Raw genomic sequence first — 57,671 nt, 5'->3', positions numbered from 1 at the left:
CTACCTGCAAAGCCCTATGTTTACTAAAGTTATGGCAAAGTATCCGCTGTGGTTAGACAACCATGAAGTAGTGTTGTTTGGTGGCGGCGAGAAATCATAAGGTTACGTTTAATGTAAATTAAGAAATAAATTCAAAGAGATGCTTATTATTTCTTTGATCTTTAACACTATTCAGATAAATTGATATGAATCCCATATTTATAAATACAGGAAATAAACATGCACGTAGACAAAGCTAAAAAACGAATTGCTAAATTAGTGAAAGCAGGCTTTAAAGGTTACCCACAAATAGCTTTAGAATATTTTGGTGAAAGTGCTGATTGTGCCACTTTAGTTGTGGTTCAATTTACGTTAGAAGAAGGTGCTAAAGCCCAAGAAGAACAATTTACCAGCAAAGACGATGCGCGAGAAAGCGAAGTGATTCAATCGGCTTTAGTTAAAATTATTGAACGAGCCAATGCTAAAACGGTACTTGAAGTATCAGGCGTTTCATCTTTATAACGTTATCCTCTTTGGATACAGGCTTTAGGTACAGGTTGTAATAATGAATAACAAAAGCTGTGAATACGGCGTAGGCGATAATTCTTATAAAATGGCAGGGGAGTTATCGGGCATAACGCAACTTGTTGATGACTTTTATCAGAACATGGCTACTTTTAAAGAATCTCAAAACATTAGAGATATGCATCCTGCCGATTTAACTGCCTCACGACAAAAGCTTACCTATTTTTTATCAGGTTGGCTTGGCGGCCCCAAGCTCTATGCTGAACATTATGGTGGTATTAATATTCCACTAGCGCATAAGCATTTGTCGGTAGGCCCTGCAGAAAGTGAAGCATGGTTACTGTGCATGCAAAAAGCAGTCGATAAACAAGCTTACGAAGCACCATTTAAAGTGTATTTAATGCAGCAGTTACGAGTACCCGCAGAACGTATTGTTATGGTGTCTGGTAGCTAATCCTTTAATCATTACAGATAAAACACACATTATCTTTCATATAAAATAAACCATCAGTAATGGTTTATTTAAATAATTACGGTAAATTTATGATATTTCTTATTTTAAAAATTCTTATGCTAGCGCTTTCTTATAAATTGTATTTAGTTAAAAAAGAAGCTTACTTTTCTGCGCTACTTTTTAGTATTCCTTTAGCCATAGCGGGTTTAATCATGGGTAACCCGTTAATGGGCGTATTTATTGGCAGCGCGATATTATTTGCATTAGCTTTTGTTTGTTATTGGTTGTTAGACAAAGTACCAAACGGAGCGCCACACTATACTGTTTTAGGTGTAACCGCTGCTATTGTTGTGTTTGTTGTATAAGTTTATTTATCTTAATTAGGAATGGCATGAAATCAGACAAGGTTTTTAAATGGATTTGGAATTTTAACGGTTTAATATTGTTTGTAGGTATTATACTGGGGTCTTTATTAATTGTTTACCAGTTGAGTAAACCTTTATTTAAAAAGGATACAGTTGCTCCTCCTACTTTAAATCTTGCAGAAGATGCTGATGATGAAGAAAAATGGAGTTTAGGATATCCGAACATAATTGGGGACACTGGCTTTTATTATGTTCCTTTAGAATCTGAAAAGCTTTATGTTGATAAAAGAGGCAGAGTTGAATCTTTTTCAATGTATGAATACAACCCGACAAGATCAAAAAACATAGTATTTATAAACAGTAATACCAATGAATCGAGTTGGCTTTTTAAGTCGGTAAAACAATTGATTACTGAGATTCGTTTACTGAGTTTTGGTAATAGCCCTAAATCAGTGATTAAAGCAATATCTTATGAAGTGATAAATAACGATACTAATAATGATGGTGTTTTTGATAATAAAGACCGACGTACATTTGCTTTAAGTGAAGTGAATGGCTCTAGATACACACAAATTATTGAGGGTTATAACCGTATTGTCGAATCAAAGTTAAATGAAGAAGGGAATCTTTTTGTTGTATTTATTGATAACAATGAGGTTTATTCAATGTTAGTCGATTTAATCACTTTTAAGGTTATTGATAAAAAGCCTTTACCCAAAGTGGGGGATTCAGAGCAATAGTTTCATTTAAAGTAACTACAGTTTGTAGTTACTTTCTTCTTCAAATATCTTTATTTCTAACCATTCTCTTCCTGACAATTCCAACAAACTTCAAATGAAGGATCATTTTCTTCAGAGCAATGTTGGCAAATCCAATCATCAGCTTTAATCGTTTTTTGTGACGCTTTAGCTATTTCATCAGCACGGTCAAAGTCAGCGTCGTCATAAACCCAAACTTCAGGCCAAGAATCGAAAGCTGAAACTTCACCGACAGCACCTTGTGCAAATTCATTTTTGATGAAGGTTTTTATATTTTGAGCTTCAATAAGATTTTTTACATTGTTTACAAGAAAGTTATTTTCGTTTGTATAAATCATTTTCATTATTGATACTCACCTCTTTTAAAAGAGTTCGTTAAGGTTATGTCGTTTTAATATAGCCCTGCAAGTTTTAAAATAATTGCGGTTATAGCTAACATCGCTGCACCAGCAAACACCATTCGTCCTGAATAAGCGGCTATATCCCAGTGTTTAGCACAATATATTAATGAAATAGGCAAAAATAGTAGAATAGAAAAGCCATAAAGTTTTTGCTGATTGCCAAAAGCGACAATTAAGGTGAAAACTGAGCCGATCACAAATAACATCAGTCCAATAGACCCTGTTAACAAGGTAATAATTACAAGAAAGTTAGCCATAGTTTTTAACTGCTCAATTTTTATTACTTAAAAGAAAGTGGTAAATGCAATACTTTATTAACGTATTGCATTGAGTTTTGTGGTGATTACTTTGTTAGCTCACCACGTAAGTTACTTTGCATAAGCTTACGGATTTCGGTTGGTGCTAAGTTTTTACTTAATAGGTAATGTAACTTAGTCAAGGTGGCTTCAAGTGTCATATCGACACCGCCCACGACGCCACACTTGCTTAAGGCGTTACCTGTTGCGTATCCATCCATGTTCACTGTGCCTTTTATACATTGACTGCAATTTACAATGATAATGCCGTTGTCGCTGGCTTTTTTTATACAATCAAGCAGGTCTTTATCTTGTGGAGCATTACCTACGCCATAGCTTCTTATAATAAGTGCTTTAACAGGTTGTTGAATAATATTTTTAAGTACGTCGGTGCTTATACCTGGATATAAATGAACTACACCAATAGGCTGTGGCGTAATATCACTTAATTGTAATGGGGCAATATCTACATTATCTATTTGCGTTAATTTTCCCTCAATGAGGGTAATGTTTATACCGGCTTCTAATAGCGGTGGTAAATTCGGTGAGTCGAAAGCATTAAAGCCGTCAGCAAAGGCCTTAATACTGCGATTACCTCGATAAAGCTTGTTGTTAAAGTATAAGCCTACTTCTGCAATAGGGTAGTTAGCTGCAATGTATAACGAGTTTAATAAGTTAACTTGTCCGTCTGAACGTAATTGACTTAACGGTATTTGCGAACCAGTAACGATTACCGGTTTTGATAAATTCTCAAACATAAAAGACAGTGCTGAGCTTGTATATGCCATAGTGTCGGTGCCATGCAGCACAACAAAGCCATCGTAGTCGTTATAGTGTGACTTTATGTCGTCAGCAATATATTGCCAGTCGCTTGGTGACATATTAGACGAATCTATTAATGGCGAATATTCATGAATAGTAAACTCAGGCATTTCTTCACGATGAAAATCTACATTGGCTAGAATTGACTCAGTTAAATGGCCTTTTTCAGGTATATAACCGTTTTCGCTTGCTTTCATTCCTATCGTTCCGCCTGTGTAGGCGATATAAATGCGTTTTTTCATCATGTGTATTTCCAATAATTAGGCAATAAAAAGCCCCGATAAAATCGAGGCTATGATAATACTTTTTACGGTTAAGTGTTATGAATTATTAGAATTAATCTATTTCACAACTCATACATAATGTGTAAGTGCTTTTTGGATCATTTAAGTAGTTCAAGTGTTCAAGCTCGCTTTTAAGTTTAGCGATTGATTTCTCAAGTGGGCTTAAGCTGATAATTGATGTAGGTAAAAGGGCAGTTGCTTGACCAAAAACATTCTTCATAAATAAGTCTTTTGGCGAAAGCTCTTTTTCTACTAACCAAGTATCGAAATCAGTGAGCTTAGCTAAAGTTGCGGCTTCATTTATAGCGTCTTCTAATCCACCTAATTCATCAACAAGGCCTAACTCTTTCGCTTTAGCACCAGACCATACTCTACCTTGAGCAATAGCATCTACTTGTTCAAGAGTCATATTTCTGTTTTCTGCTACTAGGGTAATAAAATCTTGGTAGCCTTTGTTTACGTTCATTTGAATGATTTTTGAAACACCTTCAGAAAGTGGACGAGTAGGGCTGAAGCCTGCAAATTCTGTAGTACCAACACCATCAGTAAAAACGCCTAATTTACTTAACGCATTTTCAAAGGTCATCATTAATCCAAAAATACCAATGGATCCTGTAATGGTTGTTGGCGCTGCGTAAATTTTATCGGCAGGTGCTGAAATCCAATAACCGCCAGAGGCTGCATAGGTTCCCATAGAAGCTACAACAGGTTTACCTGCTTGTTTAAGTAGCTCAACTTCTTGTCTAATTATTTCAGAAGCAAAAGCGCTACCACCGGGGCTGTCTACGCGTAACACTACGGCTTTTACGTTGTCGTCTTCGCGTGCTTGTTGCAATAATTTAGCCGTACTGTCGCCACCTATGGTTCCTGGTTTTTGCGTACCATTTAAAATAGTACCTTTGGCTACGACTATGGCTACTTTGTCTGTTTTTACGGCATGTGGCATAGGGAAAGCTAAATTGAGAGTGGATAAGTAATCTCTAAAGTTAATAGAAGTATACGTATCAGAGGTATCACTAACACCTAATCGTGCTTTTAAAGACGTTTCAACATCGTGACGACTTTTTAATTCATCAACCCATGAGTTGTTTAACGCATATTGAGCAATATCACCATTGACGGCTTCAAGTTTGCTGATAAGAGTTTCAGCATTTTCATCAAAATTGCTAATGTCAAAACCACGTTGTGTAGCGACATTCGTTTTGTAATGAGTCCATAAGTCATTTAACCAGAGTTGATTAGCTTCTTTAGCTTGTGGCGACATATCGTCACGCATATATGGTTCAACTGCTGACTTATACGTACCTACGCGAAATATGTAAGGCGTTATAGCAAGTTTTTCGATAGCTGATTTGTAATACAGTTGGTAACTGCCATAACCGTCAAGTATTAACCAACCGTTTGGATCTAACCAAATTTCATTAGCGTAACTTGCTAAGTAATATTGGTCTTGTGTGAAGTTTTCACCAATAGCAATAATTTGCTTACCTGTGGCTTTAAATGCTTCAAGTTCGTCGCTAATAATGCTCATTTTAGTTAGGCCTGAGCGATTTAATTTATCTAACTTTAACACTAGCGTGGTGATACGATTATCAGTTGTTGCTGATTTAATCACTTTTATAATGTCGGCGAGCAATATTTCGGGGTTTTCTTCTTGTTGACCTAATGCTTCGTTCATAAAGGCTTCAATAGGATCAACTTGTTGCTTTTGTTCAACGACATCACCGTTAAGATCTAAAATAAGAGCTGAATTGTTTTCAACAATAATAGTGTTTTTATCATTAGAAATTGAGGCGATAAAAAGAATAAGTATTCCAAAAAATATTAGATTAATAATAACTTTACGGGATATGTTGATTACTCGGAAAAAGCTTAAGAATATACGTTTAAATAAGTTGGGTTTTTCGTCCATAAATTGTTACTTCTCTATTATCTTCAATTTTTAAGGAATATATCGCTATGCTACTTAATATAAAGCTATTTATGTAGTCTCAATTGTAAATAAATATAATTTTATTTAAATTATTCTTTATGTTGATCGTTGTTTATATCTTTGTTTTTAGAGGCAAGTAGCCTTATTTCCCGCTAATTTAACTCTTCTTTATATAAAACACCCAAAAAAAAGGATAGCGCAATCCTTGTTGTGAAGTGTATTATTAAAAATGGATCGAATAGAACAACTAAATAATTATAAATACTGATAAGGACCTAAAAACAATGAAACATTTGTTTATATTTTTACCTTTACTCTGTTTGGGAATAACTGCATGTTCAGCAGATATAAATAAATCAAAACAGTCGGCAGAGTTAGTTGAAAAAACAAATAGCAAAAAACCTAATATAGTTTTGTTTTTTGTAGATGACCTAGGCTTTGGTGACTTGGGAATGAAAAATCCAATATTTGAATCGCCTAATGTTGATGCGCTTGCTGCACAAAGTTTGAGTTTAGAAAACACGTATGTGGCTAGTCCTACATGTAGCCCTAGCCGTGCAACTTTGCTAACAGGTCAACACCCAGCAAAATTAAAAATGGTTCGCCATTTACCAAGCGGCATACCAACAGAGAGTGTACATTATTGGAAAACAGATCCTGCGCAATTTCCTGTACCTAATTGGTTAGACACTAAATATAAGTCTTATGCTACGGCGATTAAAAAACAAGGTTACTACAATCATTTTGTTGGTAAGTGGCATTTAGGGCATAACAAAGGTTTTCACCCAACAGACCATGGTTTTGATAGCCAATGGGGAACAACCAATGAAGGGCATCCAAAAGGTTACTCAGGTAAGTTTTTTAAAGACTCTTCAATGTTAACTCAACCTAGCGAGCAAGCTTTAACTGAATCGAAAAGTGATAAATACTTAACGGATTTATTAGCACAACACAGTGTCGACTGGATTAACAGTTACGATAAAGACCAACCGTTTATGTTGTCACTTTGGTTTTACAATGTACATCGCCCGTCTCAAGGTAAGCCCGATTATGTTAAACACTTTGAAGAAAAGGGCTTAACAGGAGATATGGCAAAATACGCGGCACAAATAAAATCAATGGATGACGCAGTAGGGCGAGTAAGAGCCGCACTTAAAGCCAAAGGTTTAGATAAAGACACCATTATTTTATTTACATCTGATCAAGGTAGTTACTTCCCTAACTTACCCTTTAGAGGAAAAAAGAAGGGTGAAACATTGTACGAAGGCGGAGCAAGAGTGCCATTTTTTGTACATTGGCCAAATGTTACACATGACGGCACGATAAACCATAGCATTATTCAAACAACGGATATTTTTCCTACTTTAGTTGATATAGCTGGTGGTAATTCTACGCTTGATAAAAATTTAGACGGCGTTTCTTTACTTAATGTTATTCGCGACAATAAAGTCCTTGAGCGTAACAAACCGATTTATGGCTACAGAGCTTATGAAGACTTGTATATATCTGTGCGTGAAGGTAACTGGAAGCTACTAGGTTATCGTAGTGGTGAACGTCGTTTATACAATTTAGGTATTGATCCTTTGGAGCAAAAAAACGTGGTAGAACATTACCCTGAAATTGTTAAGTCGATGACTAGTAAGTTACAAGCGTGGGAAAAAGAAATGGGCGTTGAAAAATACACAGGCTTCCCTAAAGCTCTGTAAATTAGCAATAATTACTCTCCTCTTATTAGCGTTATTTTTTGTATTATAAAATAAATAACGCTAAAGCTCCTTTATTTATCGCCTTTAAGTATTACCTTCAGAACAAGCCTTGTCATTATTTTCTTGATTTTTCGATCTAAAACAATAAGAATGTAGGGATTGCGCTTTCCTTCTTTTTTTGAGGGAATATAAAATAGAGAGCTATAAATGAAAAACGTAACCATTTTTGTGTCGTGGTTAATTGCAGCTTGGGTATTGAACGCTTGTTCATATAATCAAAATGTTATTAATTCTGAAAATAATAAAATCAGTGCTTCTAAAAGTAGTGCTGCAAAAGTCAGCATAAACTCAGGCTGGAAATTCAAAAAATTATTATCTAATGAAAATGATGAGAATAATCATTTAGTCAGTTTTAATGATGACACTTGGAACGACGTTAGATTACCTCATACAGCAAACATTGAACCTTTAGTTGTTAACAATCAATGGCAAGGTATTAGTTGGTACAGAAGACATTTAGACGTGCCTAAAGAGCTTGATGGTAAAAAAGTATTTTTAGAATTTGAAGCAGCAATGAATCATTCAAAAATATGGATTAATAATCAACTTGTTTCTGATCATCACGGTGGATATTTACCGGTTGTTATTGATGCAACTGACTATGTGCTGCCTGGCAAAGAGAACATAGTAGCAGTACGTTTAGACAATACAGACAATGAAATTACAGGGCCTAAACCTCTAAAAATATTAGACTTTAATATGTATGGTGGCTTATACCGTAATGCATGGATGACGGTTAAAGAAAAGGTCTATATCAGTAATGCTAACTTAGCTAATAAAGTAGCCGGTGGTGGTGTGTTTATAACTACGCCAAAAGTTGATACGGCTGAATCTCATGTACAAATCAAAACTCACGTAGTAAACGATATATCTTCTAACAAACAGGTTGTAGTTAATAACGCTGTTTACGATAAAGGTGTTTTAATTAGCCAACAAAGTAGCCCGCTACAAACAATTAATGCAAATTCTGACGCTGAATTTGTTTCTTTAGTAAAAGTGAAAAATGCAAAACTATGGTCGCCAAAGTCACCTTATTTATATGATGTAGTCACTACCGTATTCATTGATGATAAAAAAGTTGATGAGCAAAAAACACGTGTAGGTATTCGTCATTTTGAACTGAAAAATCAAGAACTTTTTATTAATGGTGAAAAAACGTATCTACGTGGTGTTAATCGCCATCAAGACTATCCGTTTATAGGGTATGCGCTTTCAGATAATGCGCAATATCGCGATGCTAAAAAAATAAAAGAAGGTGGCTTCGACTACATTCGTTTATCTCATTATCCACAATCTCCAGCATTTCTTGATGCCTGTGACGAGTTAGGTATTGTTGTTTTAGACGCTATTTTAGGATGGCAGTTTTATGCAGACACAGATCAATTTAGAAATTACACCTACAAATCAGCTAAAGAGTTAATTCGACGTGATCGTAACCATGCTTCAGTATTAGCATGGGAAGTTTCACTTAACGAAACTAAAATGCCGATTTTTTATATGGAAGAACTTAATCGTATTGTACATACAGAATTTCCAGGTGAGAACGTATATTCAGCAGGTTGGATGAACGAGGTTTACGATATTTACTTACAAGCAAGACAACATCGTATTTTACACAAAAGTGATCATGACCCAGTAAAACCTTATTCGGTTTCTGAATACGGCGATTGGGAATACTACTCGCGCAACGCAGGTCTTAATCAAGACAAAATGCCTAAAGATATGCGCTTAGCCACAAGTAGTCGTCAGTTACGTGCCTATGGTGAAAAACGCTTATTACAACAAGTTAAAAACTTGCAAGAGTCGCACAACGACAACTTCAACACCAAAGCGTTTTCAGACAGTTATTGGGTAATGTACGATTATAACCGTGGCTATCATGATGGTATTGAATCATCAGGAGTTATGGATATTTTTAGACTACCTAAATTTGGTTACTACTTTTATCAAAGCCAACAATCACCTGAAATAAAACCTGTTATAAAAATAGCTAGTTACTGGAACGAAAAATCATCTCTTGATATTAAGGTGTTAAGTAACGTTGAAGAAGTTCACTTATTTTTAAATGACAAGCTTATAGCGAAACAAACGCCAGATAACGGCAAAAACACTGAAAACTTAGGTCATCCACCCTTTACTTTTGCGTTAAATAAATACGAAGCAGGTACATTAAAAGCCATAGGTTTTATTAATGGTAAAGCAGTAACACAAGACGTTGTTAAAACTCCGGGCAAAGCTGTTGCCTTAAAAGTATGGTTAGATGAAAGCGGTAAAAAACCAGCAGCAGGGCATAACGATGTATTGTTTGCTTATATTGCCGTAGTGGATGCTAATGGCACAGTATTACCTAACATCACTGAAGAAATCGACTTTACTCTAAATGGTGATGTTAAATTACTGAACCCAAGTGCTGTTGTTACTGAAGCCGGTATCGCAACCGCTTTACTACAAATTGGTGATAAGGCAGGTAATGTAACACTTCATGCTAAACAAGATGAATTGGAAGGGAGGTTAACGTTTACCTCTAAATAGTGATTATATGAAATTTAGCATGTTAATGTAAAACTTAAAAAAGCTTTATTACTATATGGTAATAAAGCTTTTTTAGTATATATGAATCTATTTTTATAGTTTTTTTATTGAATATGTATCTTCATTTTGTCATTTATACAGCACTAAATCGTTTTAGGTTAATATAGGTGTAAGTGTAGTAAACGTTTACATTTTAATTGGTGTATTGTATGCTTTTTGTTATTTTCCATTATCAAGATTAGGTTGTTAAAAATAATACTTGTGTGGTTTGATTTCTCATTATTTAGGACAGATTAAATGATAAAAAGCTTTTACGTGCTACCTGTACTTTGTGTTTTTGGGTTTACAGCATGTGGTTATTCAACGCATATTAAAAACAATACTGAAGCTGATAAAGACCAAGTTCAAGTCCCTTATCTTAACCCTCAAACAAAAAACACCTCTCAAGCATGGAAATCTTTACTTGAAAGTAATGACTTATCACAATGGAAGATTGTTGGTGGTAAATCTACTTATCATATTGAAAATAATGCAGTAGTTGGTACTAGCGTAGCAAGTAAAAAAAATACATTTTTAATTAGTAAAGAAACCTACAGTGACTTTATTTTTGAAACCGATGTTAAAGCCGATACCAGCATCAACTCAGGTATTCAATTTAGAAGTAATATTCACAACAAAGGTTTCGTATATGGTTATCAAATGGAAATAGATACCAGCACAAGAGCCTGGAGTGGCGGAATATATGATCAATCTCGCCGAGGTTGGATATACAACTTAACGCGTAATAATGCTTGTTCAAAAGAGTTTAAAGTAAACGATTGGAATAAATACAGAATTGAGGCAATCGGTAATACCATAAAAACATTTATTAATAACGTGCCGTGTTCATCTGTAATAGATGATATGACTTCTCAAGGCTTTATTGCTTTGCAAGTTCATAGCGCAGGAAAAAATAAAGATGGTAAAAAGGTGCAATGGCGTGATCCTAAAATTATTACCGTGAAGCCTAAACAGCACCTTTTAAAAATACCTGAAAACCAAGAGCCATTAGTATTTAATTATTTAAATAATCAGATAAGCGAGGATGAAACTAAACAGGGTTGGTCGTTAATTCCATTAGGGGATACTGCCCAAAAATTAACAGCAAAAAATAATCTAGTTATTGATAACCCTCATACTTCTTTTGAATTAGAGCTAGACTTTAAATTAACGGATAACCTAAATGCTGCAATTAACTACTTGGCGACCTCTCAAAAGAACGCACTAATTTACCCGTTAATTGATAACGATATCATTAAAAATACAGATAAAGGCATAAATAGTTTAGGGGCCATTAAAGGACTTGTAGCACCTAAAAACCTTTCGGAACCTACTTATAAATCTATGCGCTTTAATGGTAAAGGACAATGGAATCGAGCACGAATATTAGTACAACAAACACAAAAAGATAATTTTCATATTGAACACTGGATGAACAATATAAAAATAGCCGAATATGAATTTAAAACAACGCCTGAAACAGTTAATTCACTTTCAAAAGTTATCAGTATTAGCTTACAACAAGGCCAACTTGAAGCACGTAACGTAAAACTTAAAGGCTTGCCTGAATTTAAAAGCGTAACAGAGAAAAAAAATCCAGGCGATCGTCCTGGCCATGTAATGGATAAAGTGGTGCCTGAAAATATCATTCCTCCTTCCCCTATATTGTCGATTGAAGAAGCTCTTAATGCTTTTAAAGTTCATAAAGATTTTGACATTGACGTCATAGCGCAAGATCCACTTGTTTTTGATCCTGTTGTTGCTTTGTATGATGCTGCGGGTCGTTTATGGGTTGTTGAAATGACCACCTTTATGCAAGATGTTGAAGCAACTGATGAAATGCTACCCGAAAGTCAAATAGTCGTATTAACCGACACCAATCAAGACGGTATAATGGATAAACGACAAGTGCTTATCGAAAATATTTTGTTACCTCGTGCGCTAGCTTTTGTACCTAATGGGATTATTTGGGCTGATCACGTAAAACTATATTTTTCTGAATTATCTGAAAATAATGGCAAGTTTACCGTAATCAATACCGAAGTTGTTGATGCAACTTACGCTAAAGGCGGTAATGTTGAACATAAACCCAATGGCTTGTTATACAGTTTAGATAATTGGTATTACAACGCTAAATCTAAAGCTCGTTACCGACCTATCCCTCTTGATCAAAAAACACCTGACGGAACTTACGAAATATACCGCAATAAACATTGGAAAATGTTAAAAGCAGAAACAGAATTTAGAGGCCAGTGGGGGATAACACAAGACGATTACGGGCGTCATTACTTTCTTGGAAACTCATCTCCTTTACATACCACGTCATTTATTCCTAATGTTGTTAACCGATTGCCACAGCATAAATTTAGCGCAGACTTAATTCAGCAAAAATTAGGAACAGCTGAAGTATTTCCTATAAGAGTTACACCGGGCTTAAATCGTGGCTATAACAAAGGAATGTACAATGAAGATTTTAAATTAAAATATCATACTGCCGCTTGTGGTCCGCTTATATATCGTGGTGATCAGTTTCCAGAGCAGTATTACGGCATAGGACTAATGCAAGAACCCGCAGGTAATCTTGTAAAAGCCATTAAGTTATCTGAAATTAACGGTATTGTTAAGGGAGAAGCTCTTTTTGAACAACAAGAATTACTCGCCTCAACTGACGAAAGATTTCGTCCGGTTAGTGCTATAAACTCTCCAGACGGAACCATCACGGTGATCGATTTTTATCACGGTATACTGCAACATAGAGTATTTTTAACGAGTTACTTAGCCGAGCAAATTAAAAGCAGAGATTTAGAACGTAACAAGCATATTGGTCGTTTATACCGCTTAAAACACAAAAGCAGTGAGGTTAAAAAAGTCGATTATTTAAATAATCTAACAGCTACACAACTTGTACCTTACTTAGCACATAGTAACGGTTGGCATAGAGATATGGCTCAACAGCTTATTGTAATGAAACAAGACAAGTCTGTTATTAACGCTTTAAAAACCATGGCGATTTCACATAGCGATCATTTAGCGCGAATAAAGGCTCTTTGGACGTTAGAAGGATTGAACGCACTTGATTTAGATTTACTCAAAAAAGCGGTGCAAGTACAGCAAAGCCCAGAGTTGACCAATGTATTTACTCAGGCATTTATTAATAAAATTAAACGTTCTGTTTATCGATTAAGTGAGCATTTTATAACATCACCACCACTTACGCAGTGGATAGAAGGTGAAGCTAAAACTGCTAATGCAGAAACCGCTAACGCACTAATTTTAGCTGCAGGAACTCATAAAGTTTTCAAAGCAATAACAAGTTTAACTAATACCTTTGGTGTGACTGATTTCACTATTGCCAGTATAGGGCAGAACCACAAAAGCTTTATCGCTGAGCAAAACAAAAGGTTGAACCCAAAAAGCCAAAAAAATATCCAAGCCGTGTTTAACAACATAGAAAACCAAGTAACTGAGAACAAAATGAATAAAAAACTTCTCGCAAGCTTTAACAGAGGAAAAGAGTTATTCGAAGGTAAGGCGGGGTGTTTTGGTTGCCATGGTGCTGATGGCGAAGGGTCGAGCATGGTACCACCATTAAACAAAAGTACTTGGGTTACTCAATCACCAGAGCGTTTAAGTGCTATTTTACTGCGAGGTTTATATGGCCCCGTTACAGTAAGAGGTACTTTGTACAAAAGTCCAATGACTATGCCTGGCTTAGCTGAGAGTAGTGAAATAACCGACGCTGAACTAGCTGATATCGCCAGTTACATTAGAAATGCATGGCAAAACAAATCGTCAGCAGTATCTGAAGATATGATCAAAGCTATTAGAAAAAATACAGAAAATCAACATACCCCTTTTACAGTGGATACTTTAAAACAAGCGGGTTTTAAGTAACTTTATACTTGAAGGTAAGCTGAACACCTTGGTTGTATTAGCTCATTTATAAAGGCTTCTATTAAGAAGCCTTTTATATTTTTATTTATGTAAGTATTTTCTTTAACCCTCTCTTAACCTCGCTATCGTTAAACTTGAGCCTCATTCTGTTATGAGAGGTTCAAAGTGAAAACTTATTCATTGTATTTTTCAGTGTTCAGCTTTTGTTTTATGAGTGCATGTTCAACGTTTGAAGATGTTCACTTTGACGAACGAGCGAACACGCAACTTAAAAATATTGCACAAACGAGTATAGATGTTAGTAATAACAAAGCTATGTCGCTTTCGCAATTACTGATTATTGAAGAAGCTAATGCCCTTATTACTACGGCATTGGCGAATAATCCTAATTTACAGCAAACCTTAATTACCTTAAAAACAGCAGAGCAACAGCTATCTGTTAGTAGTTCAAACCAATGGCCAAGTATTTCTGCTGGATTAAATGCTAAAAAAAATGAAGCAACAGCTTCTAGCTCAAGTGCAGCGGTTTATAGCACAAGTGTTGATATAGCGTGGACCCTAGATATTTGGCAACAACTAGCCAATGCTACCGATGCACAACAAGCTAATGCGCTAGCAACGGCATATGCTTATCAAGGCGCTAAAGATTTACTTGCCGCTAATGTTATGAAGGCTTATTTAGGCTTAGTACAATTTACTCAACTTATTGATATAGAGAAAAAGCGTGTAGCAACATTAAGCACCAACGAACAAATCATCGTGGATCGCTACCGTAAGGGGCTGAGTGAACTAACAGAGCTTGATACTGCAAAATCATCTACTCAAAACAGCCAAGCAACCCTTGTTAATTTTCAGGCGCAATATCAGCAAGCATTAAGAAATTTAGTCTTGTTAACAGGCGTGAGTGATCAACAACTTGAATACCGTACAAGTTATCCTGCGGTTGTTATGCCGTTAGATAAAATGCAAAAACAGAATTTAGCGCGACGACCCGATCTTCAACAAGCTTATCAAAATATTATCGCCAGCCAATATCAGCATAAAGTGGCTTATAAAGCATTATTGCCTAATTTGTCTATTACTGGCTCAATGGGTGATAGTAATAGCAATTTACACAACGCACTGTTTGGCAGTAATGCATGGGAATTGTTAGGTAAACTATCGGCACCTATTTTTAATGCGGGTAAGTTAACCAGCGAAGTTGAAATTGCTAAATTAGCGGCAGAAAAAAGCTATTGGAATTTTCAAGAAAAGCTCTTAAACGCGGTTAACGAAGTCGACAATGCTATCGCGCAAGAAGCTGCTATTGCTCAGCGTTTACAGTATACCGAATCTGCATTGGCAAGTGCGCAACGAAGTGAGGCCACATACACCTTGCGTTATCGTCAGGGTACAGCGTCACTTATCGAGTTATTACAAGTTCAACAACAAACCTTCTCACTACAATCACAAGTTACACAATTGACGTATGAACGATTAAATAATCGTATCACTTTAGGTCTTGCGCTGGGCTTAGGAATCTAATTATGAAAATTATTAATAAAAAATCACTCGCAACAGTTGTTGGCTTAGCTTGCATATTTTTAGCTATTGGTATTAACAGCACGTTATCGGCTAATCAACAACGTACGCCACCGCCTAAAGCAGCTCCGCAGTATCCGGTAGTTTCTGTAACACAAACGTCACCTGTAACACATCATGCTTCTGTTACGGCTTACGGTGTGGTTAAGTCTCGTAATCAACTTGCACTAACATCACAAGTTAGTGGCAGAATAACGATGTTATCTAACAAATTCCTTACCGGTAATACCTTTAAAAAAGGGGAAGTATTAGCAGAGGTAGAATCGATTGTTTATCAACAAGCGCTTGCTAACGCACAAGTTAATTTAGCTAATGCTGAACTCGCTTTAGCGCAAGAAGAATTAAATAGCAGCCAAGCGGCACAAGAGTGGCAACAGTCAGGACTTGCCAACGAGCAAGCGTCAGACCTTGTATTACGTAAGCCTCAACTCGCAGCAGCAAAAGCGCAACATGTAATGGCGAGTAAAGCATTAGCTAAAGCGGAATATGACTTAGCTCAAACAAAATTAGTTGCACCGTTTGATGCATTAGTTGTGTCGAAAGAGGTACAAGTAGGTAGTAATGTTCAAGCGGGTAATACCGTTGCCGAACTTTACGATATTTCGTTATTTGAAGTGTCATTGCCGTTATCTCAACAGCAATGGCAGTTATTACCTAAAGGTTTAAGTGAACACAATGTGCTGTCTACTATAAAGGTAAAACTAACTGATGAAACAAGCCATGAACAATGGCAAGCAAGGTTTGATCGTTTCGAACAACATATCGATAGCGCAAGTCGCCAACGCTCGTTAGTGGTTTCTATAGAAAACCCTATTGCTTTGTCTAATCCGTTATTTCCTGGTTCTTTTGTTAAAGCGACGATTGAAGGCGAGGCGATCGAAAATTTATGGAAATTACCAGCATCTTCATTAATTGATAACCAAACAATTTGGCAGGTTAATGATGAAGGTTTATTAGCTCATTTAGCGGTTAAGGTATTATTTTCTCAAGGTAATGCTGTGTATGTTCAACCAACAGAAGCTTTAACTCAAGCACTTATTGTTAACCGACCTTTATCAAGTTACCTAGTGAATATGAAGGTAGAAGCTAACGGAGAGGAGTTATTGTAATGACAACACCTGTAACAACGCCACCTTATGAGCAACGCGGTATTATCGCGTGGTTTGCTGGTAACTCGGTAGCCGCGAACTTATTAATGCTATCTATTATATTTCTTGGCTTAATGTCTTTTAATCAGCTGAGAAAAGAAGCCTTTCCTGCAATGGCAACTGACTCTATTCGCATATCAATGACCTACGACAGTGGCGACGCACAGCTTTCTGAAGAAGGTATAGCGATAAAAATAGAAGAAGCATTAGCCACAGTACAAGGAATAAAGCGTGTAACTTCTACATCCAACGCCAATGGGAGTAGTGTCGTAGTAGAAGCAAACTCAAGTTATGATTTAGATCTGTTATTACGTGACGTTAAAGCAAAAATAGATGCCGTTTATAATTTTCCGGCTGAAGCTGAAAACCCTGTTATTGAAATAGTTACGCGCTTACGTCATGCCTATTCAATTAAAATATTTGGTGATAGCGACCGTAGTGCATTACAAGCGATTGCTGAACGCATAAAAGTAGACTTGCTCGCGCAGTCGTCTATTTCTAATGTAGACATTAGTGGTAAAGCTGAACCTATGATGTCGATAGAGCTTGATGAGCAAAAGCTACAAGCTTACAACTTATCGTTTTCTGATGTTGCTGCGGTTGTTAATAGCGAATCGTCCACGGGCATTTCAACTAGTTTACGTAACGCCGATAAAGTCGTGCGATTAAAAGTTGCAGAACAAGCCTATCAACAACAAGAGTTCGCGAATATTCCTTTATTAACGCTAGCTGATGGTAGCCAAGTGAAATTAGGTGACGTGGCCAATATTAATGATGCATTTGCTGATGATAAGTTTGTTGTAGGTCGCTATAACGGTAAGCCGGGTATTGGTATTAACATTACCGTTGATGAAACAGGCGACGTATTAAAAATAGTAGAGCAAGCCAATAATATTGTTAGTAAATGGCAAGAAAGCGCATTGTTACCACAAGGTGTAGCGATTGAAACATGGAACGATGGCGGAACGCTGATTCGCGATAGATTAGCACTATTAATCAAAAATGCCTTATCAGGTATCGCGTTAGTATTTATTATTTTAGCCTTGTTTCTTAACTTACGTGTGGCGTTTTGGGTTACAGCAGGTTTACCGTTTATTTTTTGCGGTACTTTGTTTTTTATGACGGATAACTTTACCGGCATGACCATTAACGAAATGACTACCTTTGGTTTTATTCTTGCGCTGGGGATCGTGGTAGATGATGCCGTCGTGGTGGGTGAGAGTATTTACGCTACCCGAAAATCAGACGGCGATTCTTTACAAAGTACCATTGCAGGCGCAAAAAAGGTGGCTGTGCCTACCATATTTGGTGTACTTACCACAGTAGCAACCTTTGTCGCTTTAGCGAATGTTGAAGGCACCATGGGGAAAGTGTATTCACAGTTCGCTGTTATTGTCACTATTTGCTTATTGTTATCAGTGGTTGAATCAAAACTTATATTACCTTCACATTTAGCACATTTAAATACTCATACTAAAGCTAGAACAGGCTGGCGTAGTATATGGCCACGTATTCAGCATGGTTGTGATTACGGCTTACAATGGTTTAGTGAACGCATATATTTACCATCAATCAAATGGGCTATTCAATATCGTTATGGGGTGTTATTTGGTTTTATTTCTATTTTTATTTTAGTGATAGGTATGCCACAAAATGGTGGTGTTCGTGTGGCTTTCTTTCCTGATATTCCGGGGAGTGTTGTTGAAGCTAATATGTCGATGCAAAACGATACAAGTTTCGGGCAAACCAGTAAAAACTTAAATGCGATAGAGCTTGCCGCACTACGTACCGATGAAAAATTAATGGCTGAACATGGTCAAAAGGGCACAGCAATCGACACCATAGAAGTGATTGGTGAAAGTGATTTGTCTGGCTCAGTTGTTGTCGAGTTAGACGAGTCTGCACCTTATGGCTTAATCGAGTTTGCTCGTGTTTGGAAAGCCGAAGCCAAAATGCCTGAAGGCGTAAGAAAACTTGATATTCGTTCAGGCTTTGGTGGCAGAGACAACTTTAAAGTTGAGCTAAAAGCATGGAATACCGACACCATTAGCGCCGCAGGGCAAGAAATTAAAGCCGCTATTGCACAAGTTGCAGGTGTGAGTGGTATTGATGATAACTTTGATTCAGGCCAAGCACAGCTTCGTTTTGCGCTAACCGAACAAGGCTTGTCGTTAGGGTTAACTACACAAGAGCTTTCACGACAAGTATTACAAGCTTTTGGTGGTGAAATAGTACAACGTTATCAACGAGGAAAAGACGAAGTTAAAGTACGTATTCGTTATCCTGAAAGTGAGCGTCAAACCGTTGATGATGTAATGAAGGCAAACGTAAGGCTAGCGAACGGGCAGGTGGTTCCGCTGGCGTTAGTGGCTAACGTAACTTCTGAGTATCAGCAAAACGATATTACACGTATTTCGGGTTTACCTGCCGTGTATGTAAGTGCGCGAGTCGATAAAGACATTTTATCGTCTAACGAGCTAGTACAAAGCTTACAAACTACATTAATCCCTAGTTTAGAAAACCGTTATCCCGATCTAAATATTCATTTTGCAGGCGAGGCTGAATCACAAGCAGAAACCACTAATTCAATGAGCCGTTTGTTTATGATGGCGATGGCGGCTATTTATATATTATTAGCTATTCCGCTGCGTTCATATGTTCAACCCATCATTATTATGATGGCGATACCTTTTGGTTTAGTAGGCGCTATTTTAGGTCATTGGTTAAATGACATGGTGATCAGTATCTTATCTTTTAACGGTATTGTGGCGTTAAGTGGTGTAGTGGTAAACGATAGCTTATTGTTGGTTTCGCGCTTTAATACATTAAAAAAAGAAAAAGCTAAAATATCTGATGCTATTATTGAAGCTTGTACCGGCAGGTTACGCGCAGTATTACTGACTTCAATAACCACATACGCAGGCTTAATGCCGTTGTTAAGCGAAACGTCAACACAAGCGCAGTTTATTATTCCGGCTGCGGCATCTCTGGGTTATGGCATTTTGTTTGCTACCTTTATTACGTTACTATTAGTGCCGTCGTTACTCATGATGCAACAAGACGCCATCAATGTTATCGATAAAATAAAACGTAAATTTAGCGGTAAAACGCAAGAGGATTTAGTGCATGACCATTAAAGTATTACTTGTTGAAGATGATGTCGATTTAGCGGCTACCGTTGTAGATTATTTAGAGATTGAAGGCATTAGCTGCGATCATGCCTCTAACGGTGTACAAGGATTGTCGCTTATTGAATCAAATGCGTATCAAGTGATTCTATTAGACATTAATTTACCTCGTTTAGATGGTTTGTCGGTTTGTCAAAAAGTACGTGAGAGCAGTAACGAAACACCTATTTTAATGTTAACAGCGCGCGACTCTTTGGGTGATAAAATAGCAGGGTTTGATGCCGGTACAGACGACTACCTTGTTAAACCTTTCGAAATTGAAGAGCTACTGGTGCGAGTTATTGCACTGTCAACACGCCGAAGTGGGCAATTAAGTCATCTTACGTTAGGTAAATTAGTACTAAATACCAGAGAATGTACTGCAATATATGGCGATGACCCCATAAAACTAACGCCTATAACATTCAAGCTACTACAAAAATTGATGCGAGATGCTTCAAAACCTGTTTCACGAGAGGCGTTAATGCAGGCGGTTTGGGGAGACGAGCAGCCTGACAGTAATAGCCTAAAAGTGCACATTCATCATTTACGTAAACAGCTGGCTAACGTTAATGCTAATTTGACTCTTGATACCGCTACAGGTTTTGGCTTTGTATTAAGAGCTATAAACACATTCAGGTAAATTAAATGAGTATTCGTACCTATATTTTTGCATTACTAACCAGTTTAGTTTTAATGATTGCGGTTATTTTGTCGTATCAAAGTGCGAGTATTTTTGTTGGCTCGTTTGACAAAATGACCCAAAGAATGATGACGGGCATTGCGAAGCAATACCCTGAACAAGGGAAAGTTGAACAAGACATATTAGGATATCATGTAACGACCGATTGGCAGCTTGTACCGCAGCAAGTGCGTGATCAGTTTTCCCAAGAGTCTATTGAAAACAACATATTGTATTCAAAGTTTGTTGGTTGGGTATTTATTGCACCACCAGAAAAAGCTTATGTACTTATGGCGTTTGAGCGCGATGGGAAAAAAATCTTTATTTCATTATTCAATGAAAACGTACGAGAGCACGTAGCTAAAAAACATCAGGACAAAGGTATTATTCTTGATCCTATGCAAGAAATTATTCTGGTGGGTACTTCAGGGCTTATTATTTTTGTATTGGTATTATTAGCCATATTTAAAAAAATCACTGTGCCAGTAGAATCGCTACAAGCGTGGGGTAAAGGGCTCACCATTAACGATATTAACAAACCACGACCAGATTTTAGATTTAAAGAACTCAACGCAGTCGCATCACTTATGCACGACAACTTAGTTTCGGTGGCCGAATCGATAGAACGAGAACAAACCTTTTTAAGTTACGCAAGCCATGAATTACGTACACCTATTGCTGTTATTAGAAGTAACGCGGCACTACTTGAAAAAGTAAATCCGAATCCTTCTGACAATGAAAGAAAAATACGTGATCGTATTCAACGTGCCAGTTTAACCATGAAGTCTATAACTGAAACACTTTTATGGTTAAGTAGAGAAGGCGATACCGATATGCCTATTGAAACTAGCTGTTTAGGTGATTTAGTGCAAAGTACTCAAAATGAATTAATTTATTTACTCTCCGGCAAGTTGGTTACAGTAAATATTGATACAGATGAAACGCAAGTGGATATAGCGGTAGTACCGAGTTTAATTGTATTGAATAACTTGATCAGAAATGCCTTTCAACATACGCAGCAAGGACGAGTTGATATTGTACAAAGGGGCAATGAAGTCATTATTACAAATATTGAAGAATGTTATGAAGAAGGTGTTGAAGGAGCAAACGAAACACAAGCCAATAAGCCATCAGATAATAATGAACTGGGCTTTGGTTTAGGTATGCAGTTAGTAGAAAAACTTACTAAACAATTTGGCTGGCGTTACACTACAACCAAACTAGACTATGGTTACAGTGTGTCGGTGTTTTTTAGTTAACCTAAAATTGGGTTAATTTACATTTTAAGGTCTTATAAATTTATGTCGTTAATACCATTTGAAATATATCAAGGTAGTAAAAAAAGAATCTTGCTAACAGGCGGTACCGGATTTATTGGTAAGCGATTAATACAGATCCTTATGTACTTAAAACATGACGTTACTCTTTTAGTTAGAAACATACAGATTGCGAGCACCACACTCCCTACAGAAGTTAATTTTATAACCCAGTTTTCTGAAATTACTGACGAGGCTGAATTTGATGTCATTATAAATCTAGCTGGCGAACCTTTAGCAAAAGGGCGATGGACAAAACAGCGTAAAGCTATATTTATTAATAGCCGACTCAATATTACTGCGGGTATTTGTGATCTTGTTAAACGCCTTAAACATAAACCGGAGGTGTTAATTAACGGTTCTGCTATCGGTTATTATGGTCCTCATCAAGATGAAGTATTAGACGAAAATGGTGCTGTTGTTCATTGCTTTTCACATGAACTATGTCGCCAATGGGAAGAACAAGCACTCAAGGTTGAAGCTCAAGGCATTAGAGTATGCTTATTACGTATAGGTATTGTGTTAGGTGATGATGGTGGACCGTTAGCTGAACTACGTTTACCTTTTGACTATGGCTTTTCAATGCAAATATCTAAGGGAGAGCAGTTTATGTCTTGGATCCACCGTGATGATTTAATCGCCATAATTATCCATTTATTTACTCATTCAAAAGTTCATGGAGCAATTAATGGTACAGCACCTAACCCGGTTACAAATAAAGTATTTGCAGATACTTTGAGCTTACATTTAAAAACTTTTCTTCGGATTAAGTTTCCAGCAAAACTACTCAGTTTAATTGTGGGTGAATTAGCTGATGAAGTCCTTATTACCGGTCAGCGTGTTATTCCTGCCAACATTCAGCAAGATGGATTTGAATTTACCTATCCTGAGTTAAATATAGCGTTTGATAACTTGATTCATTAATTCCAGTTCTGATTAATGGATTTTATAACTGATTGTATTTAGGTTAACTCAAACGGTTGGTGTGGCTATATGAAGTTTTCTACGAGGTTAATGAAAAGAAATAGCTAGATATTGTCTAGCTATTTCTTTTATATCGCTATACCGAATAACTTACAAAGGTTTAGCTAGCTCAATATCTATAAACTTAAATAATCCTGTAGGTATTTGAACCGTTGTTTGGTTGTTTTTTACCGTAAATTCAGTTTTATCGATAACATCAACAACTTTAGTGGGGGTTATTCCATTAAATTGAACGTTAACAGTTGATAACTTAGGGTTGATGTATCCACCATCAACTAAGGTCAGCCTTAATGTTGTTGGTGTTACTTGTGCAACGACCCAAGCGGCATCTCCCTTAACGGTAACAGGTAATAACTTACTTTTTTCACTAATCGCTTGTGCAACTTTTGTATAGTAAGTCTTAGCTGAATATTTTTCTTTTCCATCAGCAGAAACGTAATCTCGACCGTTGGTATAAAACTCCGTCATAATGTTTTTATAAATAGGGTGCAAGTTATCGGCTAAACGTCCTCTTTTAGCATTTTTATCTGCAAACACACCATCTTGAGGAGGGGTAATTAAAACCATACCATTAGGCTGAGGAGGCAAGTAGTTTAAGTGTCTGTCTTTTACGCCTGAGGCAAAGCGTGAATAATCCCACTCTGTAACAGCAGCACCCGGCCAAGTTCCATTTAATCGGCTGAAAACCATAGGGTTGTTATCTTCAACGTTTTGGTCAAACACGTTTAACCATTTTACGTTATTACCTTCATCAACATAGTGATCATCAGGTTCTAACATACTTAAATGAACAGGCGAATAACTAAGTATTTCATTGGCTTTTGGCGTATATAAAATCCCTTTACCAATTAAGTCCCAAAGTACATAGAGGTATTGATTGTCGTAGGCAAAGTTGTTGATAAAGGTTGCGCCGTTGGCAATATGATATACAAATTGGCGTAAGGCTAAATTAGGCACCATTTGATGTGAATGCTGTCGTAATCTATCAAAACTGGTGTTGTCTCTAGAAAAACGTGTTCCCCATTGGTTTACCGCGCCACTTGCCCAAAGACCTGTTCTTGCTGCTATACTTAAATCCATTGATTTGTCGGTGGTTTCTTCCATAGCAGGTACAAATACATCGGCATAATCGCCTGAAACTAAATTAGCCCAGCCTCTTTTGTAGATCATTGATTGCCAAAAGGTATGCTTATTTCTTAAAAAGATATTGGCATCAACTTTTTTAAACTCATCAGCTAATGGAAAAAGAAAGTCACTGAGTACGTATTCAAAGTTTTCGTCATATTTAGCTAGCTCTGGAAAAATCATCACTGTTTTTTTATCGCCAGCTATTTCTAAGGTTTTCTTATGTGTATCTAAGCTTCTAAAAAACGGGTCGTTTCCGTGTCCCCCCCAAAAAGCTGCACCAGAAGTGTTTGCATATAAAGACTTAGCTCTTTTTAATATTTGCTCTTGTGATAAATCATATTTTTGGCGTTTATCACGTTTTTTACGATAGACTTTATTTTTGATAATTGAACGGTCGTAGTCTTCAGAGGCTAGAGAACCGTAACCAAGAAAGATAGGAGATTCATAATTTTTTGCTACTAAATCCCTTTGTTTTTTCGGCGTTTTTTTAGAGTCAGACATTAAATACACAGGGTTTTTCTTATTAATGTCTTTATCTGTTTTGTAGTGAGCTACTTTGGATTTTAAATCTTCCGTATTATTTAAAATGGTGGCTAGCTTGCCTGATGCAGTTAGGGACTCTAAACTTTTTTCCCACGTGTTGCTTGATGTGTTTATGATATGAAAGTTACTTCCGCCTGATTGCGCACTGGCTAAAATAAGGTTTTCAGTTAGAGGATCTTTCCATAAATCATTATATGAATATTTACCACGATAAAGAGTAGCGTTAGTTTTGTTATTACTCTTATTTTTTGTGTTGGTAATCGTTACCGGTAAAGTTGTGAATAACTCACCGTATAATAAGAATAATTGATTTTTCCCATCTTTTTTAATAATTTCAGTTTGAGCTATTCTGTAACCAAATTCGCCAAAAGCTTTGTTTATTTTAGGAAGTGGGTAGGTGAGCTGTTGGTCTTTAGCCAAACTATAAATACTTATATTTTGGCCTTTCATTTTTGTGCTACCTAATACCACATCGTCGTAGCCGTCATTATCTGCATCAACTATACGTAAGTCACCAACAGGGCTTTTGTTTGTTTTTAGCGTAATAGTTTTGAAAGGTTTGTCAGATAAAGGGGTAAAAAAATGCAGTTGACCAGAAGTGTGCATTGAATTGATAGCCGTATGAGCCACTAAAATGTTATTACCACTTTTATCTTTTATTGGTCTTAAAAAGTTAGCAATTTCTACATTTTCTTTAGGAAGTCTTGTGCCTTTTGTAATTTCAGTTTTATCTTTTTTATTCCAAGGTTTGGCTTTGGAGAATGTAGAGGTTGGTAAGGTTTTTATTAGCTTACCTTTGTTATCAAGGTAATAAAGGTTGGTATCGTAACCACCTGCAACAATGTAATCCTTTCCTTTATCTTTTATTACCGTTACGGCATACATAGGAACATCGTTTTGTTTAAAGGTCCAAAGGAGTTTCCCTGTATCAGATAAACAATAGATAGAGCCATCAGCATTCGCGACTAATATTTCATCTTTATTATCGTTTGTTATGTCTGCACTCCATAAATCATGATTCATGTAGCCAGAGAGATCGTTCTCCCATAAAGGTTTACCTAAATTGTTATAGGCAATAATTTTTCCTTCGTAAGTGGAAGCGATAACTATTGATTGATTATCATAGTTGGCTGATCTTACTTTTGTTAATGTATAGCCTGTATCAACACTTACTATATCTTCTGTTTTGGCTGACGCTATTGAGCTAAAAGCACTAACAATAGATAAATAAGAAACAAGCTTTATGTATTTTTTACGCATGTTTTTCTCTAATGATTATGTTGTTATAAAAAATAAGCTTGAATAGAAATTTATAACAAATTTATTCAAGCTTACCTTGTTTTTGGTTATTTTTGATTTTTTTAAGTGTTACTTTCCAAGATCTTTAAGAAACTTATCCCACCATTTTAAATAGGTGTCGTGGTCAACATTTGCAGGTAAACCGCGGCTATTCATTTCTTCTTTAAAGTGTTTAGCAAAAAAGTTGTCCCAGTAGGCGATGTCTTCTGGTGCTTCGTCTATCATGCCCATGTCACCTGTTCTTTCTTGCCAGTTAGTTAACTCACTGCGCATTCTAGCCAGTTGAGCTTTATATCTTGGGTCGTCTGCTAAGTTATTGACTTCTTCAGGATCTGAATAAGTGTCATATAACTCTTCAGGTGGACGGCTATCAGCAAAGAATAGGGCTTGCGTAGGTGTTAGCTTGCCTTCTTCATGTAATTTTTGCATTAGGGTAAGAACAGGGTATTGAAGCTTTTTATACGCATTAAATTGTGTGTAAGGTTGTTCAGGATAGAAGTTTTTAATGTAATGGAAACGCTTACCACGTACTGAACGAATACGATCATCTGTTTCATCACAGCGGTCGCGTTGCGCAAATACATGATTACGTGGTTTTGTATTTTTACCAATAAATACATGGCCTTCCATGTAGTCAGGAACATCAGCCCCTATCATATCAAGTGTAGTTGGCGCTAAATCAATTAAGCTAACCAGTTCGTCACTCACTTTACCTTGGGCAATACCTTTACCAAAAACAATTAAAGGTACACGTAAACCACCATCGTATAACCATTGTTTATCACGTAACATGGCTCGACCATGATCGCCAAATACAAAAACAATGGTATTTTCTAACGCACCAGCGGCTTCTAATTCAGCCATTAAGTTACCAACTTTTTGATCAACCGTTTGTACGGTTTCAAGGTATAAAGCCCAATCGCGTCGAACAAGTTCATGATCGGGGTAATAGCTTGGTAATTTAACATCGTCTGGGTTGATGGGATTTTTTGGATCAGCAATAAATGTTCTGTGGGTTTCGCTGTAATTAATTTGAGCGAAAAACGGTTTTTCAGGTGCTTCTTTTTTATATTGGTTCCAAGCTCTATGACCTAATATTTTTCTGTCGATAGGGGCATGAGTATAAGCGCCACCTGAGTATTTAATTTCACCGTCGGTTGCATCAAAAGCACTAACAATATGACTAAAGTTAAAATCAGTTTTTTGCTTTGGTCCCATTAACAAATTGTAATAGCCTTCATCACGTAAATATTCAGATAACATTTTTACGTGCTGTGGTAGTTGGTAACCATCTTCTAAATGACTTCTATGATGATGCGCACCAATACTGGTTTGGTTCATACCCGTAAAAAAAGCAGAGCGTGTAGGCGAACAAACGGGAGAAGTTGCATAGGCATTAGTGTAACGCGTACCCATTTTAGACAGTTTATCTAGGTTAGGTGTTTTTACTAATGTGTCGCCGTAGCTGCCTACTTCTAACGATATGTCTTCTAATACTAACCAAATAACGTTGGGCTTTTTATTGGCTGGCTGCGTTATGTTTTTATTAGTTTGTTTTACTGTTTTTTCATTGTTGGCAACAAGCGTTGAGCATCCTGTTACACTCGCAATGCAACAAGTTATCAGTAATAAATGCTTCAGTTTATGTGATACGTTTGGGTATAAGTTCATGACTAATCTTCCCGTGATTTTTGTTGTTTAATGCTTTCTAATATTGAATTCATATCTTTAACTCGCGCTGATTTTTCACTCGCGATATTAGTAGTTTCTGACGGATCAATACTTAAGTCATAAAGTTGTACTTGTTTACTTAAGCCACTTTCAATTTTCTTATGTGTTTCAAGTTTAGGTGAAAGCTTTCTCGCTGGCTGAATATACTTCCAGTCACCTTCACGTAACGCTAAAGTAAAAGGTGTTTCTTCAATCAGTATTTTTCTTGCAGGTGTATCAGCATTAAATAAAGCGGCTAAGTGATTTTTACTGTCAATGGCTTCAGTGTTACCTAAATCAAGGTTTAACATGCTAGCGATTGATGCGTAGAGATCTATTTGGCTCATTAAAGCGTGACTTGTACCTGTTTTTACTTTATTAGGGTAATGCACAATAAACGGAACACGTGTTCCTGCTTCAAATGCGCTAAATTTACCGCCACGGTATATTCCATTTTGTTTATGGCTACCCGTTAAGCTTAGCGCGCCATCTTCATAACCATCAAATAACACTGCACCGTTGTCGCTCGTAAAAATAATAAGGGTATTGTCGAGTAGGTTTAATTCTTTAAGGTGATCAACTACTTGGCCAGTGATCCAATCCATTTGAACAATAGCGTCGCCACGGTTCCCCATTTCAGTAGCTCCTTGAAACATAGGGTGAGGTAATCTTGGTACATGAATATCATGGAAAGAAAAGAATAAGAAAAACGGATTGTTTTGGTTAGCAGAAATAAAAGTATTGGCTTTTTGAGTCGTCACTAACGGAAAATCTTCATCTTTCCATTCAGCACTTTTACCTCCTTGCATCCAACCAATACGGCTTACACCGTTAATTATGGTTTTATTGTGTTGTGGATCTGCAACTTGACGAAGTAATTCAGGGTTATCATCACCAGTAGGGCGATTACCTATTTTTTCTTTATAGCTAACAAATAGTGGATCATCTTTTGATAAGTTGAGTACATGATGATTTTCTAAATAAACAGTGGGTACTCTATCGCCAGTAGCAGGTAATAAAAAGCTGTAGTCAAAGCCTACTTCTAATGGTCCTGGGCTTACTTTACCATTCCAATCAATAGGCTGTTTACCATCACCTAAACCTAAATGCCATTTACCTACAACACCCGATTTATAACCTGCATTTTTTAATAGTTTAGGTAAAGTCGGTTGATCAGTACCAATTAATAGCGGTGCATCACCTTTAAGAATACGAGCATTTTTACGAAAAGCATATTCACCCGTTAAAAGAGAATAGCGTGACGGTGTACAAGTTGCTGATGAGCTATGAGCATCGGTAAACTTAAGACCATTTTCAGCGAGTTTATCTATATTAGGTGTAGTAACACGCGTAGCGCCATATGAACTCACATCTCCCCAACCTAAGTCGTCAACGTAAAATACAACGATGTTAGGTTTATCTGGATTTTTACTCGGATTAGCTGTTTCTTGAGCCGTTTGTTGGCAAGCCGGTAGTAAAGCGATTATTGATAACGGAATTATCATTTTAACGAAAGGTTTTATATTCATGTACATCCCAAAGTGAGGTGAGAATAATGCTTTTATTGTTTTTATCTAAGCGATTGTTTTCTTTATAATATAGTCAAAAAAACAAGCTTAATTTAAAGCATTAAATTGTTAGTGTATTTTGATTGTAATAAACCAATACAGGTAATGCAATAACTTTGGGATAGCGCTAAACCTCGTGTATTTGGGTTTTTTGTGTCGCACTTATAAAAAAGTCTTTTAAAACAATTTATTGTATTTTATTGTGACTTTTGTAATTATACTTTACTTGGAGTATAAAATGTTATTAGGTATATTGAGTTAGCGCTATCCCTCTTATAAGGTTTATTAATGAAAATTTTACTGTTAATACTGTCATGCGCATTATGTGCCTGCGTGTCACAAACTAAAGTACATTCGCAAACAGAAAAACTAGCATCACAACAAAAAGAAAACACAATCAGTGTTGTTTTACTTGCTGGTCAGTCAAATATGGAAGGGGCGGGCAACTTTGACGCTTTAGAGCCGTCAGTTAAACAAAGGCTTAGCAAGGTATCTTCTCGCGTTATGTTAAGTAATAAAGGAGACAAAGCAGTACCGTTATCTTTTACGTTATCTCCTCACAAAAAAGAAAAATACGGTTTTGAAAAAGCTTTTGGGCCTGAACTTATGATTGGGATTACGCTCGCTGAAAAGTTCCCAAAGAAGAAGTTTTTGTTGATCAAAACAGCTTACGGCGGCACATCACTTTATGGTGCTTGGAGTACAAACTGGACAGCCGAGAAAGCTAAAAGCTCTGAGAAAGGCTATAAGCAAGATTTACCTTTATATAAAATGTTTCAAACCAGTATTAAGGAACAGTTAACGCTTTTAGACCAACAAAATGTGCCTTATAAAGTTATAGGAATGGCATGGATGCAAGGTGAAAACGATGCGGCTAAAGAGTTTACGTCGTTATCTTACCGTGACAACTTAGTTGAGTTTATACAACAAAATAGACGTGACACTAAGGTTGCAGATATGCCATTTATTATCGGACAAATTAACTCAACTTATGGCCGCTTTAAAAAAGGACCTGAAGTGGTTCGCCAAGCTATGGTTGATGTAGCGAATACAAAAAAAAATGTGTCAATTATCTTAACGACAACAAATAGTGACTGGGAAGACTTCCCAAAACATACAGACAACACTCATTACAACACGCTAGGACAAGTTAGATTGGGCGAAGCTTTTGCGAATAAACTATTACCCTTTATTTTATAAAATCGGATTAATTAAATAGGGGGTAGGACGAAGTCCCTCTGTGCACTCTGTGGTTAATTCTTGTGATTTTAATTAGAGTAGACAATCATTAGACAAAAAAAAGCAGATAAGGGGGAGGCTTATCTGCTTTGCGTATTATAAATAAAACTAAATTTATTTATAAATCAGGTGAATCAACATTGTTGTTCACAACCAACGTTAACGTTCTAATGTTTGGAAGGTTACCGTCAGCATCCTGAATTTTTGAAATAACTGCATTAGTTAATGCTGTTTTATAATTAGCGTCTAACTCAGCAGATGTACAGTTATCAACATCGTCACATTCAAATACGTAATCAACATTGTTACTAATAATGTACTCGCCACAAGCTTCAACAGAGTCATCAGCACTGTTACATAAATCAACATTACCTTGCTCCATCAATAAGTCAGTACATTGGCCTAAACGGTAACTAGACTCTAATGAAATACACGGATAGCCATTATCAACTTCATAACTAATTGTGTACGTTACTTGCGAAATTCTTTCAGTAGGATCAAAAGGAGTAACCGTATCTTGCTGTGGTTGAGTTAAGCCTTTTTGAGCCTTTCTAAATAAATGACGATTAACCAGTAGGGTATTGTTTTCAACTTGTACGGGTTGAATTAAATATTTCTTTAATTGTTCTTCGCTTCCTGCGTTTGTTGCATTTTCTTCGTTGATTAATTCATAATCAAAAAATAGTACTTCTTTACCGTCATCGTTCGGTCCTAAAGCGGGTACAGTATCAACATCAAAATCTTTATCTGCTATCTTACGGATATATACATCTCTAGTGTCTTCAGTTAAAGCTTGACCATCAATAGACATGCCGTCTAGCAAGTTAATCTTAATCAGCTCTTCGCCTAATAAACCATCAACGTTAATCGTGACACTTTTAGTTGGTGAATCCATTTCAATAGGTTTTTCATCAGGAACAACGAAACCATACGCTTCGTTACCTTCGTCAGAGCCACAACCCACAAGTGCTGTTGAGCTCATTATTAACGTTAGTGTTAGTAAGTTCTTAATCATCTTACATCTCCAGTATTCTTTTATGTGGCATGGTAAAATTAATTACCATGCTTTTATTATTAAATGTTAATCAATGTAGTTTAGAAATTAGCTCTTACACCTAAACGAAATTGTCTACCCGTTTTATATTCTTGTAATGTACGGCTTGTCGTGGCATTGCTACCATCAAGTACATTACCTTCGTCTATGACTTCACCATTAAGAATAGATTCTGTGCTCGTCCAGAAAGTACGAATCACTTCATCAGTAAGGTTTAGTGCTTGGAAGGTTACAGAAATGTTTTTATTCACTTTGTAACTTGAACTAAAGTCTAAACGAGTTGCTTTGTCTTTCCATTCTGCACCGTTATTGATTGAGCGAGAAATAAGTTGCTCCCCCGTATAACGAGCGGCTAAACGCATCATTATGTCATCATTTTCCCAGAAAAGAGTCATGTTACCCGAATGCTTAGGTGTATTAGCTTGTGGTAAAGGCTTAGCGATACCACCCGTTATTAATACTTCTTGTTCAGATTCAGAGTCAGAGAAGGTGTAATTTACACTTGCACCTAAGCCTGAAAATACACCCGGTAAAAAGTCATAGTTTTGGGTATATGAAATTTCAGCACCACGAATATTTGCTCCTTTACCATTACGTATTTGTCGTAACGCTATTTGATGGCAACCAAGTGTTAATTCACGTCTTGTTTCCCACTGAGCCATACGATCTGGCATACAAGCAAAATCACCGCTAGTATCTACGCCGTTACCTGAAGCATCTGTTAGGCCGCCAATCGCTGGAGTTTGAACTGTTTGCTCTAAGTCATATATTCCAAGTTCACCAGTACGTTCAGGAACAATGAGAATTTCATTTAAGTTAGCAATGCCTTCAAGGCTATAGTTTTCACGAATATCTCGCCACAAATACGTTTCAGTAACGGTTTCTTCAAAATTCTTCATATCCTTATTGAATAGAGCAATTGATGCTAAGCCGCTTTCACTAAAGTACCACTCAAACGACAAATCTAAGTTATTAGATTCAAGCGGTTTTAAATCAACAGCGCCTGCACTACCACGACCTTGAGGACCGTTTCCTTCGATAATTTCAAGTTTAGGTGTTGTTGAATCAAACCTTGGACGTGCCATCGTTTTTGATGTACCAAAACGCAATATCATATCGTCGTTTAAGGCAAAATTAATATTCAAACTAGGTAATAACATATGATTCTTAGCTGAATCAGTACCGATAAATGAACGGTCAGATGCTATATTACCGCGGGGTTCGCCGCCGTTGATAGGATTACCATTAATGTCCCAAATTGTATTGTTATTGGTTGTAAGATCATTCCATTCTTTGAGTACACGTTTCTTACCCTTAGAATGTGGATCATTGGTTAATACAACTGGAATGTTACCGCTATAGTCAACATCTAACGTTTTAGGATTGGAAGGCTTATCGGCAACAAATATCCAACGAGGATCATGACACAAAGGCGCACCATTTGAGCCGGGGTAACCCGATTCAGGGAATTGGTCAAAATTTGGTTTTCCGTTACTAGCTATACGATTAACAATATCACATTCAGGTAAATCTGTATTAGCTATTTGCTTGTTAAAAACAAGGTCGTATACATCAAATACATTACTATTACTTTGGAACCTAACACGGTTATAAGCTTCAGCAGAGGTTTTTGTTTCTACGTAACGTAAACCGATATTACCGGTAATACGGTTGTCCATATAATTGAAGTTTAATTGCGCATATAAAGCCGACGTATCTTGTTCAATTTCACGAGATCCTGCGGGACTATTTTTTAAGCGTACTTCTTTGTCTGATGCTAAGGCAAAGGCTTTTTCTGTAGATACTAATCCCCAGCCTTTTAAGAAATCTTGTTGACCTGCTGACGGTAATAAACCCTTCATAAAGTCGTTTACTGGGAAGCTACCATTTTCAAGTACATCACCTAAAGTAAGTGAGTTTAAATCATCAAAAGTAACAGGTGCAGATTCACCATCACCAACACCTTCAACATTATTACTGCTGGTATCTGATCTAAATGAATAAACATCTTTTTTACGATTACTGTATTTAGCACCAAACTCAACTTGGTTTATACCAAGAAAATCCACATCCCAATCAAAATCTAAAAATATAGATTTATTGGTATCATTATTCGTTGCTTCGTATTTAGTAATTCGAGCAACACGGAAAAGGTTTGGATCTAATGGATTTGTAGGACTTGTTGTGACTCTTTCGTCGGGCGAAGAGTATCTTACAAAATCATTACCGGTAACTAAGTAACATGTGCCACTTGTGCAGTCATATCCTGTAGGTTGAATGACGTATTGGTTGTTATTTGCACTAGGGATGATGTTGCCGTTACCGTCATATTCAGGGTAGGGTAAATCATCTATTGATATAGCGCCAGGTTCTAATAACATGCTGGCATTATCAGGCTTTGTTTCTTGTTTAGTATTTGAATAACCAGCTACTAATGATACGTTAAACGTATCGGTAATATTGTGCTCTAAGCGTAGGCTGGCAACATTGTTATCAACTTCATAACCACCCACATCACGATAAATACGGCCTTTTGATTGCGGGACAAGACGTTTAGCTAACGTATTGTTTTCACGATCTACGGTCCAGAAATTATGTACTGGAGCGTAATCTTCAGGCACCCAATTGATGTCAAATTGCATATCGTAACGATGAGTATCTTCTTTTACATCTTGATTGCTGTGACTTAAATCAAGTTGTAGTTCGGTATCATCACCTAAATAAAACTGAAAACCACCCGTAATAGATTGGCGTTTACGTTCATTTAAATTTAAATCATATGCTGATGAAGCTAACGAGAATGCTTGGTATTCACCTTCGGTAGGTGTTATTTGATATACGTGTTGATCAGGATCAAATCCAGCAATACTTGCTGATGGATCGAAGCTCGCTTCATCAAAATTATCCATATCTGCTGGAGTATAAGTACGAATAATCTTATTCGTTTTTAAATCTCTTGATCCACCATCTCTAATGCTTTGTGCTTTAGAATCATAAGAATTACGGTATCTATCTTGACGCGACTTTTGCGTTTCGTCTGATACGGTAATGATCACCCCAACGGTATCATCAAAGAATTTATCAGAAAAAGTACCCGCTATTTTACGATCAAAATTACCAGAATAATCGTTGTAACGTCCTTGGTATTCAAAACTACGTTTAGCGTTTTTTAATTCAAGAGGTTGAACAGTTTTAAGTATTACGTTAGCACCAAGAGAACCTTCGTTGTGTTCAGCTGAAGCTGTTTTTACTACATCAATAGAGGATAAAATATCTGAAGAGAAAGCACTTAAATCAACACTTTGTTCAGCAACAGCATTTGAGCCACCAGAAGGGTTAGATAAACCACTGGTTAGTGTTACACCATTTAATGATATTTGGTTTAGCGATGCACCTGCACCACGAACAGATATTTTTGTTCCTTCACCATCGGCTTCTTGTACAGTAACACCTGTAACACGAGAGAGGGCATCAGCGATGTTTTGATCGGTCGATTTACCAACGTCTTCAGCATGAATAGAGTCTGTAACGCCATCCGAAAAGCGTTTTGCGTTGATGGCTTTTTGTAAGCTGCCACGAAAGCCAGTTACTTCAATTACTTCTACTTCTTGTTCAGCTTGTTTTTTATTTTTATTATTTTCTTCTTCAGCGTGTACTGCGTTAACTGCTAATGAAGTCAATATAGCTGCACAGAGTGTTGTTTTCTTAAACATATGATGCATTGTATATCCCCTTACGGCTGTTTTTATTGTTTGTTTTTCAAGTATTGCCGTACAACTCGAAAAAATTTAAAGATGCTTTATAAAATTATAGTAATAAAATCAAATTTTAGTGTTTTGATTTAGGATAGCGCTTTCCTTTTATTAATTTAAGCAATAAAAGAAGATATTGCAATAGTTTTGCGCTTAATAAATAAAAAAGTTATATGAAAATACGAATGAAAGAACTGAATATTATTAAAAAAATGAAAGGTTTTTAGAGAAAGATTAACTTTAATGTGATTATATTACAGCCAAATCGTCTTTTGTTTTATTGATGAAAAAGTACTTTAATATTTGAGTTGTGTTTTTTTATCTTTTAAATACAGTGTCTTATTGTTTTATTAGGTAATGGTTAAGCAGGGAGGTGAAAAGTTTATAATATTGCTTAAAATATAGAGAAATAAAGCGATAACGATTAAGAGTAGTATTAGTGGCCATAGAGTATGAGTTGTTATTTACAATTATTACTTTTTCATTTTTATATCAAACTTAATCACTTTTAGTCACATATTCAGGAAAACCCTTACCTGATAATTTATTTATACTTAACCCTACTGTAGCTGTAAAGTTTGCAGATTTTTAAACTTGTTAATAAAGCTAATGATATAAGAGCTGATAGTGACTTTTTTATTGAATATAAGCTTATTGTATTCGTTGCATTTTTATTATTTTTATATTTTTTTGACTAAAATAAATATGAGAGGTAGCGCTATCCTAAAATTTGTTTTATTGATTTACTAATTTTTAGTTTGTGTTATTTTTAATATGAGTATTTAGGGGGGGGGGAATGTGAGTTTTGTATTTTTAGCCTTAGCGATAAAATATAATAAAATAAATTTATTTTCTTTATAATCAATTGATTACTGATAAATGCTCAATGTTATTACGATGTACACAAAGTTAAATGTTTTACATTTTACATTTAACACAGTCATGAAAAATGATTGGAAACAGCCTAAAAAAGGTGATGTTGATTTTACTAAGCAACGTACAAAACACATATGGGCGAATGATCGAGTAACATATTTGGCCAGTAAATAGCTTAAGTAATGGTAATTTTATAAATAAGGTTAATAAATAGTTTATTGACCTTGTTGTTAATTTAAGCTTAAAGGAAAGGATATAACAATTTCAAATCAAGTCAGCTTATCCAAAGTTAATGCATTAGGTTTTGGTAATATTTCTGTTTTCTTTATGCGAAATGGCATATGGATATTAGCTACGCCATTTTTTCAAATGACATTGGGTGTTGATCCTTTTTTACTGAGTTTAAGTATTACTATTCCGTTATTCATTGCTTTATTTTTAGGGCCGTTTATTGGTCAACTATCTGATTCAATGTATCGAACACGTGGCACGCGTGATCCTTTATTAATAACTGCCGCACTTGTTTGTGGTGTCTCTTATGGTTTGTTGTGGATGATCCCAAGTGATTTACCACAAGAAAAAATTCTTACTTATATTTTTTTGCTAGCCCTTATTTTTCAGTTGTTTTCTAGTGTTTATATTATTCCACTAACCAGCTTAATGTATGAAGTATCTGAGGATAGTTACCAGCGAACACGCACGCTTGGATTCATTGCTTACTATAATAAAGTTTGTTCAATTCTCTACCATTGGGCTTTTCCGTTAGCGCAGCTGTCTTTATTTGGTTCCTTATTATTAGGTATTAAAGTGGTGGGCTGGTTTATAGGTTGTGTACTTATCGCGCTGTTAGGCATGTTTCCGGTTTGGCTATTAAAGGATTCAAAATTACCGTTAAAACAAAACATAAAAGCAACACCTAAAGTGAGTCGACTGCGTGCGCTTCAAGCGTCGTTAGCTTGTGTTCTTGGAAATACAAATTTTGGTTTATTAATGCTAGTGGTTTTGTGTCAAACCTGCATTTCAGGTTTTTCTGCGTCGATGGATTACTACCTCATTGTTTATTACATGTTTGGCGGCGATGTTGTTGAAGGGGCTTTTTGGAAAGGCGTTTTATCCAGCTCTTATTCAGCTATGGGATTTATCGCTATACCTTTAATTACACTAACGGCAAAAAGGTTTGGTAATAAAAAAACCTTAGAAATTGTATTTCTGTTCACTATGTTGGGTGGGTTATGCAAATGGTTTATTTTCACTCCTGGAAATGAATGGTTATTGCCTTTCGACGCCGTACTCAGTTCGTCAGTATGGCTATCTATGTTTGTTATTATTCCTTCAATGATTGCTGATTTAAGCGAAGCTAACAGAAAAGAAACACAATTAGACCGAAAGGGCAGTTTTATTTCTATTCATACATTGGGTGGAAAGCTAGGCAGTGCAATTGCTGTTATATGCAGCGGTTTAGCCCTTAATTTAATAGGATTTGACGCAAATGCAATTAATCCTCAAACACCTGATACCTTATTAAGTATGCGAGTTATATTAACGTTTGGTACTGTGTTATCGAGTTTAACGGCATTTATTATTATTAAAAAAATTAAAATATAAATTAATTGTATGTAAATGCAGTAGATTGCATACAAAGTTAATTTAATTAGTGATAAGCAGTTTATTTTGATAACAACTTGTTTTTATTGTTAAATAAATAAAAATAATGATACGTTAATGGGTATGTATAATCTATATAGTTATTATATTAATATAAACATAGCTGTTTTATATATTTGAATTGTATACGTTTCTATTATTAGGGATAATACTTTGTCGAGTGTTGACTTGGCGTAAGATTTGGCAAAAATGGGTAGAGGTTTGTATGGTTACATTGCAGGATGTTGCAGATAAAGCAGGAGTTTCTCCAGCGACAGTGTCGAGAGTTGTTCGAGGTGAGGGCAAAGTCGGTGATAAGTGTCGTGCGCATGTAAAAAAAATCATTAAAAAAATGGGGTACAGACCCAACACAAATGCTCGTGCTCTTGCCAGTAATAAAACTGAAATTGTGGGTATTATTGTACCTAATATTTCTTCTCCATTTTTTGGTGCGCTTGCTATCGGTGCTGAAGAAGCTGCATATAAAGCTAAATATAAAGTACTGATGGGTAATACGCACAACGACCCTAAAATAGAACAAGATCTTATTGATTCATTTTTAGAGCAAGGTTGCCAAAATATTATTTTACACAGTAAATTTACTGATGATAAAACCTTAATCAAATGGGCAAAAGAAATTAAAGGCCTTGTACTTGTTAATCGATTTATACCTGAAATTGCAAGTCGTTGTATTTGGTTAGACAATGTATCTGGTGGTCGTCAAATAGCAGAATATTTGGTCAATAAAGGCCATGAAAAATTTGCGGTCATAATGAGTCATTTAAAAATAAGTGATCCTATCGATCGTATAGTGGGTATAAGACAAGCCTTAGCCACTAAAGGTTTAGAGTTACCCGAAGAGAATATTATTTATAATAATGCCGGTATGGAAGCTGGAGAAAAAGCAGTTTACGAATTACTTGATAGAGAAATCGACTTTACCGCACTTATTTGTTTTAACGACTCTGTAGGTATAGGCGCAATAAACGCTTTATTCGAGCGAGGGTATAACGTACCTAATGATGTTTCTGTTGTAGGATTTGATGATATTATCATCGCAAATGTTTGTCGACCTAAGCTAACCACCATGAAGTATCCTATTGGTAAAATGGCGATGTACGCAACTAATCTTTCAATGCAATTAACAAATAACAGTGAGCAAGATGAAAGTAAAACTCACTTATTTATGCCTACTTTAACAGAGCGCCTTTCGGTTCAATAGTTACCTGTATTCCACCATTCATTCTTTATAAATAGAGCCTTACCTGTGTGGGCTCTATAATACCAATCGCAATAACCAATTGATCATTTATAGATATTTAATTCGTATTTGGGATATTTATTGATGAAAAAGAAAGGAGGGGATACGGTACAAGGGGGGGAGACCACAAATACCGTATCAAGGGTCTAAAACATAAAACCCTTATTTTTTTCAACTGACACTTTTGATGTATCGGCTGACTTATTAATTTTTAATGCTTCATCAAAGCCATTCGCTTTGTTTTTCTCTATGTTTACATCGTTTGAATAATGTAAATCAATCGCAGGATAATCAAGGTTATTAGGATAACCTGTGCTTTTGTTAATCGTATTGTTTGAAATATTTAAACCATCAACAGAGCGTGAAAACGCAATCAAACCGTTAAAGCTTTCTAACGTATTACCCGTAAAGTTTATGTTTTTATGATAAAAACCTTCACCTACTCGTTGTTGTGGCGTTAGCATAGGAGAGGCGTATAACGGATATGCCGCACCTCCACCAAAACCACTATTTACAAAGGTATTATTGCGAATAGTTACATCTTGTACTGCGCCTGATTCATACCATTTTTTATTATCGCCTTCGATTAAAATACCGTGCATTTGAGAGTTAAAGTAATTGTTCTCAATAAGCACTTTACCTTTAGTTGTAACTAGTACACTACGCGCACGGTTTTCTCTAATGGTGTTATTACGCATAACAAGATCAGGATTCCACGTTAAGTTTTCCATTGATAATGGGCCTTTCGGCATTTCAGCAGGAACATCAGCTAACGTAATAATAAAACGTTTTTCGTTTATTTTTTTTACTTGTGTAATGCTTGTTTCAAAGAAAGGTAAAACAGTTTCACGAGACAATATTGCAACTTTGTCGCCTGCTTCACCAAACACTAAACCCATTTGCTGAAAGTGACTAATAGACGCAATAAATTGTTTGTCACCTAAGTAGCTATCTACATTTACATAAGCGCCATGTACATTAATACCATCGTCTAGCATATGTTCTAATAAGCTGTTTTCCATAAGGATAGTACCTTTACAGCCAACAAAGTGTGTAGCATCGGCACGTGTTGCCACCATGCGATCATCGCCTGACGTTACGTTAAAACGGTTCAGGTGAATATTTTCAGTACGTTCTACTATTAACGCCATTCCGCCTGCATCAAATACCGTAATATCTTGTAGTTTAACGTTTTTAGAATTAGTGATATGAATGCCTGGTACTAAACGACTTGTTGGATGTATGCCGTAAGCAACCAGTACATTATCAATAGGTGGTGGTGTGCTTTTACCTAAATTTTCAAATTTTAAACGGTTATCACTCAGTTGAGTCACCTTAGTGTTTAAACCATTGATGTTATATTTACGTGTATTAAATACAGGCGACTTTGTTTTAGGATCAAAAACAATATTTGAACCAATAGGGTCTAGTTGATCAAAACGGTCGAAGAAAATTTGATTATTTTTAATCAGGTAAGGATATTTCTTACTATCAATGGTTGCCACAAATGTTTTCTTTTTTACATCACGTTCAACAATTGTTAGCTCAGCATGAAAAGAGCGAATAAAATCAATTTTAAAGTTTTTAAGGGTAACGTTTTCCGTGCTTTCTAACGTAAAAGGAACAACACGACCATGAAACATAAATAACGAATCATTACCGTCAATCGTTAAACCTTTACTGTTATATAAAGGAAAGCCCATACGCTTTAAACCATTATCGTGGTTGGCAACATCGCGATACTTTTCAACAGCATTTTCAGGGTAAAAGTCGTATTGTCCTTTAGGAAAAAACAAAGTGACATCTTCTTCCTCTTTTATTTCATCAATTAAACGGTTTAATGTAAAAGTAATGTCTTTACCCGGCACAATACCGTGCTCCGCTACATTAATAACACGCGCTTGTGCTATTGAAACACTGAGCGTCATACTTACGCTAACAATGTATAAGAGAATTTTCTTCATAGTTTTTTATCCATTAATATTTATTATAGTACTGCTAAACTAGCTTATGTAATATGACTTATTTTGAAAATCAAGTAAAGCGCTATCCCCTTTAAGAGGGTTGCTATATGTAATAAATTATTACTTTCTATGACCGTATGGCGTAATAAATACATTTTAGTGAGTGGTTTAAATTTTTTAGGTGAAATTGATACCACCATAGGAACTACCAAGAGTTACAGCGAAGGCAAAGCAAGTAAGGGGAGTATTCAATATAACTTCGACACCATCACAAGTGCAGATCAACTTCTACAACTTGGTATAGTGTAGGGGCATAAAATTAAAGGGCAACAGTAGCTCTTTAATTTTATGCCAAGTTACTTAACCTGATAACTAGGTTAATAAAGCTAAGTGGCTTTTTTAGTAGACGTTGACTCGCGTTTTACAATAATAGGGATGTATTTATACTCATTGTTTTTTGAGCTTTCTTCGGTTTTATTAGACACTGCCGCTAATGCAATATTGGCCGCCTGAATCGCCATATCTTTAATAGGATAGTGCAGGGTAGAGAGCTTAGGGCGTGAATAGCGAGACAACAGCACATCATCAAACCCAAGTACCGAAATATCGTTAGGCACGTTAAAGCCATTATTCTCTAAAGTTGAAATTGCACCAATCGCCATCGCATCGTTATACACAAAAATAGCCGTAAATTTTTTACCTGTTGATAAAAGTTTTTGCGTCGCTATTTCACCACCTTGTAAATTAGGATCACCGTATTCAACTAAATCTTTATCTAACAAATAACCGGCTTTTTCAATTTCGCTTTGAAAACCGTTTGTTCGTAATTCAGGATCATCTATTTTGTACTTACTTGATATACAGGCAAACTCAGTGTGTTTTAAAGATAACAAATGACGAGCAGCGGTTTTGCCTCCTTCAAGGTTGTCTAACCATACACAGCGATTGCCTATTTCTTTAATATATCGGTCAATTAGTACTAGCCCAGGCTTCTTTTGAGCAAACTTTATAATTTCTTCATCACTTAACTTTTTACTGTGCACAACCAATACATCGCATTGTTGCTCTATTAATAACGTAATGGCTTTGCGTTCAGATTCTGCGTCTATCATGCCGGTACTTAATAATAACTGCATTTTGTTTTCTCTGGCGGCTTCTTCCACACCATTAGCTAACGAAGCAAAAAATGGATCGGTTAAGTCAGGAATAACCACACCCATAGTTGTACTTTTCTGCATAACTAAAGCACGTGCGTTCGCATTTGGGGTATAGCCCAAATCTTCCATCACTTTATTAACTTTTGCTTTGGCTTTTTCGCTGACTTTTGGGGCGTTATTTACAACCCTAGAAACAGTTGCAACGCTCACTCCAGCAATACGTGCAACATCTTTAATTGTTGGCATATGTAAATGTTTACATTTTATAAAAACATCAAGGTGTCACAATATTGTCATTTTCTCTAGCTTTAATCAACGTATACAATTTTAAAATTTAAGTGTTGCATTGAAAGGTGTAAACGTTTACATTAATATTTATTATTAAACTTGTAATGGATCTTTTAAATAATGACTATTGAATTTGACCCTACTGAACATCCACATCGCCGTTATAACCCACTTACAGGGCAATGGGTTTTAGTTTCTCCACATAGAGCTAAAAGACCATGGCAAGGTAAAGATGAAGAAGTTTCAGATACTAAACTACCAAGCTATGTTGAAGACTGTTTCTTGTGTCCTGGCAACGACCGTATTTCAGGTGACAAAAATACAAACTACACCGGAACATTCGTATTCACTAACGACTTTGCAGCACTAACACAAGACACACCAGACTCACCAGCCAGCGAAAACAATGTATTTACTAGCCAAAGTGCGCGTGGTTTAAGTCGTGTTATTTGTTATTCACCCGACCACAGCAAAACCTTACCAGAGCTTTCTACACAAGCTATTCGTGGCGTTGTAGACACTTGGGTAGAACAAATAGATAGCTTAAAAGAAGATTATCCTTGGATACAAGTATTCGAAAACAAAGGCGAAGTAATGGGGTGTTCTCAACCACATCCACACGGCCAAGTTTGGGCAAACAGCTTCTTACCAAACGAAGTATTCAACAAAAACAAATGTATGCTGGAATACTACGAAAAACACGGCACTAACGTATTACTTGATACCGTAAAAGCTGAAATGGCTGATGGTAGCCGCACTGTTGTAGACACAGAATACTGGATCGCCGTTGTACCTTATTGGGCAGCTTGGCCTTTCGAAACCATGTTAATGCCTAAAGCGCACGTTAAGCGTTTTGAAGAATTAAACGACGCACAAAAAGATGATTTAGCACTAGCGCTTAAATTATTAACCAGCCGTTACGACAACTTATTCAAATGTTCATTCCCTTACTCAATGGGGTGGCATTACGCACCATACTTTAAAGATGGTAGCGACATAGAACATTGGCAATTGCATGCCTTATTTTATCCACCACTTTTACGTTCTGCGACTGTACGTAAGTTCATGGTAGGTTACGAAATGATGGCTGAATCACAACGTGATTTAACCGCAGAGCAAGCCGCTGAAAAACTAAGAGCAGTAAGCGATGTTCACTATTTAAGTGAAAAATAAAGCAAGACTAAAATAAAAACTTTAAAACACAATGATAAATTTAATTGATTGAATGGTAGATAAACAATGTCGATAGAATTATTAGAAAGCGTAGTAACGACTTTTGAACAAACATTTGGTTACTCTGGTAGCCATAAAATACAAGCACCAGGCCGTGTAAATTTAATTGGTGAACATACTGATTACAACGATGGTTTTGTATTACCTTGTGCTATTAATTACCAAACCGTAGTAGTAGCTAACACGCGTGAAGACAACATAGTTCGCGTTGTATCTGTTGATTATCAAGGCGAGCAAGACAGCTTTGATTTAACACAACCGATTGAACCCGTTGATAAAGGTTGGGCAAACTATATTCGTGGCGTTGTTAAACATTTACAACTCCGTGGATATAACTTCAAAGGTGCCGACATTGCAGTAAGTGGTAATGTTCCTCAAGGCGCAGGTTTAAGTTCTTCTGCAGCACTTGAAGTTGTTATTGGTCAAACATTTAAAGCGTTATTTAATTTAGACATTAGCCAACAAGACATCGCATTAAATGGTCAAGAAGCAGAAAACCAATTTGTTGGTTGTAACTGCGGCATTATGGACCAGTTAATTTCAGCTGAAGCTAAAAAAGATCACGCGTTACTTATCGACTGTCGTAGCCTTGAAACATCAGCTGTTTCAATTCCTAAAGGTGTTTCAATTGTTATTGTTAACTCAAACAAAAAACGTGGTTTAGTTGACAGCGAATACAATACACGCCGTGAACAGTGTGAAGCAGCCGCAGAATTTTTTGGTGTTAAAGCATTACGTGACGTAAGCATAGAAACATTTAACAGCAGAAAAGACGAGTTAGACCCAATCACCGCAAAACGTGCAAAGCATGTTATTACAGAAAATGATCGTACAGTTGCTGCCGCTCAAGCATTAAAAGAAAATAATATGCCTGTTCTACAACAATTAATGGCAGAGTCGCATGCGTCAATGCGTGACGATTTCGACATTACTGTATCTGAAATAGATACTTTAGTTGATATTATGAAAACAGCTGTTGGTGATAAAGGTGGGGTACGTATGACAGGTGGTGGTTTTGGTGGTTGCGTTGTTTCACTTGTTCCTAACGAGAGCGTAAACGCTGTAATTGCTGCAGTTGAAAGCCAGTATGAAGCGAAAACAGGCCTAGCACCTAGTGTGTTTGTCTGTTCAGCTGAAGAAGGTGCAAGCTTAATTCCTGCATAATGTTAGTGTAACATTGTAAATGAATAAGCTATTATAGACACTCGTTAGCATTCAAGTACTTAGAAATAGGTCGCTTGATTGATAATGAGTATCAAATTTAAGTAACAATGTAGCGAGGGGAGTCATGCATTGTTGCTTTTTAGTATTAGTTACTTAATACGCTGAGTCTTAGGCTGTTCAATTAGCCTATTATAATTAATATCAAAGAGAAAAAATAAAAATATGAATTATATTGAAATTACACTCTTCATCATCGCTGTAACAGGCGTTATAGGGATGGGGATATGGAAGAGTAAACAAGGCGAATCCGATTCGGAGAATCAATCCAGTAGTTCTTACTTTCTGGCTGGTCGAGGACTCTCATGGTATTTGGTAGGTTTTTCATTAATTGCTGCCAATATATCAACTGAACAATTTGTAGGTATGTCAGGTAAAGCTGCCGATTGGTTAGGTATGGCCATTGCCTCTTACGAGTGGATGGCAGCAATTACATTAGTGGTTGTAGCTTTCGTATTTTTACCGCGCTTCTTACGTGCTGGTATTTATACGGTTCCTGAATTTTTAGAATACCGCTATGGTGCAAGTTCACGTACCGTAATGGCATTAGCAACCTTACTTATTTTAGTAGGTGTTCCAACAGCTTCTGTTATTTATTCTGGTGCTAAAGTTATCTCAGGTTATTACCCAGACGTTTTCATATTAGGTGACTTAACCGCAGCGTGTTGGTTAATTGCTTTGCTTTCTGCTGGCTATGTTTTTGTAGGTGGCTTAAAAGCCTGTGTATGGACCGACTTAGTGTGGGGCGCAGCGTTAATTGTTGGTGGTGCTATTGTTGCTTATTTAGCATTCCAAGCATTAGGCGTAGCAGACCCAGCATCTTTAGTTAAAACAGCTACTTTGAAAGAAGTAACGGTTGACCAACTACAAAATGCCGGCAGTTGGGAGCGATTCCAGCTACTTAACGGTGGTACAGCTGAAGAAGGCGGTAAGTTACACATGATCCGTCCAATTGATGATGCTGAAATTCCATGGTCAGCACTTGTTATTGGTTTATGGTTACCTAACTTTTTCTATTGGGGATTAAACCAATATATCATTCAAAGAACATTAGGTTCTAAATCGCTAGCAGAAGGCCAAAAAGGTATCGTTTTTGCTGCATTCTTAAAGCTTTTAATTCCATTTGTTGTAGTAATTCCAGGTATCTTAGCCTTTAACTTATACTACGAGCAGTTAGCTGTATCGAACGGTGGTTACGATTTTGATGGTGCATTCCCTGTATTATTACGTAACTTAATCAAACCTTATCCTTGGATTTCATGGTTCGTATTAGCGGCTATTTTTGGTGCTATCGTAAGTTCTTTAGCGTCAATGTTAAACTCAGCGTCAACTATCGCAACAATGGATTTATACAAAAAAGTAAAACCAAATACACCTGATTCACAATTACCTAAAGTAGGTAAAGCATTTGTTGTAATTTTTGTACTTATTTCAGCGTCAATTGCGCCAACATTAGCACACCCAGGTTTTGGTGGAATATTCACCTTTATTCAAGAATTCCAAGGCTTTATCAGCTCAGGTATTATTGCAATATTCTTATTTGGTATGTTAGTTCCAAGAGCACCACGCTTTTTAGGATGGCAGTGTATATTACTTAACGTAATTCTATACGGTTCACTTAAATGGTTTATTGGCGACATGATTGTTGATTCAGGTTTATGGTTCTCTAATGAGATTGCCTTCCTAGATCGCATGGCTATTTGTTTCTTAGTCATCATGGCTTACTGTGCTATTGCAACACTCGTTAAACCACTTAAAACACCAGTTGTTATGCCTATCAATACAGAAATCAGTTTAGAGTCTTCTAAATCAGTTCAAGTATGTGGCTTCTTAGTTGTGTTAATGACCATTGGTTTATACATTCAGTTTTGGTAAACAAAACGTATGGTTAATAATTAATAACATTTAATAAAAAACCAAAAAGGTTAACGAAAGTTAACCTTTTTTTATTGCTTACTTTCATTGCACTACAATTTTAAACTTTGCATAATACACCTACCGATTTTATAGCGAGTTACATAAATCAATTCGCGTTAATTAATATCACACCACATTACGTTTATAAGGACATCTCATTGCTTTCCAATACCAGTAAATATCAATTAGTCGACAATGTGTTATTTCAAAAAGTAGATAACGAAACTGTTATTTTAGAACCTGAAAATGGTAATTATTTTACTTTAGATCCCGTAGGTACTTTCATGATTGAAAGCTTACAAGAAGGTAAAAATGTAGAGCAAGTTATTGAAAGTATAAAAAGCACTTACGACGTATCCGTAAACGAAGTAGAAGCCGATTTAAAAGAATTACTCACCAACATGATAAGCCAAAAGCTTATTATCGAAAGGGTATAAATATAGCCTCTAGGTTTTTCTTTATGGGGGATTCTGTACGGGTGGGTTTTGTATGCGACATACTGTTTATATAGTCGCAATTGCAGCCATAGTTACGTATCAGTGAAATGTTTAGGTAAAACATAAATGAAGCAGCATAAATGAAAATACGTAAGCTTTTTACCTTTTCGTGGTACGAATTGTCGATATTGGTTAAATCGTGGTACCTTTATCTAAAATGGGACATATTAATATCAAAGTTCCATTATAAAAAATGGCAAGCAAGCCTTGCCAACACATACAGTAATACCTATACACCTAATGGCGCAGTATTAAACGCAAACCCCGTTAAACAGCATCAAAGTATTATTAATATCATCAGAATAAACGAAAGTGCAGGGCGCAATCACTTTCGTCACATGAATTGTCTACGCCGTTGCTTATGTCAACAAGACCTACTTAGCGGTTACGGTATTCAATGTAAATTACACCTTGGCGTAAAGTTTGAAAACAGCAAACTTGCAGCGCATTCGTGGTTGTCGGTTAATGGCAAAGTTATAAACGATTCACAAGAGGTTATCTCTACCTATAAAGAGCTAACCACAGTAAACGACGCTCAAACACTATCAATGCTTAAATAACTCAACGGTGTTAATCAAACACAATGAGCTTGATACCAAGTCTGCGTCAAAATAGCGTACAACATATCTACATTTAAATGACGGTTCGGATTACGTACCAACTCATCAAACTCGCGCAGCAACACATTATTATCTAACAAGCCTAAATCGTGTAATCCGCTATGGCTAAGCAAGTTTCTTAACTCTTCTTCATTACTACGTACTAAATTAGCAAAATGATGATCGAACACCGTTTTATGTTTATTCCACACAACCGACTCGGGTAAATAGTCTTCCATGGTTTTTCTTAACAACCATTTAGGATAACTCCCTTGAATCAACATTTTTTCAGGAATCGCAAAACTAAAATCAACCACATCAGTATCAAAAAACGGATGTCTAACATCAACACCGTATTGATTAGCCACTTTTTGATAAGAGCGCATAGAATTATAAGTAGAAGTCGTTTTTAATGAATGGTAACGAGCAAATTTAGCTGGTTCAAATCGTTTACTAAAAGGGTTAGCCATTGCGTCTTCTTCTAATAAACTCAAAGCTTCATCTGTTAACCAAGCCGAACTAACATTATCAGTAATATTATCGGTACGGCTTACACGCGGTTTATTTAACGCAAACCTCATTAAATTTTGCATCGTGTGCGGCACTAACGGTTTTACAAATAACTTAATTAAAGAACTGGCTACAGGCTCGTTTAACTCACCACAGGCTTTTACCACTTCATTAATTACACCAAGTTCACCTTTATATAAGCGCGACCTATAAGACGAACTATGGCCCCAACAAACTTCATCACCACCATTACCTGTTAGCAACACGTTTGCCTGTAAACTTTGCATTAAAGCTAATTCTTCATGATATTTAGGCGACAATACAATACCAGGATTATCAAAATCGGTAGGGTACAACTCAGTAAAACCAATATCGTCAAACTTATCTAACTCTATAAAGTGCGGGTTAGCTAAACCTAGTTTGGCGATCATATCGTTAATGTTGCTCATTTCATCGCAGCTTTGGGTTCTTTGATAACTATGCGATAAAGTATGCAGCGTTTGGTGATTCTTTTTAGACTCAATATTCGCTATAGCCGTAACCGAGGTAGAATCCATACCGCCACTCATTTGTGTAAATACAGGCGTATTATTAGCATCATTCGCATTTGCACTTGTAGTTAAACGGTTAGATACACTTTGTGACAATAAATCAAAAAAATGGTGTTCGTATTCATCAGTATTAGCATAACGAATGCGCTTATCGGTATTTACATCCCAAAACTTAGACACTTCCACCGTGTTATTACGCCACACTAACTTATGCCCATTGGGTAAACGCTTTATTTCATTAAACATAGAAACATTAGGATCAGGTCTGCCCGAAAGCCACTGAGCAATAGCGCGTTTATTTACTGTAAGACTAACATTGTGATGACTTGCTAAAACCTGCGCGTCAGACGCAACATAAAACATATCATCAACTTGCATATAAAAGAGGGAACCCGTATTAAAAGCATCAATAGCGGCATGTAACTCTTGTAACTCATCATCCCAAATCACATAACTAAAATTACCTTTTAATTGTGTAGGAAGTTTATGATTTAATTTTTTATATAAAAAGCTTATTAAGGCAGAGTCATTAGAAATCGTATCAGTGTCGGATTTTTTTACACTTTCATCAGGATCGATATATTGCGTTAAAAGATCCTTTTTATTATCAATTCTAGAACGACAAATAACGCGGGTTACATTATCTAAAGCTGTTTTAGTTACGTCAAATACTGATAAATTGTTATCAATTGTTTCAGCTTTATTCGTTACAGCAGTGTAATAGGTTAAATAAAGAGTCTTATTTTTATTTTTTGTAACTTCTTTATTTTTAAAGTTATATTTATTTTTTGATGCGATACTTTTAATGTTTTTTAATACATTGTCGCCACTAATAACCGAACCACATGCGGCAAATAAATTGTCCATAAAAAATAATATTCCAAAAAGTAGAGTAATCAATCGTTAATATACAAGAATAAAAATCACATCACAGGTTATTTTATTTCTTCTATATTTAGCTAATTTTGCAATACAATTGTCATCTATATGGTGTAAAATTACCACGCTAAAAAATAAGTTAATCAAAAAACAAACGATAATAGAACCAAAATTTAAGTGTTTGCTCTATTTTTGTGCGAAAAGGGTTGTTTTAACAACATATTTAATAACGCTAGCTAGGTATTGTCTGATATTTTTACAGTCATAGTTTACATTTAAATACTAGTTTGTATACTCCTATTAAGTGTTTGATATATAAGAGTATAGTGTTTATGGCTTATTTATTGCTTTGTTTTTAACGAATTTATTATATACATCCCTCTTAAGGAGAAGATTAATGTTAAAAAAACTAATTGTTGGTTCTGTATTATTATCTACAAGCTTATTTTCACAAGCGGGTATTATTAGCAATATAAACGGTGCTGATATGTCTGGTATACAAGTCACAGCAATGTTTGGCAACGGAAGTAGCGAAACTTTAACGTGGGCTGCAACAGGTGCAACTTCAGGCGGTGTTACAGGCGCAGGTTGGTCTTTATCTCTTACTGGTGATACGTTTGGAGACTATAACGGCGCATCTAACATGTTCGTGGGCGACTGGGTATTATCTAACGATAGCCTATCTATCGGTATTGTTGGTTTAGAAGTAAATGCTGGCATTGCTGGAGTTTACTTTGATGACGCAGACTCAATTGAATATACTGCTGGTTCTAACGTTGGTCGTCCATTTGCTTCATCGTCTACAGATGTTTCAGCTTCTTTCACAAACGTATTCAGTGCACCAGATCTATTCGGTACAATGAATATTGATTGGAAACCGACTACATTTTTAGATTTAGGTCAAAAACTTACGTTTTTAACTGACACAGACAAATCAGTAGTATCTGAACCTGCTACAGCATTAGTATTTTTATCTGGTTTATTAGCGTTGGTTAATATTCGTAGAAAGTCTTAAGTTAGAAACCAAAAGGAAGTAAAGACATGAACTCTATTGAAACAACAGAAAAGAACACATCTTTAAAAAGTTACACTAAACCTGTATTAACAAATGCAGGTAACTTAGCGGAACTTACGCAAGGTTTTTCTGGAAGTATTCCAGACGAACAGGGTGGCCACACAAAACGTAACCCATTCCAAGGGTAGTATGTTTTTTATAAAGCCTATAACCGTTATTGGTTATAGGCTTTTTAATATCTAATAAAAATGAATCCATTATATAAAATACCTTTGCATGGTGTAGCTTGCGAACCTTTTTGTGATCATAAAAATCATAAGGTTGAACAACACATTACTATCCGTTTCACGGCTTTAAACCTCAATACATTTAACCAAGAATGTATCGAAAATAAAGAAGCAAACTGGGTTATGGAAGACAATGGCGAACGCTATCAATCAACGGTTAGCTTATATATACAAGATCAAAAGGCGAACAACCCAAAGTACATACTTAAAGTTGATTGCCAAGGTAAAGGTCTATTTAAAATAGACAAAAACAACATAGAGGTTAGTTGGCATAATCAAGGCACCGACTCAGCACATTATTTTCAAACGATAGGTATGGCCTTATGGTTAGAAATAAACAATGTATTGTGTATACACGCTAATGCGTTAGCTTATAAAGATCAGGTTATTGCTTTTGTAGCACCAAGCCGAACAGGTAAAACAACGCTAACCGCAGAATTATGTAAAAATGAATTTTCAGTAATGACCGACGACATGATGGCATTACACCAGCAAGATAAAGAATATACTATTTATCCGAGTTGGCCTGTAGCCCGTATGTGGCCAGAAACGTTAGAAATAATAAACAATAAAAACACTAACGAGCTTGAAAAAGTACACCAAGATTTTGCGAAAAAAATAGTAAAAATAAATAAAAACAGCGGTTTTAATTTTTGCGAACAACCTAAAAAATTAAAAACAATTTATATATTAAACAGAGTTGAAAACACTGAAAATAATAATAAAATTTCAACAGTTTGTAATATAACAACATTATCATCTGCTGAAGCTGTAATTTTATTAATACAAAATAGTATTTTAGGCAGTGCTTACAAAGCATTGTCTTTAGAACAACAGCGCTTTATTAAACTTACACAATTAGTAAAAAATGTAAGTATTAAAAAAATAACGTACCTGAGTGGTAAACAGTACTTGAACACTGTTCAAGAGATAATCATTAATGATTTAAGTGAATAAATATCAAGCAAAAGTAAATAAATAAAAGTAAATTTATTTTAGTTTTAGTATACAATGTTCAACATAAATCATGTGTTCACGGACGTTTAGTAAAATGGAATATGTAGTAAAATGATCAACGATAATAACGGTATCATAAAAAACAACATCAATGTTTTCGCTGTAGTTTACCGACTGATTGATTTATCAGTTATTCATCTCATGATAGTTTTAGCCATATATAGCTATTCACTCACATACACCAAAGAATATTTCGAACTTTCATTAATTGCTTCTATTGGCTTCTTCTTAACAGCTGAATCTTTTGCTTTGTACCGTTCATGGCGTGCTGGATTTTTTAATGAGATTGTCTTTTATACCTTTATTTCATGGGGTTGTGCTGCCGTTTTAATCATAACTTACATGTTTTTTACTAAACAATCAGAAGACTTCTCTCGAGTTACTGTTGTCATCTGGTTTATTTCTACTTTTTTTTCACTTGTCGCATGGCGTCTACTGTTTAACCGCTTTTTAGCGAGAATTAGACGTAAAGGTTTGAATACACGTAGCGTCGCTATAATCGGTGTTACTAAATCAGGTAAGCGATTAGCTCAACAAATATTAGACCATCCTGAAACAGGCTATCGTTTAACCGCTGTTTTCGACGACCGAGTACCAGAAAGAATTGAAGCCACTTACCACGCATGGTTAGAAGGTAAGATAAAAGACGGTGTAGAACGCGCAAAAAATAACGAGTTTGACGTAGTTTATATTGCTTTACCTATGGTAGCAGAAGCACGTATTAAACACATATTACAATTACTCGGCGACACCACTGCTAACGTACAACTCGTACCCGATTTATTCGTATATACCTTAATGAATGCTTCAATGTCACACATCGGTAATATCCAAACCATCAGCGTATACGACAACCCAATGCGTGGTGGTAACGCGGCACTTAAACGATTTGAAGATATCGTATTCTCACTCGGTATACTTACACTAATATCCATACCTCTACTTCTTATTGCTATCGCTGTAAAAGTAACCTCAAAAGGCCCTGTAATCTTTAAACAAAATAGATACGGGCTTGACGGGAAAAAAATAAAAGTATGGAAGTTCCGTTCAATGACGGTAACTGAAAACTCAGATGTAGTAACACAAGCCACCAAAGGCGACGCTAGAATAACCCCTCTAGGCGCATTTTTACGACGAACGTCACTTGATGAGCTACCGCAATTTATCAACGTACTACAAGGCAGAATGTCGGTAGTAGGCCCAAGACCTCATGCCGTAGCGCATAACGAATCGTACCGTAAAGAAGTTGACTACTACATGCTTCGCCACAAAGTACGCCCAGGTATTACAGGATGGGCGCAAGTTAACGGATGGCGCGGCGAAACAGACACCATAGACAAAATGGAAATGCGTATAAAATACGACCTTGAATATATTCGCAATTGGACCCTATGGCTTGACGTAAAAATTATCATATTTACCGTATTTAGATCGTTTAACGATAAAAATGCATACTAGAAACAACAAAAAATGTTTTACGGTTTATCTCTAATTAGAAAAATTAGCGGAATTCGCTGGCAGGTTTAACTTTTGAGGTGTTTAACCCTTAAATGTTTTATCACTGCTCGGTGAAGCGCAAAGCGCCTCGGTGTACTCTGTGGTGAAAAAAGGTTGTAGGGTTTATCTCTAATTAGAAAAATTAGCGGAATTCGCTGACAGGTTTAATGACTTAAATTGAATACTTTAAGGAAATAAGAATAAAATGAAAGTTACTTTTTACGGAATAGGCTACGTAGGCCTAGTACAAGCAGCAGTATTAGCTGATGCAGGACACGACGTTTGTTGTGTAGACATAGATCAAAACAAAATTGATGATCTTAAAAAAGGAATTATTCCAATATACGAACCGGGTTTAACACCACTGGTTGAAAGTAACTATGCAGAAGGGCGTTTAATTTTCACAACCGACGCTGAATTTGGCGCTAATTTTGGTGAATTACAGTTTATTGCCGTAGGTACACCACCAGATGAAGACGGCTCTGCCGACTTAAAATACGTACTTAAAGTAGCTGAAACTATTGCTACTCACATGACATCACCTAAAGTAATAATCGACAAATCAACCGTACCTGTAGGCACAGCCGACAAAGTAAAAGACCAAGTTAATAAAGTACTTGATGCCCGTTTTCCTGATAACAGCGCACCAACATTTGCCGTAGTTTCAAACCCTGAGTTTTTAAAAGAAGGTTCAGCGGTAGCTGATTGTAAACGCCCAGATCGCATAGTAATAGGCACAGACTCTACCGAAGCTGAAGAACTCATGCGCGAGCTTTACGCACCATTTAACCGTAACCATGAAAAAATTATAGTAATGGACATCAAATCAGCTGAGCTAACAAAATACGCAGCTAACTGTATGCTAGCCACCAAAATAAGCTTCATGAACGAAATGGCAAACATAGCCGAACGCGTAGGGGCCGACATTGAAAACGTTCGTCATGGCATAGGTTCAGACCCACGTATAGGTTACCAATTTATATACCCAGGTTGTGGTTACGGTGGTTCATGCTTCCCTAAAGACGTACAAGCACTTGTACGCACAGCAGACGGTATTGGCTACGAATCACAAATACTTAAAGCCGTTGAATCTGTTAACTACGCACAAAAGAACAAACTATTTGAATACATCTCAAAGCACTTTGGTTTAGCCGAAAATCCTAATGCCATTAAAGGTAAAACCTTTGCATTATGGGGCTTATCATTCAAGCCAAATACCGACGACATGCGCGAAGCACCCAGCTTAGTATTAATGGAAGCACTATGGAAAGCAGGCGCTAAAGTACAAGCCTACGACCCAGAAGCGATGGAAGAAACCCAACGCATTTGTGGTAACCGTAACGATTTAAGCTTAATGGGCACTAAAGAAGCAGCCCTTAAAGGTGCTGATGCACTAGTTATTTGTACCGAATGGCAAAACTTCAAAGCACCTGATTTTAATACAGTTAAAGAAGAGTTAAGTGAAGCGGTAGTATTTGATGGTCGTAACTTATTTGAACCAGTGCGAATGAAAGCTAAAGGCTTTGATTATTGGTCAATTGGTCGTATTAATAGTTGATAGAAAATTTAATATCTTAAGAGCTAAGAGCTTAATATATTAAACTGAGATTGGTTTGAGTTGAAGTACTCAACTTAGGTTGAGCTATTGAAAATTGTGATGGATTAAATATGAAAAATAATTTAGATGAACTTAGTGTAGGAATTGTGCATGATTGGCTTCCAGTTTTAGGAGGAGCAGAAAAAGTTGTTGAACAATTTTCAACCATATTTCCTAATAATGAAATCTACACTCTTTTTAATTTCTTAAACGAAGCAGATGAATCGTTTCTAAACAGTAAAAAAATCAATGTCAGTAGGTTAAATAAACTGCCATATGTAGAAAAATATTATAGAAACCTATTATTAATGTGTACACGCCATATTGAGCAATTTGATGTTTCTAAACATGAGGTCGTTTTGAGCTCATCTGCAGCATTAGCAAAAGGTGTTCTAACCAGCGTTGACCAACCACACATATCTTATATTCATAGCCCAGCTCGTTATGCATGGGATTTAAGTCATGAATATATAGAAAATATACAAGGCAACTTTTCTTTCTTAAAAAGAGAAATAGCAAAAGAACTCATTTATAGGTTTAGATCATGGGATGTACGAAGTACTAATACTGTCGATGCTATTTTAGCTAATTCACATTTCATCCAAAAACGAATTTTTAAGATATACAGACGTAAATCAAAAGTTATTTACCCTCCAGTTAATATTGACAAATTTAGTTTATATACAGGGGTTAGAGAAGATTACTATGTAACTGCTTCTCGTTTAGTGCCTTACAAAAAAATAGATCTTATTGTAAAAGCTTTTTCTAAAACTAAAGAACGTAAATTAGTAGTTATTGGAGATGGTCCAGAGTTATCTAACCTAAAAAAAATTGCTGGTGATAATATTGAGTTTGTTGGATATCAAGAAATTGATGCAATGGTTAGCTTAATCCAACGTGCTAAAGCATTTGTTTTTGCTGCGTTTGAAGATTTCGGTATTTTACCTGTAGAAGCACAAGCATGTGGTACGCCTGTCATTTGTTATGGCTTTGGTGGAACAGCAGAAACTGTAAAACCACTTGGACAATCAGATAAGCCATCTGGTGTTTGGTTTTTAAAGCAAGATGAAGATCATATTTCAAAAGCTGTAGACGAATTCGAAAAGAATATAGACAAATTTTCTGAAAGCCAATGTAGGGACAATGCAGAGTTTTTTGGAAATAATCGTTTTCAGGCAGAGATCAGTGAGTTTGTTCGTTATGGTCTGGAAAATGATTTCAATATTGAAAAACTTGATCTATTAAATACGAAATAATAAGCGGTCATTTTTAATGAAGGATAATATAGTGATAACCCCTAAAATAATTTTAAATGGTCGCTTTCTGTTACAGAATATAACTGGTGTGCAAAGAGTTGAGCGAGAAATCCTTGTCGCTCTAGATAAATTAGCAAAAGAAGGGATAATTGAAGTCCCTGAAGTTATTCTTCCTGAAAAAGGTGAAATAATTGCACCTCCAAGACTTGAAGTTATAAAGTTAACACGTAAAGGGAGTTTATCTGGTCATTTATGGGAACAATTTCAATTACCTAAATATTGTAATTCAAAAACACTATGGTGCTTGGGTAATACTGCGCCTGTATTAAGCTTAATGTCGAGTAAACAAAAGGTCGTGACTATGATTCATGATCTTTCATACAAATATTTCCCAAGTGCTTATAATTGGAAATTTAAAGCCTTTTACTCTGCTTTAATCCCTCTAGAGCTAGCAAAAAGTGATGTTGTTGTTACGGTATCAAATGCTGAAAAAAGCGCTATCTTAAAGCATTACCCGAAATTGAATAATACTAATATATTATTTTCAGCTCAAAATGGCGGTATACCAGATGAACGTTCTACTTTAGAATTTAATAGCTCCATAGTTCCTATTGAAGATAGGAATTATGGAATTTATGTTGGTTCTTTAAGTAAAAGAAAGAATGCAGAGGGTGTTCTCAGTGCAGCAGTAAAGTTTTTACAAACTTACAAAAATATGAAGTTTGTAGTAATAGGCTCTAGTTCTGGGGTTTTTGACTCTTTTGACGTTGACATACCTGAAGATGTTAAAGATAGATTGGAAATGCGAGGTCAAGTGAATGATCCTGAAGAAATATATAAAGCTTTCGCTAAAGCTAGATTCTTATTATTTCCATCATTTTATGAGGCAAGTCCGTTACCACCTATAGAAGCAATGACATTTGGTTGTCCTGTCATATCATCTAGTATTCCTAGTTTACAAGAGCGTTGTGGTGATGCTGCTATATACTGCGATGCAAATGATCAGCAAACTATAACTCAAAGTATTGATATGTTAATGGCTTCAGATGATTTATGGAAAAAACTTTCTTTAGAAGGAAGTAAAAAGGCTTCTGAATATTCTTGGAAGCAACAAACTGAAACTTTACTTAAATTAAGTGGGTTAAGTTTATGACATTAACTAAAGTTAGGATTATCCATGAAACTA

At 36.1% G+C, this 57,671-nt stretch carries 43 protein-coding genes (2 of these 43 cut by a window edge); 31 read left to right on the top strand and 12 right to left on the bottom strand.

All coding sequences use genetic code 11. The annotated features are described in order from the left end of the window. From B0X80_RS16245 to B0X80_RS16225, 5 genes are all read left to right on the top strand, one after another. A protein-coding gene (locus tag B0X80_RS16245) for a glutathione S-transferase (RefSeq protein ID WP_077342194.1) crosses the window boundary here: on the top strand, window positions 1-100 show its final stretch. Its footprint begins 584 nt before the window's first position; the window shows 100 of its 684 coding nt (coding positions 585-684); its start codon lies beyond the left edge, outside the window; its stop codon occupies window positions 98-100. A gap of 119 nt (window positions 101-219) precedes the next feature. Beyond that, a complete protein-coding gene (locus B0X80_RS16240; protein WP_077342192.1) occupies window positions 220-501 on the top strand; it encodes a hypothetical protein in 282 nt (93 codons plus the stop codon). Between the two features lie 43 nt (window positions 502-544). Beyond that, a complete protein-coding gene (locus tag B0X80_RS16235; protein WP_077342190.1) occupies window positions 545-958 on the top strand; it encodes a group II truncated hemoglobin in 414 nt (137 codons plus the stop codon). Window positions 959-1,047: 89 nt separating this feature from the next. Further along, window positions 1,048-1,323 carry a hypothetical protein gene (locus tag B0X80_RS16230; RefSeq protein ID WP_077342188.1) on the top strand — a complete coding sequence of 92 codons (276 nt, stop codon included), beginning with the start codon at window positions 1,048-1,050 and terminating at the stop codon, window positions 1,321-1,323. A 26-nt stretch (window positions 1,324-1,349) separates the two neighbouring features. After that, a complete protein-coding gene (locus tag B0X80_RS16225) occupies window positions 1,350-2,063 on the top strand; it encodes a hypothetical protein (RefSeq protein ID WP_077342186.1) in 714 nt (237 codons plus the stop codon). 56 nt (window positions 2,064-2,119) lie between these two features. Here the strand turns inward: B0X80_RS16225 and B0X80_RS16220 are convergent, their stop codons facing one another. From B0X80_RS16220 to sppA, 4 genes are all read right to left on the bottom strand, one after another. Beyond that, window positions 2,120-2,425, bottom strand: coding sequence for a putative signal transducing protein (locus B0X80_RS16220; protein ID WP_077342184.1), 306 nt, complete (start codon window positions 2,423-2,425; stop codon window positions 2,120-2,122). 47 nt (window positions 2,426-2,472) lie between these two features. Beyond that, entirely contained in the window at window positions 2,473-2,739 is a 267-nt protein-coding gene (locus B0X80_RS16215; protein ID WP_077342182.1) for a hypothetical protein, read from the bottom strand. An 86-nt stretch (window positions 2,740-2,825) separates the two neighbouring features. Beyond that, the gene (ansA, locus tag B0X80_RS16210) at window positions 2,826-3,845 is read right to left on the bottom strand and encodes an asparaginase (RefSeq protein WP_077342180.1); all 1,020 of its coding nucleotides are present in this window, start codon (window positions 3,843-3,845) and stop codon (window positions 2,826-2,828) included. Window positions 3,846-3,936: 91 nt separating this feature from the next. Further along, window positions 3,937-5,796: a signal peptide peptidase SppA gene (gene sppA, locus B0X80_RS16205; protein WP_077342178.1), complete on the bottom strand. Its 1,860-nt coding sequence runs from the start codon at window positions 5,794-5,796 to the stop codon at window positions 3,937-3,939. A gap of 305 nt (window positions 5,797-6,101) precedes the next feature. Between sppA and B0X80_RS16200 the strand changes: the two genes are divergently transcribed. The 9 genes from B0X80_RS16200 to B0X80_RS16160 all read left to right on the top strand — a co-directional run bounded on the left by B0X80_RS16200 (window position 6,102) and on the right by B0X80_RS16160 (window position 22,866). After that, complete coding sequence (locus tag B0X80_RS16200; RefSeq protein ID WP_077342176.1) at window positions 6,102-7,523, top strand: sulfatase; 1,422 nt, start codon at window positions 6,102-6,104, stop codon at window positions 7,521-7,523. 207 nt (window positions 7,524-7,730) lie between these two features. Continuing rightward, window positions 7,731-10,115 (top strand): glycoside hydrolase family 2 TIM barrel-domain containing protein, encoded by a 2,385-nt coding sequence (locus B0X80_RS16195; protein ID WP_077342174.1) that lies wholly within the window; start codon window positions 7,731-7,733, stop codon window positions 10,113-10,115. Between the two features lie 297 nt (window positions 10,116-10,412). Next, complete coding sequence (locus tag B0X80_RS16190) at window positions 10,413-14,048, top strand: PVC-type heme-binding CxxCH protein (RefSeq protein ID WP_077342171.1); 3,636 nt, start codon at window positions 10,413-10,415, stop codon at window positions 14,046-14,048. Between the two features lie 165 nt (window positions 14,049-14,213). Next, complete coding sequence (locus B0X80_RS16185; RefSeq protein ID WP_139345338.1) at window positions 14,214-15,572, top strand: TolC family protein; 1,359 nt, start codon at window positions 14,214-14,216, stop codon at window positions 15,570-15,572. A gap of 2 nt (window positions 15,573-15,574) precedes the next feature. Further along, a complete protein-coding gene (locus tag B0X80_RS16180; protein WP_077342167.1) occupies window positions 15,575-16,738 on the top strand; it encodes an efflux RND transporter periplasmic adaptor subunit in 1,164 nt (387 codons plus the stop codon). Next, window positions 16,738-19,914 (top strand): efflux RND transporter permease subunit, encoded by a 3,177-nt coding sequence (locus B0X80_RS16175; protein ID WP_077342165.1) that lies wholly within the window; start codon window positions 16,738-16,740, stop codon window positions 19,912-19,914. Before B0X80_RS16180 ends, B0X80_RS16175 begins: the two co-directional genes overlap by 1 nt. Continuing rightward, window positions 19,904-20,587, top strand: a complete 684-nt coding sequence (locus B0X80_RS16170; protein WP_077342163.1) for a response regulator transcription factor — start codon at window positions 19,904-19,906, stop codon at window positions 20,585-20,587. The genes B0X80_RS16175 and B0X80_RS16170 overlap by 11 nt, the downstream gene beginning before the upstream one ends. Window positions 20,588-20,592: 5 nt before the next feature. Then, on the top strand, window positions 20,593-21,885 hold the full coding sequence (locus B0X80_RS16165) for a sensor histidine kinase (protein WP_077342161.1): 1,293 nt from the start codon (window positions 20,593-20,595) through the stop codon (window positions 21,883-21,885). A 42-nt stretch (window positions 21,886-21,927) separates the two neighbouring features. Continuing rightward, window positions 21,928-22,866 (top strand): TIGR01777 family oxidoreductase, encoded by a 939-nt coding sequence (locus tag B0X80_RS16160; RefSeq protein ID WP_077342157.1) that lies wholly within the window; start codon window positions 21,928-21,930, stop codon window positions 22,864-22,866. A gap of 150 nt (window positions 22,867-23,016) precedes the next feature. Here the strand turns inward: B0X80_RS16160 and B0X80_RS16155 are convergent, their stop codons facing one another. The 3 genes from B0X80_RS16155 to B0X80_RS16145 all read right to left on the bottom strand — a co-directional run bounded on the left by B0X80_RS16155 (window position 23,017) and on the right by B0X80_RS16145 (window position 29,135). Beyond that, window positions 23,017-25,857, bottom strand: coding sequence for a PQQ-binding-like beta-propeller repeat protein (locus B0X80_RS16155; protein WP_077342155.1), 2,841 nt, complete (start codon window positions 25,855-25,857; stop codon window positions 23,017-23,019). Between the two features lie 108 nt (window positions 25,858-25,965). Then, window positions 25,966-27,567 (bottom strand): sulfatase family protein, encoded by a 1,602-nt coding sequence (locus B0X80_RS16150; protein ID WP_077342153.1) that lies wholly within the window; start codon window positions 27,565-27,567, stop codon window positions 25,966-25,968. A gap of 2 nt (window positions 27,568-27,569) precedes the next feature. After that, entirely contained in the window at window positions 27,570-29,135 is a 1,566-nt protein-coding gene (locus B0X80_RS16145) for a sulfatase family protein (RefSeq protein ID WP_077342151.1), read from the bottom strand. A 327-nt stretch (window positions 29,136-29,462) separates the two neighbouring features. Here B0X80_RS16145 and B0X80_RS16140 point away from each other — a divergent pair, with 327 nt between their 5' ends. Continuing rightward, the gene (locus B0X80_RS16140) at window positions 29,463-30,374 is read left to right on the top strand and encodes a sialate O-acetylesterase (RefSeq protein ID WP_077342149.1); all 912 of its coding nucleotides are present in this window, start codon (window positions 29,463-29,465) and stop codon (window positions 30,372-30,374) included. A gap of 157 nt (window positions 30,375-30,531) precedes the next feature. Here the strand turns inward: B0X80_RS16140 and B0X80_RS16135 are convergent, their stop codons facing one another. Together B0X80_RS16135 and B0X80_RS16130 are read right to left on the bottom strand one after the other, a co-directional pair. Beyond that, window positions 30,532-31,428 (bottom strand): hypothetical protein, encoded by an 897-nt coding sequence (locus B0X80_RS16135; protein ID WP_077342147.1) that lies wholly within the window; start codon window positions 31,426-31,428, stop codon window positions 30,532-30,534. 80 nt (window positions 31,429-31,508) lie between these two features. Then, a complete protein-coding gene (locus B0X80_RS16130) occupies window positions 31,509-35,189 on the bottom strand; it encodes a TonB-dependent receptor (protein ID WP_077342145.1) in 3,681 nt (1,226 codons plus the stop codon). A gap of 1,161 nt (window positions 35,190-36,350) precedes the next feature. Here B0X80_RS16130 and B0X80_RS16125 point away from each other — a divergent pair. Together B0X80_RS16125 and B0X80_RS16120 are read left to right on the top strand one after the other, a co-directional pair. Continuing rightward, a complete protein-coding gene (locus B0X80_RS16125; RefSeq protein WP_342743320.1) occupies window positions 36,351-37,700 on the top strand; it encodes an MFS transporter in 1,350 nt (449 codons plus the stop codon). A gap of 265 nt (window positions 37,701-37,965) precedes the next feature. After that, the gene (locus tag B0X80_RS16120) at window positions 37,966-38,961 is read left to right on the top strand and encodes a LacI family DNA-binding transcriptional regulator (RefSeq protein WP_077342141.1); all 996 of its coding nucleotides are present in this window, start codon (window positions 37,966-37,968) and stop codon (window positions 38,959-38,961) included. Window positions 38,962-39,146: 185 nt separating this feature from the next. Here B0X80_RS16120 and B0X80_RS16115 read toward each other — a convergent pair whose 3' ends face one another. Further along, on the bottom strand, window positions 39,147-40,964 hold the full coding sequence (locus B0X80_RS16115; protein ID WP_077342139.1) for a right-handed parallel beta-helix repeat-containing protein: 1,818 nt from the start codon (window positions 40,962-40,964) through the stop codon (window positions 39,147-39,149). A 129-nt stretch (window positions 40,965-41,093) separates the two neighbouring features. On the opposite strand from B0X80_RS16115, the gene B0X80_RS16110 reads away from it, so the two are divergent. Continuing rightward, entirely contained in the window at window positions 41,094-41,273 is a 180-nt protein-coding gene (locus B0X80_RS16110; RefSeq protein WP_077342137.1) for a hypothetical protein, read from the top strand. 77 nt (window positions 41,274-41,350) lie between these two features. Here B0X80_RS16110 and B0X80_RS16105 read toward each other — a convergent pair whose 3' ends face one another. Further along, a complete protein-coding gene (locus B0X80_RS16105) occupies window positions 41,351-42,367 on the bottom strand; it encodes a LacI family DNA-binding transcriptional regulator (RefSeq protein ID WP_077342135.1) in 1,017 nt (338 codons plus the stop codon). Window positions 42,368-42,529: 162 nt separating this feature from the next. Between B0X80_RS16105 and galT the strand changes: the two genes are divergently transcribed. The 5 genes from galT (at window position 42,530) to B0X80_RS16080 (ending at window position 47,837) form a co-directional block, all read left to right on the top strand. Then, window positions 42,530-43,582 (top strand): galactose-1-phosphate uridylyltransferase, encoded by a 1,053-nt coding sequence (galT, locus tag B0X80_RS16100; RefSeq protein ID WP_077342133.1) that lies wholly within the window; start codon window positions 42,530-42,532, stop codon window positions 43,580-43,582. A gap of 66 nt (window positions 43,583-43,648) precedes the next feature. Then, a complete protein-coding gene (galK, locus tag B0X80_RS16095; RefSeq protein WP_077342131.1) occupies window positions 43,649-44,806 on the top strand; it encodes a galactokinase in 1,158 nt (385 codons plus the stop codon). Between the two features lie 222 nt (window positions 44,807-45,028). Further along, on the top strand, window positions 45,029-46,738 hold the full coding sequence (locus tag B0X80_RS16090) for a sodium:solute symporter family transporter (protein ID WP_077342129.1): 1,710 nt from the start codon (window positions 45,029-45,031) through the stop codon (window positions 46,736-46,738). 200 nt (window positions 46,739-46,938) lie between these two features. Beyond that, on the top strand, window positions 46,939-47,217 hold the full coding sequence (locus B0X80_RS16085) for a PqqD family protein (protein WP_175623967.1): 279 nt from the start codon (window positions 46,939-46,941) through the stop codon (window positions 47,215-47,217). Window positions 47,218-47,357: 140 nt separating this feature from the next. Then, on the top strand, window positions 47,358-47,837 hold the full coding sequence (locus tag B0X80_RS16080; RefSeq protein ID WP_077342125.1) for a lasso peptide biosynthesis B2 protein: 480 nt from the start codon (window positions 47,358-47,360) through the stop codon (window positions 47,835-47,837). A gap of 14 nt (window positions 47,838-47,851) precedes the next feature. On the opposite strand, the gene B0X80_RS16075 is transcribed toward B0X80_RS16080, so the two are convergent. Beyond that, the gene (locus B0X80_RS16075; protein ID WP_077342123.1) at window positions 47,852-49,804 is read right to left on the bottom strand and encodes an asparagine synthase-related protein; all 1,953 of its coding nucleotides are present in this window, start codon (window positions 49,802-49,804) and stop codon (window positions 47,852-47,854) included. Window positions 49,805-50,213: 409 nt separating this feature from the next. Between B0X80_RS16075 and B0X80_RS16070 the strand changes: the two genes are divergently transcribed. From B0X80_RS16070 to B0X80_RS16040, 8 genes are all read left to right on the top strand, one after another. After that, window positions 50,214-50,831: a hypothetical protein gene (locus tag B0X80_RS16070; protein ID WP_077342121.1), complete on the top strand. Its 618-nt coding sequence runs from the start codon at window positions 50,214-50,216 to the stop codon at window positions 50,829-50,831. A 26-nt stretch (window positions 50,832-50,857) separates the two neighbouring features. Next, window positions 50,858-51,019, top strand: a complete 162-nt coding sequence (locus tag B0X80_RS20385; protein WP_139345337.1) for a lasso RiPP family leader peptide-containing protein — start codon at window positions 50,858-50,860, stop codon at window positions 51,017-51,019. Window positions 51,020-51,079: 60 nt separating this feature from the next. Next, window positions 51,080-52,075: a hypothetical protein gene (locus B0X80_RS16065; protein WP_077342119.1), complete on the top strand. Its 996-nt coding sequence runs from the start codon at window positions 51,080-51,082 to the stop codon at window positions 52,073-52,075. 111 nt (window positions 52,076-52,186) lie between these two features. After that, a complete protein-coding gene (locus B0X80_RS16060; protein ID WP_077342117.1) occupies window positions 52,187-53,593 on the top strand; it encodes an undecaprenyl-phosphate glucose phosphotransferase in 1,407 nt (468 codons plus the stop codon). Window positions 53,594-53,837: 244 nt separating this feature from the next. Then, on the top strand, window positions 53,838-55,190 hold the full coding sequence (locus tag B0X80_RS16055) for a UDP-glucose dehydrogenase family protein (RefSeq protein ID WP_077342115.1): 1,353 nt from the start codon (window positions 53,838-53,840) through the stop codon (window positions 55,188-55,190). 110 nt (window positions 55,191-55,300) lie between these two features. Then, window positions 55,301-56,485: a glycosyltransferase gene (locus tag B0X80_RS16050; RefSeq protein WP_077342113.1), complete on the top strand. Its 1,185-nt coding sequence runs from the start codon at window positions 55,301-55,303 to the stop codon at window positions 56,483-56,485. Window positions 56,486-56,516: 31 nt separating this feature from the next. Next, a complete protein-coding gene (locus B0X80_RS16045; RefSeq protein WP_175623966.1) occupies window positions 56,517-57,638 on the top strand; it encodes a glycosyltransferase family 4 protein in 1,122 nt (373 codons plus the stop codon). After that, a protein-coding gene (locus tag B0X80_RS16040; RefSeq protein WP_077342109.1) for a glycosyltransferase family 4 protein crosses the window boundary here: on the top strand, window positions 57,635-57,671 show its start. The gene runs 1,052 nt beyond the window's last position; 37 of the gene's 1,089 nt are visible here — the first part of the coding sequence; it begins with the start codon at window positions 57,635-57,637; its stop codon lies off the right edge, out of view. Before B0X80_RS16045 ends, B0X80_RS16040 begins: the two co-directional genes overlap by 4 nt.

The sequence above is a fragment of the Pseudocolwellia agarivorans genome, from assembly GCF_002000085.1.
GTDB classification, from domain to species: Bacteria; Pseudomonadota; Gammaproteobacteria; order Enterobacterales; family Alteromonadaceae; genus Pseudocolwellia; species Pseudocolwellia agarivorans.
The sequence above is the reverse complement of the archived record's forward strand: the minus strand, read 5'-3'. Positions and strand labels throughout refer to the sequence as shown.

Excerpts from the sequence above, each read along its gene's own strand:
- B0X80_RS16240 (WP_077342192.1), top strand. The coding sequence starts at position 220 with ATGCACGTAGACAAAGCTAAAAAACGAATTGCTAAATTAGTGAAAGCA.
- B0X80_RS16235 (WP_077342190.1), top strand. The coding sequence starts at position 545 with ATGAATAACAAAAGCTGTGAATACGGCGTAGGCGATAATTCTTATAAA.
- B0X80_RS16230 (WP_077342188.1), top strand. The coding sequence starts at position 1,048 with ATGATATTTCTTATTTTAAAAATTCTTATGCTAGCGCTTTCTTATAAA.
- B0X80_RS16225 (WP_077342186.1), top strand. The coding sequence starts at position 1,350 with ATGAAATCAGACAAGGTTTTTAAATGGATTTGGAATTTTAACGGTTTA.
- B0X80_RS16220 (WP_077342184.1), bottom strand. The coding sequence starts at position 2,425 with ATGAAAATGATTTATACAAACGAAAATAACTTTCTTGTAAACAATGTA.
- B0X80_RS16215 (WP_077342182.1), bottom strand. The coding sequence starts at position 2,739 with ATGGCTAACTTTCTTGTAATTATTACCTTGTTAACAGGGTCTATTGGA.
- ansA (WP_077342180.1), bottom strand. The coding sequence starts at position 3,845 with ATGATGAAAAAACGCATTTATATCGCCTACACAGGCGGAACGATAGGA.
- sppA (WP_077342178.1), bottom strand. The coding sequence starts at position 5,796 with ATGGACGAAAAACCCAACTTATTTAAACGTATATTCTTAAGCTTTTTC.
- B0X80_RS16200 (WP_077342176.1), top strand. The coding sequence starts at position 6,102 with ATGAAACATTTGTTTATATTTTTACCTTTACTCTGTTTGGGAATAACT.
- B0X80_RS16195 (WP_077342174.1), top strand. The coding sequence starts at position 7,731 with ATGAAAAACGTAACCATTTTTGTGTCGTGGTTAATTGCAGCTTGGGTA.
- B0X80_RS16190 (WP_077342171.1), top strand. The coding sequence starts at position 10,413 with ATGATAAAAAGCTTTTACGTGCTACCTGTACTTTGTGTTTTTGGGTTT.
- B0X80_RS16180 (WP_077342167.1), top strand. The coding sequence starts at position 15,575 with ATGAAAATTATTAATAAAAAATCACTCGCAACAGTTGTTGGCTTAGCT.
- B0X80_RS16175 (WP_077342165.1), top strand. The coding sequence starts at position 16,738 with ATGACAACACCTGTAACAACGCCACCTTATGAGCAACGCGGTATTATC.
- B0X80_RS16170 (WP_077342163.1), top strand. The coding sequence starts at position 19,904 with ATGACCATTAAAGTATTACTTGTTGAAGATGATGTCGATTTAGCGGCT.
- B0X80_RS16165 (WP_077342161.1), top strand. The coding sequence starts at position 20,593 with ATGAGTATTCGTACCTATATTTTTGCATTACTAACCAGTTTAGTTTTA.
- B0X80_RS16160 (WP_077342157.1), top strand. The coding sequence starts at position 21,928 with ATGTCGTTAATACCATTTGAAATATATCAAGGTAGTAAAAAAAGAATC.
- B0X80_RS16155 (WP_077342155.1), bottom strand. The coding sequence starts at position 25,857 with ATGCGTAAAAAATACATAAAGCTTGTTTCTTATTTATCTATTGTTAGT.
- B0X80_RS16150 (WP_077342153.1), bottom strand. The coding sequence starts at position 27,567 with ATGAACTTATACCCAAACGTATCACATAAACTGAAGCATTTATTACTG.
- B0X80_RS16145 (WP_077342151.1), bottom strand. The coding sequence starts at position 29,135 with ATGAATATAAAACCTTTCGTTAAAATGATAATTCCGTTATCAATAATC.
- B0X80_RS16140 (WP_077342149.1), top strand. The coding sequence starts at position 29,463 with ATGAAAATTTTACTGTTAATACTGTCATGCGCATTATGTGCCTGCGTG.
- B0X80_RS16135 (WP_077342147.1), bottom strand. The coding sequence starts at position 31,428 with ATGATTAAGAACTTACTAACACTAACGTTAATAATGAGCTCAACAGCA.
- B0X80_RS16130 (WP_077342145.1), bottom strand. The coding sequence starts at position 35,189 with ATGCATCATATGTTTAAGAAAACAACACTCTGTGCAGCTATATTGACT.
- B0X80_RS16120 (WP_077342141.1), top strand. The coding sequence starts at position 37,966 with ATGGTTACATTGCAGGATGTTGCAGATAAAGCAGGAGTTTCTCCAGCG.
- B0X80_RS16115 (WP_077342139.1), bottom strand. The coding sequence starts at position 40,964 with ATGAAGAAAATTCTCTTATACATTGTTAGCGTAAGTATGACGCTCAGT.
- B0X80_RS16110 (WP_077342137.1), top strand. The coding sequence starts at position 41,094 with ATGACCGTATGGCGTAATAAATACATTTTAGTGAGTGGTTTAAATTTT.
- B0X80_RS16105 (WP_077342135.1), bottom strand. The coding sequence starts at position 42,367 with ATGCCAACAATTAAAGATGTTGCACGTATTGCTGGAGTGAGCGTTGCA.
- galT (WP_077342133.1), top strand. The coding sequence starts at position 42,530 with ATGACTATTGAATTTGACCCTACTGAACATCCACATCGCCGTTATAAC.
- galK (WP_077342131.1), top strand. The coding sequence starts at position 43,649 with ATGTCGATAGAATTATTAGAAAGCGTAGTAACGACTTTTGAACAAACA.
- B0X80_RS16090 (WP_077342129.1), top strand. The coding sequence starts at position 45,029 with ATGAATTATATTGAAATTACACTCTTCATCATCGCTGTAACAGGCGTT.
- B0X80_RS16080 (WP_077342125.1), top strand. The coding sequence starts at position 47,358 with ATGAAAATACGTAAGCTTTTTACCTTTTCGTGGTACGAATTGTCGATA.
- B0X80_RS16075 (WP_077342123.1), bottom strand. The coding sequence starts at position 49,804 with ATGGACAATTTATTTGCCGCATGTGGTTCGGTTATTAGTGGCGACAAT.
- B0X80_RS16070 (WP_077342121.1), top strand. The coding sequence starts at position 50,214 with ATGTTAAAAAAACTAATTGTTGGTTCTGTATTATTATCTACAAGCTTA.
- B0X80_RS20385 (WP_139345337.1), top strand. The coding sequence starts at position 50,858 with ATGAACTCTATTGAAACAACAGAAAAGAACACATCTTTAAAAAGTTAC.
- B0X80_RS16065 (WP_077342119.1), top strand. The coding sequence starts at position 51,080 with ATGAATCCATTATATAAAATACCTTTGCATGGTGTAGCTTGCGAACCT.
- B0X80_RS16060 (WP_077342117.1), top strand. The coding sequence starts at position 52,187 with ATGATCAACGATAATAACGGTATCATAAAAAACAACATCAATGTTTTC.
- B0X80_RS16055 (WP_077342115.1), top strand. The coding sequence starts at position 53,838 with ATGAAAGTTACTTTTTACGGAATAGGCTACGTAGGCCTAGTACAAGCA.
- B0X80_RS16050 (WP_077342113.1), top strand. The coding sequence starts at position 55,301 with ATGAAAAATAATTTAGATGAACTTAGTGTAGGAATTGTGCATGATTGG.